This is a genomic window from Paenibacillus sp. J22FR21, assembly GCF_056269135.1.
The window spans coordinates 346,029-403,699 of the sequence record NZ_JBWDNJ010000003.1 but is presented as its reverse complement, the minus strand read 5'-3'; the positions used below and the strand labels follow the sequence as shown (position 1 = coordinate 403,699).

Genomic DNA, 57,671 nt, shown 5'->3' with positions numbered 1-57,671 from the left:
TCCAATTCGCTCCTCGATCATGTATCGGTCAAGCTCAAATATTCTTGCATCCAAGCGGTCCATGATTGGCTTATGCTCGCCAAGCTTCAAACGGTCGAATACCATATCGGTTGCGAGTCCAAACAGCAGCATCGACGTATGATCCTGATGCGGAAATTTGCTCATAAGGGCATGGTCATGGAACAGCTGCAGCGATTCCCGCCAGAATGGCGCACGCTTAACAGTGAGCGGACCGTATCCTCGCTCTATGTACAGTGCCTTGCCTCCTGCCGCGACGAAGCGGTCCATCTTCTCCGTCCATCTTGAGGTAAGCAGCACTTGGACGTTATCGTTATTGCTTTCGCCGTTCTCCGACCATGTACGAATGGCAGGATGCAGACTTGCCCATTCACGGAACAATCCGTTAGCATCATCTACAGCAATTGCGGCAAGCAGGTTTTCAGATCGATCAGCCCTCGGCAGCACCCAGATTGGCCACGAGTTGGTCGCAACGATACGCCCTTCCGATTCCAGCTCTACTTGCAGCACCACCTGTAATGGTGTATGCGTTTCGGGAAGCGTCCATTCCGCAACAGCCAATTCCTTGAAGTCTCCTACTTGAAGCTTGTCGACCTCACGCGTACCTTCGTTCGCAGCTTGTCCGTCAACAATCCATGTCCAACGAAGCATAGCTGCTTGAATTGCTTCCGCTCCATAATGCGACACCGCAAGATGCGGTCTGATCGCCTCACCCGGGGCATAGTTGTTCGGATCCCATGTCGTCAATCGGTCGCCGCCATTGATCCAATTTCTGCGTGCATCCCAGGTTACCGTAATCATAGTCGCGCCATTAATTTGCCGGAAACGCTCAGGCGGCTGCTTCCACTCGCCAAAATCATCGAACACGGCGCTTGATGCAAGGCCTGAATCCTGAATCGATGTCAGCGTATAGCCATTGATGTGCGGGTACGCTCGAACTTGTTCTAGCACGGATTTGCGGTATACATACGCGCTTTCGCGTGCGTTTGCAGTAAGCTCCTCTTCCGTAAATGGCAGGGGAAGCATCGCTAATTTCTCATCCTGGCGGTGATATTGCCAGCGCGCATCTCGTGCTACAGGGTTGACGGTGGGATCGGATTTCAGCCACCATGGCCTTTCGCCTTTTCGCTGAATCACCTCACCAAGCGGCCTAAACTCATCGTAATCGCAGAACTCCCCGAATACCCATGGCTTCTTCTCCCGCCAAGGCGAAGCGAACCGGCTCAGTAAATCCGGGTAGAAATGAACGTCCGTGTAGAAATGGTAGTCGTAGAAATCGGCATATTCCTTAAGCAGGCCTCCGTAGCATTCGCCTGAACCGCTGTTGTCGCGTATGATTGCCCCATTGGTTAACCGCTTCGCCTGCTCGTACAGGTCTTTCAGAAATTCAGCGTCCGCCTCATGGTTCAGCTCACAGCCCAGTGTCCATACCCCAATCGAGGTGTAGCTGCGAATTTCCTTAATGATCGCCTCATACTGCGAGAACGCGCGCGCTTTGAACTCTTCGTTTACCTCAGGCAGCCACATCGGCAGCTCCTGCCAGATGACGAAACCAAGCTCATCAGCTAGCTCGAAATAATCGCGAACGGGCACATATAAGCAATGCTTAACCATGTTAAAGCCGCCATCCTTAAGCTGGAGCAATTCCTTGCGAATCGCCTCGCGATCCGGTATCGGTGCGACTAGATCGCCATACCAGCCCCAATGCAGGATACCTCTGAGATGAATGCGCTGGCCGTTCAATAACAACTGTTCACCTTCAATGGAACAGTACTTCATACCGAATCGATGCTCGTAACGATCTACCGCTTGGCTGTTTCGTTCGAGTGTCAATGAAAGCTTATACAGCTCTGGGTTCTCCGGGGACCACAACTTGATGTTCGCTCCGGCCGGAATCTCAATGACGCCGGTGTTATCGGCTGTTATCGGAAGCGTTACCTCGGTTGCGATCGATCCATCCGGCGCATGAAGAACAGCATGAATCGTCCATGTCCCCTCAGTGGACCCGCCTTCTAAGCGATAATTGACAGTCACCGTTTCCGTGCCCGGCAGTGTTTGAACGAATACATCCGCAAGCTCACCTACCGGAATGACACCAAGCTCAACCGGCTTCCATATCCCGCCGAAGATGACGCCTACATCCGGCAGAAATCCGGCCAGACATTGCCGCAGCGGATACTTGTCGCCTTGCTTGTACACGCGAAGAAGCAGCTCGTTCGTTCCGCCTGCGTTTAATGCTTCGCCTGTCTCGATGCGAAAGCCGCTCCATCCTCCCTCGTGCTCGCCAATCCGCTTCCCATTCAGCCATATCTCACAGAAATAATTCACACCTTCAAAGTCAAATGCCGTTCTTTGCTCATGCCAGTCGGCAGACGCCTCAAACGACAGCTTATACCATACAGCTCCGTCCGCCAGCTTGTTATCCGTCAGCACATCCCAACAGCCGGGCACTTGCGTTTCCTGCCATACGCCCGCGGCGATCGCCTCTTCAGGACTTCCATATTGATGGTCAAAATCAAACAACAGCTTCCAGTTTTCCGTCAATTTTACCGATTGCTGCAGCATGTATCACTCACCCTTTCGCCTTCGATGATCTTACGTAAAGCCGTTACTAAATCCAATCTCGCTGTTCCTTCGTACCCCTCCGATAGCCTGAGTCCCCCCAAGTTGGTAGCGGTTACAGACTAGCATGGGAGATTTTTGTCTGTCAAGCAGTCATTTCCATTCTGATTGCAAGCAAAAAAGCCGCCGAGCATCCAAATTCCTGACGCTCCGCGGCTTCTATAGACATCGCTATACCGAAAATAAATCCAAATTGAAGGTCGGATGACCTTCTAATATTTTAACGAGACCACCAAACTCAAGCTCTTCGAATTTACGTGTCGCAGCTTCGTGTTGGATCTGCCAAGAGCAAGCTGACAGTTCGCAGCGTACCGGCGCATTGAGGCGAATGGTCGCCAAATCTCGTGACAGGTGAAGCATATCAAGATCCGCTTCGATTTTACCACGAACGCCTTTAGGCAGCTTATCCAGGTTCAGCAGTACGCCTTCGATTGATTGATATTCGAGAATCAGCTTGAGCGCTGTTTTCTCGCCGATGCCTTTGACGCCGGGGTAATTGTCGCTTGTATCGCCCATGAAGCCCTTCAGGTCGATGACCTGGCTCGGCGATAGCTGCTTCTCTTCCAGAAGCAACGCCAAATCGTAGACGGCGTAATTCAGCTTACCCTTCTTCATGATGACCACTTTCACCGTTTCACTTACCAGCTGCAGCATGTCGTGGTCACCGGTCAGGACGTAGACCTCTGCTTCACCGCTTAGCTGCGTCGCTAACGTGCCGATGCAATCATCGGCTTCAAAACCGACGACACCCACGTTCTGAATGCCCATTTCCTCTACGACTTCTTTGACCAAATCAAATTGAGGAATAAGCTCGAGCGGTGCCTCGCCCCGATTTCCCTTATAATCCGCGAACTGCTCAGTTCGGAACGTCTTGCTGCCCATATCCCAACAACAAATAACATGAGTCGGTTTAAACGTATTGATCGCATCGAAAAAATATTGTATAAAGCCGTATACCGCATTCGTCGGCAGCCCAGCACTTGTTTTACGAATATAGCCCGTATAAGACGTGGCGTAGAAAGCTCTAAACAAGATCGCCATTCCGTCAACGAGCAGCACTCTGCGGTTGTTCGTTTCTTGCATCCCCATATCTCTCCCCTATAACATTTATTCGCCTCTGATGAATCTCCCGATTCGTTCAGCAGCCTCAATAAGTCGCGCTTCCTTCTCAACTAAAGCAATTCGGACATAACCTTCCCCTTGTTCGCCAAAGGCATCTCCGGGAATTACAGCAACTCCGGTCCGTTCGAGCATTTCCCGGGAAATGCGACGCGATGTCCAAGGCTCCGACAATTGCCACTGCATAGGAGGCAGCTTCGCCCAAATAAACATCGTAGCTTTAGGTGATGCAATCTCCCATCCTTGCTCACGAAGCGCCTCAATGAATACGTCACGCCTTGTCTCATAGAGAGCTCCTACCGATGGTTGATCCCCTAGCATATCCTGCTGCAGAGCAACGATTCCCGCTTCTTGAACAGGCAGAAATACACCATAATCGATATTCGCTTTCAGCTCGCGCAGCGCAGCTATCGCCTTCTGATTGCCAGCCAGGAAACCGATTCTGCATCCCGCCATATTGAAACTCTTCGATAGCGAATGAAACTCTACCGCTACTTCACTTGCTTCCGACACTTGCAGAATACTAGGAGGTCTATATCCGTCAAAAGCCATCTCCGAATAAGCTAAATCATGTACGATCAATACTCCATGACGTTTGGCATAAGAAACAGCGCGCTCGAAGAATGGGATATCCGCAACGGCCGAGACCGGATTGCTTGGATAATTGAGCAGCATAAACTTGGCTCTCTTCCATACTTCTTCGGGGATGGCATCAAAATCAGGCAGAAACCGATTCTCTGCAAGCAGCGGCATCCGATAAGGCTCCACACCAGCAACCGCAAGTCCAGCCATATAGACCGGATAACCCGGATCAGGAACCAGCGCAATATCTCCCGGATTGCACAGTGATAGAGCCAAATGTCCCAGTCCATCCTGCGAGCCCATAAGCGACAGCAGCTCATGCTCCGGATCGACTTCAATGCCGAATCGATACGCCAGCCAATCGGCTGCCTGACGGAGAAACTTCACACTCCCCTTGGAGCCTGGATATCCATAGACATCCTCACGCAGCACGGCTTCGCTTAATGCTTGCCGGATCGGCAGCGAGGGAGGCAAATCCGGACTGCCGATGCTAAGATCAATGACGTTCATCCCAAGGCGCACGGCCTCTCGTTTCCACTCAGCCACCTCGGCAAATATAGACGAGCCAAGCTCAGACAATCGATCCGCACGCCATTCTTTCGTAGTTGTCACCTGACGAGTACCTCCTTAGCTCTCTGCGCCGCTAGTTGCCCCAAACCCGATCATATTCCTCATCCTTGAAGCCTACCGTAACCGTACTGCCGTTCGTAACGACAGGCCGTTTAATCAATCTGCCGTTCGAGGCAAGAAGCTCAATCTTCTCCTGCTCCGTCATTCCCGGCAATTTATCCTTCAGTCCGAGCTCCTTGTACACTTCGCCTGAAGTGTTGAAGAACTTCTTCACATCCAGGCCGCTATTGGCAATAATCGTTTGCAGCGTCTCCACGGAAGGCGCCGTTTCAAACACATTGTGCGACTCGAGTTCATAGCCCATTCCTTTGAGCGTCTTGATTGCACTGCGGCAGGTGCCGCATTTCGGATATTCGTAGATTGTAAGCTTCTTCATGGCGTACCTCTATCTCCAGTTCATGGTTGTTATCGTAGTCGTTATAGTTTCCGAAGCTCTGACTCCAACTGCCGCAAATCCTCCGGCAGCGCCGCCTCAAACGTCATTCGCTCCTTCGTAATCGGATGCGTAAATGACAAAATCGCAGCATGCAGCGCTTGCCGCTGCAGTAAGGCTTCCAGCGAAGCTGCCACCTCCGGCGCCTCAGCTTCCTTGCCCTCGCCTGCATACCCATACAGCTTGTCCCCGAGCAGCGGACAGCCAATATGCTTCATATGCACACGAATTTGATGCGTGCGGCCTGTTTCCAGCTTAATATTCAGCTTCGTTGCAGCGCCGCTTCCGTATACCGACTCTACCTCGTAATGCGTAATCGAATCATAACCATCAGGCGTTACGACGCGCAAATGAGGATTGACTGTATCCCGATCAATCGGTTCATGAACGGTTCCCGCTTCCTCGGCTGGACTGCCGTACACGTAAGTCCGGTACCGTTTATCCACCTCACCGGCCTGAAGCTGATCCGAGAGCTGCTGGTGAATATAAGGCGTCTTCGCGATCGCGACAAGTCCTGATGTTTCCTCATCCAAGCGATGAATGGGGCGAAACCGAACGCGCTCCCCGCGCTGCTTCCAATGATAAACGACCCCGTTAGCCAGCGTCCCCGTGTAATGCCCCTGTGTGGGATGCACTACAATTCCGGGCGGCTTATTCACGATAAGCAGATCCCGATCCTCATAAACAATATCGAGCTCCATCGGCTGCGGCAAAATATCATTCGACTCTTCCTGCTCCATCCGAAGCTCGAGCAGGTCACCACTAGTCACGCGGTCATTGGTATAAACACGTTCTCCGTTAATGGTGATTCCATGCTCCGTCTGCTTCAGTCGTGACAGCAGTTTACGAGAAACGCCCATTCTGCGCTCCAGCACCTTGCGGACGATCTTGCCATTGTCCTCTTCTTCGATAACTAAGGTGAGTGGTTCATAATAGACGGCATTAGTCATTGCTCTTGGTGCGAAACACGTCCGCGCTCCTAATATATTCGGTATCCGGTACGCCGAGCTTCACATTCGCGAAACGTGCAGCCGCGAAGAAATAGTCCGACAACCGGTTCATATACGTACTTACCGGCGGGTGCACCGGTACTTCTGCCGTCAAAGTCACGATGCGCCGTTCCGCTCTTCGGCATACCGTTCTGCACACATGTAGCAGAGCAGATACTTCACTGCCCCCGGGCAAAATAAATCGCTTAATCTCCGGCGACGCCGCCGTATGCGCATCGATCCAGCTCTCCAGCCGAGCAGCTGACGCATCGGTCAGCTTCAAATCGCGTCCGCTCGGATCCGCGAAGGCCAGATCCGAGCCGCAGTCAAACAGCTCCTGCTGAATTTCTGTCAGCTCCGCAGCGAGCTCGTTCAACCCATCACGAACGGCAATCGCAGCCGCCTGACCGACAAAGCTGTTCAGTTCGTCAACCGTTCCGTAAGCTTCAACCCGGCTGTCATCCTTACGAACTCGGCCGCCTTTGACCGATGTATCTCCTTTATCTCCGGTACGTGTATATAGTTTCAAGGTGCTCACCATCCTATTTTTCGTCCCACCTCAACACCTAAATAAGTGTTACGATGTTTTGCCGAGCTCAGTAGCGGAGTGGGCGGAATCGTTGTGTAGAAGCGTCAGCGTTCGCCTTTGTCAGTCGGATTTCAACCGATAAATCAGTTACATAATCATAGAAATCCGAGGGACAACAGCGATCGTAACAATGATCCGCACGCGCAGCGACCTGTTAATCGCATTACTGTCGTGAAACGCATTTAGCTCCACTATAGCACATATGTCAGAACAGCAGACATCATTCCGACCAGTTGGCGCTCATTTCCTGCGGGCCAGTCCTCTGCTTCTTCCCATATATGGAAAGCAGTACTAGACTGAACAACAAGGCGCAGAATGACAGGCCAGCAATGATCAAATAATAGGTTTGACCGGTTACCGACTCATATAACCATCCGCCTGCGTAAGAGGCGACGATGCCGGATACGCCGAAGAACAGAAGTGCAAGCACGGTTTGGCCTGTTGCACGCCACTCCTCGGGAACAATGCGGTACAGATATTGAATGGCTGCGGTATAGAAAATCGGGAACGTAAAGATCTGCAGCACTTGCAAATAAGCCAGCATATGCGGATCTGTAATCCAAGCCGATAGGAAGAAACGCACAAAGTAGAATAGGCTGGCAAATGCGATCAGCGCAAGCTCCCTGCCCTTGCGCATCCACCAGAAGCTAAGGGCAAACACAAGAATTTCAGTCCCGGCAGCGAGGAACCATGCTTGTCCGATCAGTTCCGGGCCACCGCCCAGCGCTCGCAAATAGACACCTAGATACGTATCATTGATTCGCGATGGAACAGCCGCAATAAAGATTAGAATGAGGAACATCAGCGTTTCTCGGTGGGTGAGAAATTGTCCGAGCTTCTTCAGTTTCACCGGCTTGCTGGCAGCAGGTGCGTCCGCTAACGTGAAACATATGATGAAGCTGATCACGCCGATGACGCCGAAGAGCGGTGCCATTCCTTCAACACCGAAATACTTCATGACATAACCAACGGCCAGCGACATTACCGCATAACCCAAGGCGCCGAACGTCCGAATAGAACCATAGCTGACGCCTCTGGCTTCAGCCGTTTGGAAATTCAAGCTTTCCGTTAGGGGATCCATCGACAGTAAGAAGAAGTAGAGCAGCATCGTAAAGACGACAAGCAGTATAAAGCTGCCCGAGGCATAGAGCATGTACCCCACAATAGTGGAGCAGAAGATAAGCAGCAGCAATACTTTTCGAATTGTCTTCGTACGATCGCTAATCATTCCCCAGAGTGGGGAAGCAAAGAGGGAAACAAAGCCCCCTGTGCCAATAATAAACCCGATCTTCGTCGCAGCAAGTCCTTGAGCATCCAGATACACCGGCAGAAACGAAATAAACATAGCTAGTAATGCAAAATACAAAAAATTGAATATTCGTAAGTTAGCAGGTGATTTCATCGCAAATCTTAACTCCTCTTCAAGTTGCAAAAAAGAAAAGAAGTCCTGTACAGGACCCCTTCTCAGGTGAAAAAGCAGTGGTAAGAGTCATTACGACTGTTGCGCCCAGCTTCTTCTGAATTGCATATATTCATTTATCTTCTTATCCAGACGGCGGCTTAAGTCAATCACTTTCTCAGAGCCGAATGTCGCTTCTTCGACATAAGACTGTTCCATCTTCATGCGCAGCGCATATATTTCGTCTTCCAATCGGCGTATAGATGATGAGGACACAAGCTTAAGACCCGTTTTCGCACAAGTCATGGCCATCCCTCCTGTCATCACTCAACAAAACTTAACGACGCTTGTGCATTGCGTTTATAAAGTTTTATTAAATTATAACAAAGTCTGACAAAAATGAGTATACCTATTTTAATTTCCCTTAAGTTTCCTCACATAGTTGCCAATACGCTCTATTGCTTCCGTAATTTGGCTCACGGAAGTTGCATAGGAGCAGCGCAGATGACCTTCTCCGCCAAGTCCGAATACATCTCCTGGCACCGCCGCAACCTTCTGATCGTTCAGCAGTCCCGTAGCAAATTCCTCTGATGTCAAGCCAAGTCCGGCTATGGATGGGAATGCATAGAAGGCGCCTTGCGGCTCATGGCATTGCAATCCAATTTCCCGGAATCCTTGCACAACGAGTCGACGACGTTGGTTGTAAGATTCCACCATACGGTTCTTTTCATCCATGCCGTTGCGAAGCGCTTCAAGCGCTGCCACTTGTGACATGTTCGATGCGCACATAACCGTGTATTGATGAATCTTCAGCATAGCCGAGATCAGATCACTATGGCCGCATGCATACCCGATCCGCCAGCCCGTCATTGCAAACGACTTCGAGAAGCCGCTGACCAGAATGGTACGATCCTTCATACCCGGCATCGAAGGGAAGCTGACATGCTTCGATCCATAAGTAAGCTCGGCATAAATCTCATCGGAAATAACGATAAGATCGTTCTCCTCCACGACTTTAGCGATCGGCAGCCAATCCTCATACGTCATGATTCCGCCTGTTGGATTGCTCGGATAACAGAGGATGAGCACTTTCGAGCGAGGCGTAATCGCTGCTCGGAGCGATTCAGCCGTCAGCTTGAACTGATCCTTCGCGAAAGTTTCTACCCCGACAGGCACTCCGCCGCTTAGCGCAGTAATCGGAGAGTAGGAAATGTAACAAGGTTCAGGAACCAAGATTTCATCGCCAGGCGAAATCAATGCACGCAGTGCCAAGTCGATTGCTTCGCTTCCGCCTACAGTCACGAGAATCTCATTCGCAGGGTTATAAGCCACATCGAATTCACGATCCATGTAGATCCCGATCTCTTCGCGGAGTTCCGGTGTTCCCGCATTCGAGGTGTATTGGGTCTTGCCCATTTCAAGCGCATAGACGCATGCTTCGCGCACATGCCATGGCGTTACAAAGTCAGGCTCACCGACACCAAGTGTAATAATATCTTTACGACCGCTTGCTAAGTCAAAAAACCGACGGATACCGGAAGGTTTAATGCCTCTCACTTGCGGAGACAAATAATCAGCCATCGACGTGCGGCGCGTCAGCGTGCCGCTTTGCTTCTCTTCATCTTTTATCATAAGCAATCACCCTTTACGGTGAGACGAGAAGACGGTGGTCGTCCTCATGCTCTTCGAATATAATGCCGTCTTGCTTATATTTTTTGAGGATAAAAAAGGTCTTGGTAGAAAGTACGGCATCGATCGGGGACAGCTTATTGGATACGAAGGAAGCGACGTCTTTAAGCGTTTTCCCTTGCACCTCAACGAGCAAATCATAGGCGCCCGACATGAGATAAACCGATTTCACTTCCGGATATAAATAAATGCGTTCCGCAATGCCTTCAAAGCCGCGGCCGCGTTCTGGCGTAATTTGGACTTCAATAAGTGCGGTTACTTTCTCATCTTCAACCTTGCTCCAGTTGACAACGGTCGCATATTTGACGATGACGTGATCCTGCTCCATCTCCGCAATCGCCTGCTTCACCTCCGCCGCTGGCGCGTCCAGCATTGTCGCGATCAGTTCCGCGCTGCGTCTTGCATCTTCTTTCAGCAGTTCAAGTATTTGCATTTTCCGTTCATTCATCGTCAAACCCTCCTGATTCTTCAAATCGTCCGCAAAGCTTACAAGCCTGCGATGCGAAATAGCTATAAAGACTATATTACAACGAATCCAAGCATCCTGCAAAGTAGAAAAGCGCGGCAGCCCGCCTACTTTGACCAACTATTATCAGTCGTCAACCGGAAAATAATGCAAGAGCTGTCGCATTTCGCGGCAGCTCTTGTGTTTGACAGCTATAGGGCATGGAAATTACATATAATACGGATTGGAATTTCCCGGCCCTGGACTTTGATTGGCAGGCTGAGGCGGATGGTACTGTCCGTAAACCGGTGCGCTGCGGTAACCGCCATACCCCAGATTCAATTGCTGCAGAAACTGCTGCGTCTTCTGTGCGGTTTGTTGATTTTGCTTCAGTTGCTTGTCAATTTCTTGGCGCAGTGCACCTGAGGAGGCGCTGTACATATTGTTTTGCTCCATGATTTTATAGAGATGTCCCTGCATCTGCAGTGTGCTGTTCATTAAATTGGTGAACAACTGTCGAATTTCCTGACAGCTTGCTTCAGTGGCTGCTGTTGCATACTCGCGCACAACGCGCTTGAGGTCTGCTAAAACCGTGTAAGCCAAGTCTTCATCTGACAATATCGGCTGGGCTTGTCCTTGTTGTTGAAACATGCTGCTCCTCCTTTTAATTAATTTTGTGGCTGAGTCGGTGCCAGCTGCTGGTGCTGACTGAGCGCTTGAAGCAGCATTTGTGTATGCTGCTGATGGGTCTGAATCATTTGGATACTTGCTTGCTTTAACGCTGGTGTAGTCGCCGAAGCGGCCATGACCGCATTTTGTTTGATGAGCAAATCTTCGTTTGACAACGAATCCGCTACATACTCCAATTCTTTGGCAGTTATCGGCTGAAGCATTGTGTTCCCTCCTGAATTTCCATATCGTGCCTTACTCGAATACCATTCCCGCAATAATCATTTCCTATGTAGCCGGCTTCTCCGCTTGCAGGGGAAGAAGCCGATGTTGAAACATGTTAGGGAAGATGAACCGTCTTTACGTGATCGAAGTGCAAATATACCGCATTCCCGCCCGCTGTCGATAGTTCGATCATATTTTGATCGAGACCTTTGAGGACACCGATCTTATTCGGGTTCTCGCCGAGATCCAGAATGACGAACTCGCCGATGAGTTTCCTCAGCTGCTGATCAAACGTACGTGCCAGTGTAATTGGAGATGGTTTAAGCGGAAACTGCTCCGGGGTCAATGTGTACGGTGTCACGTTAGGATTGTAGGGAATTAAATATTTAAGATGATGCAGTGAAATAATGACGGAATGATAGACGGGTGAATAAAAGACGAAGAAATCATTCATCACGCTCGTGAGGTAGCCATGGATAGACTGATTCCCGGTGATATAAAGCTCAGAGAACATCCCTTTGGCATTCATCAGCACTTTACGATAGGAGATGGGATCATTTTGCGGTTCGAAAGGAAGTTCCGGTACATCGATTTCTTGGGCTTCACTTTTGGCAAGACGGAGCTGCTGCAAATGGATTAAAGGAACATACAGAAATTGCGTACCGTTATGAAGCACGAGAATATCTTGACCTATATCAATTAATTTACCGCGAATAGGAATTGTTTTTCCCGAAATATCAAGCTCGACATAACGGTCTAATAAAGGGTGACGATGTTTCATGAAAATCGACCTCCTTTCATCCTATTAATTGCGTTCATGCATATAGACAGCGTAGACTGGCAAGCAGTCCTGCCGGGATGACAACTTTATTCGATCGGCACCCCTAGGCCGGATCCATAGGAAGAACCCAGCCCGGGCTGCGACGACAACCTTAAATGCCAAATCGTTACCAGCTGCCATTCCCGAGATACGGTTAGGTATTTGTGTACGGAAAATAAGATACAGCAGCCCTGGTAGAGTGTGTGCAGCAAGTACGATAGAAGAACAGATGAATGGCATGTGTAAATCTAGTACTGCATGACAATGAGAGGTACAGCAAGGCTGCTGCCGGGGCTGGCAGAATTCATTAGCCCCGGCTTGCAATCAGCCTTATTTACCACCATAGTAGCGTGTTTTTTTGTTTCCTTTTTTACCAGCTTTCTTCGTTGCGTTGTTGCGTCCGGAACGATTGCCGCCGCTTCCGCCGCTTCCACCGCTTCCTCCACTTCCACCGCTTCCGCCAGATCCGCCGGATCCACCGGATCCGCCGCTGCTGTTACCTTTGCTGCCGTTGCTGCCTTTGCTGCCTTTGCTGCCGCCGCTTGCGTAAATACCTGCGGTTTTAACCGTTTTGATGTGGTACAACGGGATTTGAACCAATTCAGGACCTACAACGAGCAGCAATGCATCGTTGCCAACACCAGCGATGAAGCCTTCGATGCGTTCTGGTCCACCCCAGTTAATTTGAACGAATTTCTTAGTCAGATCGCGAAGGACACCTACAAAGCTGCCTGCCTCAATAAATTTAGCGTGGGATAAACCTGTGGAGCCGCCAGGAAGATCTGTAATACTTTTTACGTGAGCTGTGCTGACATAAACTACGCCTCCTGTTGTTTTCAGAACCAGGTAACCTTGTTTCACAGCGAGTAAACGACCTTCTACCGACTCAGGACCGCCGCGGTTAATGCGAACCATCATACCTACTTGAGCTTCCAAGAAATTGTGACCTCCCGAATGATGACTTTTGTGACTCTTGTGGCTTTTGTGGCTTCTGTTATTGTCGCAACATGAGTTTGTTCCCGCCACTTGGTTCGCTCCAAATGGTTTGTAGCTAACTGCATTGTTTCTGACATCCATACCAAAATCCCTCCATAATTAATAGATTTTGACCTGTACCACGTAGACCACCGGCGCAAATTACGTTACGATCACGACTACCAAAATACCGGTTCATCCATCTCGCTTCGACATTCATCCCTCCATTACTTGCCCCGGTGAAATCTATCATGGGAGACAATTTATAATGTATTTATATGTATCCCATATGTGAGCGGTACTAGATTGATATCTATTTTCTATAAGATTAAGCATATGACCCAGTCCGATTACTAGATTCGCGACATAGCTTGTATAGAATCTATTAATAAGGAGATGAATTCTCAATTGTCCAACAACAACAATAAATCGACAAAAGGAAGCAACGGCTCTCGCGGCTCCCAAGGTACTGGCGGTACTCAAGGTTCCCGCGGCTCTAACGGTTCGCGCGGCAGTGGCGGTTCCCATGGCTCCCATGGATCTCATGGGACAGGCGGTACTCAAGGCTCCCGCGGTTCCAACGGATCTCGCGGTACTGGCGGTTCCCAAGGTTCACGCGGTACTAACGGCTCGCGCGGTTCCCAAGGTACTGGCGGTACTCAAGGTTCCCAAGGCACTGGCGGTACTCAAGGCTCCAACGGATCATACGGTTGGGCTGGCGCTGAGCCAACACAAGATACCAATGGCTCCTGGGGCTATTCTTACGCGTTGCTGCTTGGCCCGGTAGCAGTCCGCTCACGTAACTCTAGCGGTTCCAACGGCTCCCGTGGCTCCGGCGGTTCCCAAGGCTCACGCGGTTCCAATGGATCCCGCGGCACTGGCGGTTCCAAAGGCTCACGCGGTTCCAACGGCTCCCGTGGCTCCGGCGGTTCCCAAGGCTCACGCGGTTCCCAAGGTTCACACGGTTCACACGGTTCACACGGCTCCCGTGGCACTGGCGGCTCCCAAGGCTCTCGCGGTTCCAATGGATCTCGTGGCACCGGCGGTTCCCAAGGTTCACGCGGTTCCAACGGCTCCGGCCGCAGATAATCTGTGACCAATAGACATCTACCCGCATAGTGTAAATAAGCTGAAGCCTATCGAATGCGATAGGCTTTATCTTTTGCCTAAGGAGATGGTCTAATGTCCGGGGAAGGACTGCCTACTCGAAAAATAACGATCAACAACGAGGATTTGAAGAGGCTGGAATCCAATGTATGGAGCAATGAATTTGCTCCCGTAAAGCTGGAGATGAACGGAAAGACGATAGATGCAAAGCTGCGATTCCGCGGCGGTCACACCCGCAATTATCCGAAGAAATCATATGAAATTCATTATGGAAATAATCAAATTTTGCACTGGAATGCAGAAGTCGATGATCCTTCTATGATTCGGAATGCGCTCTCCTTCCATTTCTTCAATATGATCAACGTGCCCTCGCCAAGAACCAGACATATGTGGCTGGAATGGAACGGCTACCCGCACGGCGTTTATTTGGAAATTGAATCGGTTGATGATACGTTCTTCCGAAGAAGAAACATCGGTTCGCAAGCCTTAATCTACGCGGTCAACGATAAAGCGAACTTCGGTCTCTACGACTCGGAAACCGGCGAGTTGAAAGAATCACTCTTTGACGGCTACCGAGTGATGAAAGGATCCGATGAAACCAAGTCGAAGCTCGTAAATTTCGTGAAACGGATTAACAATCCCGCGAACAGCTCCTTGAAGAGCTATCTTGCTTATCGCCTCGATATCTACTTATATTTGAAATGGCTGGCTGGTGCTGTTTTGACGGGCAATTATGATGGGTTTGATCAGAACTACGCTCTGTATGAGCATACCAAGAGTGGAAAGTACCGCATCATTCCGTGGGATTATGAAGGGACATGGGGCCGCAACTGCTATGGAAGACTGTGCGGAAGCGATTTAGTGGACGTTAGAGGATATAATACGCTTACGAAGAAGGTATTGGCTTACAAATCGCACAGACAAATCTATCGTAAAATCTTAACCAATCTACTCGCGAATAAATTTACGGTCAAAACCATCGAGCCGATCATCGCCGACTTGTACGAAAACTTAAGACCCGCCATTCGAGATGATTTCACGCGAAAATGGCCCTTATACGCCTTCGATGATGAGCCGCAATTGTTTATCAGCTATATCGAAGAACGCAGGGCCATTGTGTTAGATGAGCTTAATAATTGGGTGGATTAGGAAGAATGATCTGCTAAGAAGCTTAGCTTCGTTGCAGCATTCTTCAAACTGAATGTTCGCGTACGTTATTCAGACGGGAACATTCAGCTAAGCTGATTGGTTTGCGTTCGAATCCAAGGATTCGAATGCAGCATTCTGCTGCTAAAACAATCCCATACTTAAGTATCGCTCGCCGCTATCCGGGGCGATGCAAAGTACACGCCTGCCATCTCCAATTCGGCGGGCTTCCGCCATTGCCGTCCAAACGGCAGCTCCCGAGGAAGGACCTAGGAGCAGCCCTTCTTGGCGGGCTAACCGACGCATCGTCTCGATCGCGTCGTCATCGGACACCTGAACGATTTTATCATAGACGGAAGTATTTAGAATAGCTGGAACGAATCCGGGGCTGGTGCCGACAAGTTTATGAGGCCCCGGCTTGCCGCCCGACAAGACCGGTGACCCAAGGGGTTCCACAACGGCTACATAAAGTCCCGGAATCGCAGCTTTCAACGCCTCACCGGTTCCCGTAATCGTGCCGCCGGTTCCCGCCGTTGCAACGAAGACGTCGAGACGTCCTTCGGTTTGGCGGATGATTTCCTGTGCGGTGGTGCTGCGATGAATCGCCGGGTTAGCCGGATTCTCGAACTGATTCGGGATGTAGCTCCCCGGACGTTCTGCTTGCAGCTCGAAAGCTCGTTTGATCGCACCAGGCATTCGCTCTGCAGCCGGCGTCAGTTCAACATCGGCGCCATAAGCCTTCAGCAACCCGATTCGTTCCTTTGTCATGTTATCCGGCATGACCAGAATGAGCTTATAACCTCTCGCCGCCGCATTCATAGCGAGTCCGATGCCGGTATTCCCGCTGGTCGGCTCGATGATTGTGGCACCGGGCTTCAGTGTCCCATTCGCTTCTCCCGCCTCGATTAGCGCGTATGCCGCTCGATCCTTCACGCTTCCACTCGGATTGAATCGCTCCAGCTTCACCAGCACTTCCGCCGCTCCCGGCTCCTTCAGCCTGCGGAGCGCAACGACCGGCGTATCGCCAATCAGATCCGTTACATTATTTACAATACGGGGCATACCCAGCCCTACCTTCCATTGTCAGCCTCGCGAAGAGGCTCGTTCTTGATTGCCGTTCACCCTCCCCAGCACGGACCGCATCAGCCACCAGCCTATAATCGGAAAGGCTCCTACGATCAGCATAAGTGATGGAACAATATAGGGGGAACGGTTTATATACGGTAAGATTAGCAAATAAGAAGTGACACCGATGATTCGGCCCACGGTTAAACCGGCCTCACGAAGAATGACATACTCCTCTCGCTGCCGCGCGCTTTCCTCATCGCTGCCAATGAGATCAAATACAGCCGAAGTCATCGGGATGATATATAGCGGCATGAAGAGTGCCGTTCCTAGACCCCAGATGAGCAGCGTGCGATAACTGGTCGGCCAGAATAATACGCCAATAACAGCCGTAATGGCAACAGCCCCGATCAGCATCGCCATGTTTCTTCGATTCGGTTTCATGACGCGTCCGATCAGCCAGAAGCTCACTAATGCAACAAGCGAGGTAATCAGCGAGAAATTGCCGAGCTTCCCTTCATTCTTGGTTGCAATGTAGACGAGCAAGCCGATTAAGAACATAAATACGCCCTCGCGCACGCCTTGTGAAACAATCGAGGGAACCGCATAACGCCAAGGATTACCTCGCTCCTTGAGCACTCGCAGTCCTTGAAACCACTCATACTTCCCACTGGTTTCACGTTTCTTCAACCAGAAGCTAAGGACCACTGCAACGGCAAAGATAATCGAGGATACGGTGAAAATAATACTGTAACCCCGTTCCCCGCTGTTAGCCGTAATCAGCCAGCCCGAAATCCAAGGCGCAATAATGCCGGCACCTGAGCCAAGCAGTCCCGCCCAGCCATTGAATCGGTCCCGATTACCTGGCTCCGTAATTTCGAAGTAGACGACATTAAAGGCGAGCCAGAAGCAGCCATTTCCGATGCCAATCAACATGCCAAGCGGGACGACATACGTTATCGCAGACTTCCCCAGCATGAGTACGACAAAATAGAAAACTCCGGACAGCGCGACGCCGAGCCGGAGGCTGTTCATTTTGTTATGCTCCTTCACCCATTTGCCGGCCAGCCAGAACGTCAGTCCGCTTACTATAAACTGCGTAAAATTAAACCAGCCGATTAACGCGAAGGATTGGCTCGCTTTCCATAGATAAACCGGCAGAAACGTGCCGGACAGCGCATTCGCGGTGCCAAGCAGCGCTTGGACGGCAAGCAGTATTATCGCTTGGCTGTCCAAATGGCTGCTAGTAGAATCACGTTTATTTCCTCCACCCGATACAGTCCGCAGCTTCTCCCGGGATTTTCCCGCGAACCAACGTGATTGTACAGCATGTTTGCCTTGCTCCAACAGAACCCCTCCCGCCTGCTGCATGATGCTGCAGCTTTCTAGGCGTAAGTTGCCCCCATTAGAGACCTAACATGCCGGAACAGGCTGAATTACAAGAAGTTTCCACATACTGAAAAGGCAGATGATACGGTTCGGATTGCAGCATCCCTCTAAATTCGCATATATGAGATGTTTATTAAGCGTAATGTTGCACAAAGTACAACAAATTAGAGGCCCAATGGTATTTCACAGTTAAATGTTGCAGGAAATGCAGCATCTAATCAGATATGAGCTCCTACAAGCCCTAGTCTAGTCTTCCAGATCCACTGCTTTGGTCAGCAGTTGAACCAGTCGCTCTTGATCTTGTACGGAGAGACGGTTCTGCGTATGGAAGCAGGACGGGCATACATAGAGCTGCAGCTGGAACGGTGTCGAAACAATCGTTTCTCCGAGCGCCGCAGGTGTTCTAGGTTTAAACTGTTCTTGCGTGATAATCTGTGTGCCGGCCTCTAGCATGAACTCTCGGCACGTTGGACATTCCGGCGCTTCCAGCTGTTCATCCAGAATACGCGCCATCGTCTCTTCCAGAGCGAGCTGATCGCGATTATACGGCCTTAGATCAGACAGGTCACGGGTTTCATCTTCATCCCAGCTGTCCTCGTCCAGGTCCGCTTCCTCTTCGATTTCATCGTCCAATTCCTCGTCCGGCTCTGCGCCGCCAAGCGTCAGCGTCCGGTAGCCTGACAATTCATTATCGCAGTGCGGACAATTACGCTCCGGACCGATTTCTTCGTCCCATACAATTTCAGTGTGGCACCATGGACATATTGGCTGCTCTTCATGTTTATCGCTCATACCGATTCCTTCTTTCTATTTCGCAATTATTGTAGTAAGTAAAAAACGCCAAAAATAACAAATAACGCGGCTAATGCAAATAAAGTTCCCCATAAATATTTCATCGGTCGAGCCTCCGAGCCGTTAATGAGTTTCGTATACGTTTCGTGATCATGCAAGAATGATGCTGTACATTAGGCAACTGTGGCACCAATGACGTAAGAAAGCGAGATCGAAATAACCATGGCAATGAAACCTACCGCCCGATTGTCCTTCTCAATTTCTTCATCAATACGAAACACAGGTGTCAGAAATTCAAATAAAAAATAAGCAGCAATAAGCAGAGCGAACCCGTATGTCGCCCACACCAAGCTATGATACACGCCTTCATTGGCTTCGATGGAGAAGCGGAACAAGTTGCAAATCCCGAAGATTTTGCCTCCTGTCGCCATCGCTACTGCCAAATTGCCGCGTTTAATTTCTTGCCAGCATTTATAACGGGTAACAAATTCAAAGAAATACAAGAAAACCAGCAGCGCCAGCACCGTCACCGAAACATAAGCAAGCGAGGCTGCAAATTGATTGCTGAGCAATTCGTCGATTTCATGTTCCATCTCGAAGTCCCACCCGCCTTACTTAAGTTCCGCTACCGTTACGCCGGAGCCGCCTTCACCGTATTTACCAAGGCGATAGCCCTTCACATGCTTATGTCTGCGCAGGAAATCGCTGATGCCTGAACGCAAGATGCCTGTTCCGTTGCCGTGAATAATATAAACCTGCCCGAAACCGGCCAAGAACGATTCGTCGAGGAACCGGTCAACCTCCAGCATCGCTTCTTCCAAATTCGTACCGCGCAAATCGAGCTCGGAGCGAACATTCTCATCGCGTGTCCGCTTGAGACTTGCTGCAATCTTAGGCTGCTGCGTCTTGCCGGATTCCGCCCGCTTCATAAGCTCCAAGTCGCTTAACGCCACTTTCATCTTAAGAATGCCGAGTTGAACAACCGCATCATTGCCATTAACCTCTACAACGTGACCGCGCTGGCCAAGGCTGTATACCGTAACCTCATCGCCGCTTTCGATCCGTTGCGGCTTAGCCACCTTGTTCTGCTGGCCTTTCGACGACTTACTCTTCTCAGGTGTTGCTTCATCAAGCTTACGCCGCGCCTCGGTCAGCTTATGATCCTTAACCGCTGCGCCTTCCTCCTGGGCTAATTTGCGCAGGTCGGCAATGATTTGCTCTGCTTCGCGTTTCGCCTTGAGCATGACTTCACGCGCTTCGTCTTGCGCCTTTGCCAGCAGCTTCTCCCGCTGTTCATCGAACTTCTGGCGTTCAATCTCGTGACGAGCGCGTTCCATTTCAAGCTCTTTGCGAAGGGCTTCGGCCGTATTCCGCTCTGCCTCGGCTCCAATCCGATTCTCTTCTAATGAAGCAATCATCGTTTCAACGCGTATATCCTCTTCGCTGACCTCGCCACGCGCGTGATCGATGATGCCTCGCTGCAAGCCAAGGCGCTCAGCAATTGCAAAAGCGTTGCTTCGTCCCGGTACCCCAATCAACAAGCGATAGGTTGGGCTAAGTGTCGCGATATCGAACTCCATGCTCGCATTGATGACACCTTTGCGGTTATAGGCATAAGCCTTCAACTCGCTGTAGTGCGTCGTTGCAACAATGCGGCACCCGAGCTTGTGCATGTGCTCCAGGATAGCGATAGCAAGCGCTGAACCCTCAGCAGGATCGGTACCTGCGCCAAGCTCATCAAGCAGGACAAGACTCTTCGGCGTCATATTTTTCAGTATGCGGATGATATTCGTAAGATGACTGGAGAACGTACTCAAATTCTGCTCGATGCTCTGCTCATCGCCGATATCCGCGTACAGCGCGTCAAACACGCATAGCTGACTGCCTTCTTCAGCTGGAACAAACAGACCGGACATTGCCATAAGGCTTAGCAGGCCGATTGTTTTCAACGATACCGTTTTACCGCCTGTATTCGGACCGGTTACGATGATCGTCGTATAATCATTGCCAAGCTCGACATCGATCGGAACGACATGCTCGCGATCAATCAGAGGATGACGGCCGCGGCGCAGCTTAAAGTAACCGCGATCATTCATTCGAGGCAGCGTAGCACCCATCAAGTGAGCGAGACGTGCTTTGGCGAAAGCAAAATCAAGTAGACCTAACAGGTCCAAATCAAGCAGCAAATCATCGGCGTAATCGGCCGTCAGCGCTGTTAATTTCTGAAGGATTTTCTCAATTTCGCGTTCTTCGGCCAAACGCAGCTCACGCACTTTATTATTAAGCACAACAACCGCTTCCGGCTCAATAAACAGCGTTGCTCCGGAACCGGATTGATCGTGAATAATACCGCCGAAGCTGCCGCGGTATTCTTGTTTGACGGGAATAACATAACGGTCATTGCGGATCGTAATGATGGATTCCTGCAGCATTTTCTGTACGGATGAAGAGCGAATCATGCTCTCCAGCTTCTCTCTTACACGACCTTCGCCGCTGCGAAGCTCTCTGCGAATGGATGCCAGCTCCGGACTCGCGCTGTCCATCACTTCTGCCTGATCATCAATGCACGTCAAGATAGCATCTTCAAGTGCTTTATGTTCCGTTAGCTGTTCAGCTGTAGCGGCAAGCAGCGGGATGGGATGATCATCGTGCAGCGCATGAATATGTCGCTTCAGACGGCGCGAGCCTCTAACCGTCTCCGCGATTTCCAGCAGCTCCGCAGGATTCAGCGTTCCGCCGATCCGAGAGCGAAGAAGCGAAGGTTTGATGTCGGCAATGCCTCCGAAAGGAGCGTTTCCTTTGAGACGGTCCGCTTTGTAAGCTTCATCCGTCACTTGCAGCGCATGCTTTACATCCTCTAAGTCGGAGCTCGGATGAAGCGCATCCACGACTGATTTTCCAAGCGCGGTTGCGGCATGCTGTCCTAATTTATATACAATTTTGGCATAATCCAGTGTTTGTAATATTTTGTTGTCCAAGCGAGAACACCCCTCTCGTTTCCTATTATAGCCGAACAACGCGGTGTATGCCACGATCCAGCGCTTCCATGAATGGAGTAAGCAAAAAAGGAAACAATACCTCTACACGAGAAGGTAAGCTTCTCCGAACACTGGCCAATGCTTTTGATCCATGCGCCGATACGCGCTTAAGTGTGGTCAGGAGGCTTTTGTCAAAAAACTTTGTAGGAGGTTTTTCACTATGCATTTCCTGGGTCACGTGGTCAGATTCATTGTATCAGCAATCGTGTTAATGATTGTCGGCTATATTGTACCTCAATTTAGCGTCGGCGGTTTCTGGAGCGCACTCTTCCTGGCGCTTGTTATCGCGGCCTTGGGCTGGATCATCGAGGGCATCTTCGGCAAACGCGTCTCGCCGTTTGGTCGAGGCATTGTCGGTTTCTTGTGCAGCGCCCTTGTCATCTGGGTCGCGCAGTTCATTGTTGGCGGTGTTTCCGTCACCTGGCTGGGAGCGATACTGGCCGCGCTCGTAATAGGGATCATCGACTTGTTTATTCCTGTCAGCACTCCGTATGAAGCAGGGCGAGAACATTAAGCAGCTGCTGCAGATAAGCATTCAACAGATCGTCACAGTAATTTGTTTCCGGTAACGGTATACTAGAGGAGTTCATAACTATCCGATTCATGAAGGAGCGTTCTCTAGTGAAAAAATTACTGCTCATGTCCTTTATGCTTGTTGCAGCCGTACTCGTCTTAGCCGCATGCGGTTCGAAAAATTCCGACAATAACAATTCAGCTGGTTCCGGCGTAGAAGAAACCGGTACAGCTGCTTCTGCAAGCATCGTAATCAAAGCATCGCGTTTCGAGTTCGATCAACCGGTTTACAAGATCAAGAAAGGTGAGCCGACTGAGATTACCCTGGAATCCGAAGATGGCGTTCACAACATGGAAGCACCTGACCTGAACCTCACGGTTAACAGCGGCAAACCGAAAGTCGTCACTCTTAATGATGCAGGGGAATACGAGTTCCATTGCGACATTATGTGCGGCACCGGCCATTCCAAAATGATTGCCAAAATTATCGTCGAGTAGACCGGCTTGCTCCGTTTATCGAATGAATAACAATAACCCGTTCAGTATGTGCTGGACGGGTTATTTGTTATTCCGATATTTAATGCACTCCATCAGGAATATTGATGAAGGTCGTTTTGCGAGCAACTTTCCGGCATATATCCGTTTCACTGTTAGCATCGTATAAGAAAGACTTATAGCTCCGCTATTCCACCGGCGAATGTTGTTTGCTACGATGTTTGCAACGATAACGAAGAGGGTGGACTTCATGAGTACTGTGGATGGACGAGTAGTAATGATAACAGGTGCGGGCACAGGTCTTGGCCGAGCGACAGCGATCGATTTTGCAAGTGAGGGGGCTCAAGTTGTACTCCTAGGTCGACGCCAAGGGAAGCTGGAGGAAACAGCTGCTCTTATCGAGGAAGTCCGTCCGGGAAGCAATGCTCTGGTAATTGTCTGTGATATTGCAAGCGGAGTGGCTGTACAAGCTGCAGTCCGACAAGCGATAGCAGCCTTCGGTCGCGTAGATATCCTTATTAATAATGCTGCTGCTTTAGAGCCCGGACGCGTCATCGAACTCACTTCTGAGGAGTGGGCCACTCAAATCAGCATAAACCTGACCGGACCATTTCTCATGACCAATGCCGTATTGCCTTCCATGCGTGAAGCCAGGTACGGACGGATTATAAATATCACTTCGGGTTTGGCATTAAACGGAGCCGGCGGATATGCCGCATATAGCGCATCTAAGGCAGGATTAGAGTCGCTAACACGGACAACTGCGGATGAAGAGCATGAATACGGCATTCTTGTGAATGCTTTTAATCCCGGAACCATCCGTTCCGAGATGCATGCAACAGGCAAGGATCCGCATCAAGTGACCGGTGATCTGCTTCGTTTGGCGGCGTTGCCCTCTGATGGGGCGACAGGAACAATTATTGCTTATTAATGAAGAAGAGGGCTGTGCCGCACGCGGGTTTCATTTTGAAACCGGCGTACAGCACAGCCCTCTTCTTCTCTTATCTAATCGACTTCCAGGAGTGCAATCCATTCGTTGTATTCCGTCTGAAGCTTCGAGTATTCAATCTTGAGCTTACCATGCTCGATCTGAAGCTGATCATGTGTTGCCTGCAGTTCATTGGCTGAGGCCAGTGAGGCTTCCAGCTCTTCGAGCCTTGAGCTGATCTGCGTAGCTTGCGCCTTCGCTTTCTCCGCTTCTTCCTCGCTCAACAGGAGCTGCTCCAGCAAGCCTGCTTCCGCTTCGGCATGTGCCGCAGCTTGCTGCTTGGCTAACGTAATCTCCGAATTAGCGGCATGTGCTTGATCCATCAGCTTCACATTAGCTTCGTCGGCAATCCGCTCCGCTTCGGCCATTTGCTGCCGTGCCTCGCGCATGAAGTCAGCCGCGCGATCGTCTGCAGCTTGCAGACGATCTGCCAGTTGCTCGTTCCGCTCCTCCAGCTGCTTCGCTTCGCGCATGATGCGCTCATGCTGTTCTTCCAGCATTAATTGTCCCAGCTGGCTTTCTTCCACAGCCTGCTGCGCTGCCTTCAGTTCTCTGCGCAATACATCCAACTGCTCTTCCTGCTGTTGAATCGCTGCGCTCCGGCGGCTTTCCTTCTGCTCCTGATCGGCAAGCCATTGCTCCGCTTGTTCAGCTCGGCTCTCATGTTCACGCAGTTCCTGTTCAAGGCGTGCCGCCTTGGAACGCAGTGCCTCGCCTTCTTCTGCCATTTCCAGCTCGAGCAGCTCAGTCTTCTCTTGTTCCTGGGCAAGCTGATCTTGCATGGAACGAAGCATCTTGCGCATCTCTTCAAGCTGCGCAGCGAGCTGATCGCGCTCTAGCTGCCATGCGTTCTCACGGTTCTGTTGCTCGGTTGTGAGTGAGAGATAACGGCTCTGCGCATCTGCACGGCCGGCTTCAAGCTCCCGCTTGTAGGCAGCTGTGATGGACGCTGCCTCCGCTTCGCCTTCTTGAATCGCCTGATCAAGCAGCAATTGTGCAGTCGACCGCTCCTGCTCTAACTGTATAGCTGCTGCTGTCTGTTCCCGCTCCAAGAGGGCGGCTGCTTCTGCCTGCGCCTGTTCGAGCTCTTCGCTTGCAGCTTTGCTCATCTCGACCAGCTTCGCTTCGGCTATGACAGCTTGCTCAACAGCTCGCTCGGCCTCGCCGCGCATCCGCTCTAAACGCTCGCGAGCCACCTGACGAACTCGTTCCACATCCGCCTCCGCGGTGATACGCACCTGCTCGATCCGAGATTGCATCTCCAATCTCGTCTCTTCCAGCTGCCCGGATGCTGCTTCTGCGGTCGCTTCCTGCAGCGACCGTTCCTTCTGCAGTTCTTCTTGATGAATCGCATGCAGCTGCTTTAGTTCAACTGCCGTATATTCTCGCTCCTGAGCAAGCTCTGCTTGAGCAGCTTCACGCACTTGCTCCAGTTGCGCTTCCATGGCGAATTTCGTGCGCTCCAGTTCTTCGCGCGCTTCGATTGCAGCCAGCGACTGCGATTCCACTTCCAGCTCCAGCGTAAGCTGCAGCTCCTCGAGCTCTGAGCGATGAGCGTCGCGCAGTTCAGCAAGCTTCGCATCCGCTGCTTCGAGCTCACTTGCCAGCTTAGTTGCTGCAGCTACTCGTTCAGCATGCAGAGTCGCTTCTGCGACTTCGCGTTCAGTAGTCAGCTTCGCTTCCGCTGCTTCAAGTTCACTAGCCAGCACTGCTTCCATGGCTTCAAGCTCGCTTGCGAGTTTAGCAGCTGCTGCTTCACGCTCAGCATGCAGATTTGCTTCTGCGACTGCTCGTTCACTTGCCAGTCTCGCTTCCGCTGCTTCAAGTTCACTAGCCAGCTTAGCTGCTGCTGACTCACGCTCAGCTTGCAGATTTGCTTCTGCTGCTTCGCGCTCACTTGCCAGTTTCTCTTCAGCCGCTTGAATCGTTTGCTCCATCCGGCCTTGCAGTGTCGAGCTGACCAGCTCCAGCTCTTCATGAGCGGCCTCTTGCTCACGATCGAACTCTTCCTGCAATTGCTCAAGCGCTTTACGCGAAGTTTCTCTTACCGCTTCCAGTTCCGCTGCGAGCTCCGTGCGTACGCGTTCCAGCTCTGCTTGAGATGCGGACTGCTCACTTTCACGCTCAGCAGTCAGTTCCACCCACACCCGCTCGAGTTCTGCTTGAGAAGCATCCAATTCACTTGTATGTTTTGCATCCAGCTCTGTTCTTACTTGCGCAAACTCAGCACGAGCTGCTTCCAGTTCACTTGTTAGTTTCGCCGCCCATTCCGCACTCACACGCGCAAGTTCCTCTTGAGCTGCTTCCTGCTCGAACGAAATCTCTGCCAGTAGCTCCGCTCTTGTACGCTCAAGCTGCTCGATAGAAGCGGCTTGCTCGCTTTCCAGCTTCGTTGTCAGCTCCTGCTGGACTCGTGCAAGCTCTGCATGGGCTGCTGCTTGCTCGTTTTCCAGCTTCGCAGTCAGCTCCTCCTGAACTCGTGTAAGTTCCGCTTGAGCTGCAGTATGCTCGCTATCACGTTCTTCTTGCAATAGAACCAGCTCTAAACGCGCTGTTTCTTGTGCATCCTCACGTTCCGCAATAAGCTCCGCTCTTACTCGCTCAAGCTCAGCTCGCGCTTCCTCTTGCTCACGCACAAGCTCCGCCTTCAAGCGCTCGATCTCTGCTCGCGAAGCCTCTTGCTCGATCTCGCGCTCCGCCATCACGCGCAGTTGCTCCGCAAGCGCGGCTTCCTGCTCGCTCGCCAGCTTCGCTTCGGCTGCGCCGACCGCTTGCTCCAAGCGCCCCTGCAGCATCGCGCTTGTCCGCTCCAGCTCCTCGCGCGCAGCCTCGATCGCCGCTTCCGCTTCCTCCTGCTCCGCGGCCAGCGCCGCTTCCGCTCTCGCCTGCTCCACGGCCAGCGCCGCTTCCGCTCTCGCCTGCTCCGCGGCCAGCGCCGCCTCCGCTCTCGCCCGCTCCGCGGCCAGCGTCTCCTCCGCAGCCGCCAGCGCAGCGGCAAGCCTCGCCTCCGCGCTAGCCAGCTCCGCTTCCGCGCTCAGCCGCTCCGCATCGAGCTGGCCGTGCAGCGTATCCACGATCAGCTTTACCTGCTCCAGCTCCGCTACGGCCGCTTTGCGGCGCTCCTCGGTTTCGTGCATCCGCTCATTTTCGACTCGCAATCTAAAAACATCTTCAGCCATATGTACTGCAGCAAGCATAGCAATCTTAGGCACATCCAGTCGTGGATAGCCCTTAGCCAGCTTATTCATATTCTCGTCAACAAGCGCTGCAATGCGCTTGATATAGTCAGGGTTATTGTGACCAGCTAATTTGAATTGGTTTCCAAATATATCAACAGTTACACGTGTCCGATCGGCAGCGTTCATGAGGGCATGTCCTCCTATAGGTTCAAGGGTGAAAAATGAGTTCAATGCGACAATCGTTGCCTTCTTCCACTTCTAAAGCATTCCGGGCAAGCCTTGCTGTACAAGCTTTCTCATGCCGATAATCCAGCAAAATAGAATAAAGCCGCACCGAGATTTGTTCGCAAGGAACTAATTCGATGCGGCAAAGGTCAACTCCTGCCTATTTACGCAATTCCGCTGCAAAAGATTGTTCCAATTTTGTTACAACCTCTGCATGGCGTTCTGTTACTTCTTCATCCGTCAACGTACGCTCTGCATGACGGTAAACGAGTGAAAGTGCGACGCTTTTCTTATCAGCGCCCAGCTTCTCTCCGGTAAAGATATCGAAGATACGAACCGATTCCAGCAACGCGCCGGCTGTCTCTTGAACAGCATCGATCAGCTTGCCTGCTGCAACTTCGCGGCTGAGTACAACTGCGATATCACGTTCCATAGCTGGGTAACGAGGCAGTGCCTTATACACGATGTCAAAATCAGCAGCGGCATAAAGCGGCGCCAGCTCGACTTCGAGCACATACGTGTCAGCCAGATCATGATCGATCTGTGTGGTCGGGTGCAACTGCCCCAGGTATCCAATGGTCTGCGCACCGCGCTCGCCTTCGAAAACAACCGCTGCAGTACGGCCCGGGTGCATATGCTCCGGCTGAGCTGCTTCATAGCTGATCGAGCCGCTAACGCCAAGCACGTCCACCAAGGTTTCGAGAATGCCTTTCAGATCATAGAAATCATAAGCTTCTGCTTTACGGTTCCATTCCGTTACATTCTTGTTGCCGGTAAGGAGAACGGCAAGACGGTGTTTCTCATGAGGCAGACGAGTAAGTGCCTCTTCATCCGTATGGAAGACGCTGCCGATCTCGAAGATCGCGACATCGTCGTTTTTACGATTTCGGTTGTACGCAGCTGTTTCCAGCAATTGCGGAAGCAGGCTGGTACGCAATACACTGCGGTCCTCGCTCATTGGAAGCGCCAGCCGAACCGGGAACAAGTCCGCTCCGGCCAGAGCCGGGAACAGCTTCGTCCGATCCGGGTGAGTGAAGGAGTAGCTGATTACTTCGTGAAGGCCGGCATCCGTGAGACGTTTGCGCAGCTCGCGGCGAATCGCCTGCGGCTTCGTCAATGCACCCGGTGTTGCAGCGCCTTCGATTGCCGTCGTCGGGATATTGTCATAACCGAACAACCGGGCAACCTCTTCAATTAGATCGACATCGCGTGTAATGTCGCCGCGCCTGGATGGAACACTTACAGTAAATACCCCATCAGTCGACAATTCAAACGGGAATTGCAAACGGCCAAAAATCGTTTCGATTTCGAGCTTCACAAGCTCAGTTCCGAGGTAACGGTTGATTTTGGCGATCGATACGCTGATTACCGCATCCTTCGGCTGTTCAGTCAGCTCTTCCACGATGCCGTCAAGCACATGGCCGCTTGCATATTTCGCCATTAGCGAAGCTGCGCGATCAAGGGCAGGTATTACTCGAGCCGGGTCAACACCCTTCTCGAAACGTACGCTCGATTCCGAACGCAGGCCGACTTGACGAGATGTTTTGCGAATGGTGCCGCCATCAAAGCGAGCCGATTCCAGCAAAATATTGACCGTCGAAGCGGTTACTTCCGAGCTTGCACCGCCCATAACGCCTGCAAGCGCCAGCGGTTCTTGACCGTTCGAGATAACCAGCATGTGCGGCTCAAGCTTGCGATCTTGGCCATCAAGCGTAGTCAGCACTTCACCTTCGTTTGCCATACGAACAACAATGCGTCCACCTTCGACTTTATCCGCGTCGAAAGCGTGCAGCGGTTGACCGTACTCCAGCATAACAAAGTTCGTAATATCGACTACGTTGCTGATCGGGCGAATGCCGGCAGCCATCAGACGATTCTGCATCCACTGCGGCGAAGGGCCGATATGAACGCCTTGAATATAACGCGCCGAGTAGTGTGAGCATTGTTCTTTTGCTTCGATGCGAACCGATACATGCGCAGAAGCTTGCTCCGCCGAATCGCTCACACGGTTGTCCGGCAGCTTCACGCTGCGGCCTGTCAATGCACCGATTTCATAGGCAACACCCAGCATGCTTAGGCAATCCGAACGGTTTGGCGTCAAATCAAGCTCCAATACTTCATCTTCGATAGCGAGCACATCCAGAATAGATGCGCCGATCGGCGTACCTTCCGGCAGCACGAGAATGCCTTCTTGCTGTTCTTTAGGCAGAAGCTTCTCGTTAAGACCAAGCTCCTTCGCGGAACAGATCATGCCCTGAGATTCTACCCCGCGCAGCTTAGCACGTTTAATGGCAAAATCCCCCGGCAATACAGCGCCGATTGTCGCAACCGGAACCAGCTGTCCTGCAGCTACGTTCTTAGCGCCGCACACGATTTGCAGCACTTCCGGGCCGCCCACATCAAGTGTACAAACGCTTAGCTTGTCAGCATCGGGATGCTTTTCGCGTGTCAGCACGTGACCGACAACTACGCCTGTAACACCTTTGTTACGGGATTCGACGACATCGATTTCAATGCCTCCGCTTGTCATTAGCTCTGCCAGTTGATCGCCGGTATAGCCGTTCAACTCGATATATTCGTTCAACCATTTATAAGATACGTTCATATTAGTAGTCGCCTCCTTCTCACATTCGGACAAACTGGCTTAGGAAGCGCAGATCGTTCGTATAAAAATGACGGATGTCGTCAATGCCGTATTTCAGCAGCGCAATACGTTCTACGCCCATACCGAATGCGAAGCCGCTGACTTCATTCGGGTCGTAGCCGCCCATCTCAAGCACGCGCGGATGAACCATGCCGCAGCCCAGAATCTCCAGCCAGCCGGTTTGCTTACACATCCGGCAGCCATGGCCGCCGCACTGTACGCAAGTTACGTCAACCTCAGCGCTTGGCTCCGTGAACGGGAAGAAGCTCGGACGAAGACGGATTTGGGCTTGCTTGCCGAACATCAGCTGTACGAATTGAAGCAAAGTGCCTTTGAGATCGCTCATGCGGATGTTTGGTCCGATGACAAGTCCTTCGATCTGATTGAACTGGAACGAATGCGTTGCATCGTCATCATCGCGGCGGTAAACTTTACCCGGGCAAATCACTTTAACCGGCTTGCCGTTCATGGCTTTCATCGTGCGAACCTGTACCGGCGAAGTGTGCGTACGCATAAGGATGTCGTCCGTTACATAGAAGGAATCCTGCATATCGCGCGCAGGGTGATCCTTCGGCAGATTCAGCGCTTCGAAGTTGTAGTAGTCGGATTCGACCTCCGGTCCTTCAGCGATCGTGTAACCAAGACCGATAAACACGTCCTCGATTTCTTGCGCTACTTTGTTCAAAGGATGAACGGCGCCTGCGGATTGTTTCTTGCCCGGCAGCGTAACGTCGATCGTTTCGGCACGAAGGCGGTTCGCCGTTTCAGCTTGCTGGAACGCCGCTTGCTTCGTTTCAATAACTTCTTCAATAGCGGCGCGTACTTCATTACCGACTTGCCCGATAACCGGACGCTCTTCAGCACTTAGAGAACCCATGCCGCGGAGAATTTCGGTCAGCGCGCCTTTCTTGCCTAGATATTTGACACGCAGATCATTCAATTGCTGCGGACCGTCAACCTGCTGCAGCTCCTGCAGCGCCTCGACCCGCAATGCTTCCAAACGCTCTTTCATTCCATCCAGCCCCTTCTTTAACCAAATCGAATTTCTGAAAACAAAAAAACGGCTCCTTCTCCCCGTAAGGGACGAAAGAACCGTGTTACCACCCTAATTCAAATTACCGCAGCCTGATTGTAGGCGAGGCAATTCCTCAAAGTCCGAATATCGGCCGGAACCCGGTACTCCCTACCTTGTGCGGCACGAAGCCGTACACCTTCAAGAGTCTGCTCGGAAGGGAACTTCGGCAGCCTGATTTCCCAAAGACGCTCTCAATCTACGGCGTCTTCTCCCTGTCAAGAAAGCACTGCGTACTCTTCTTCCTCATCGCGTTAACGTATATAGAACCTATTATACAAAGTTTACATACCCTTTCGCAAGGGCGGATTGCCCTGCCACTGATGGAACCACTCCGAGAGCGGTATATCCTCTTAAGCGCCGCTATTCGACCATCTTTCACTTCTGTAAGCGGCATATCCTCTCTCAGCTCCAAGAAACGCAAAAGAGGCAATCTCATCAGCCGCCTGCACGCTTTTGAGTCTGCCCCTGCATCTAATAACGCTGTCTCTTACGCGAAACCGCAACGCCGAGCGCTGCTGCCGCCAGTGCTACGGCGACGATGGACAGCGTACGGTTGACCGGATCCGAGCCGCTATCCGACTTGTCGGCCGCAGCAGTCTCTGCCGCGCCGTTACCCGCTGTTTCCGGCGTACCGGCCTCGTTACCTACATCCGTCGTCGCTGTGTTCCCCGTACCTTCCGAACCCGAAGACGTTGCCGTATTCGGATCTGACCCTGCGGAACCAGAAGTACCGCCGCCGTGTGCGTCACCTTCGCCTGATGCCGCCGTCACCGTAGTTACCGATGCCGGGTAGTCCGCTCCGTCACCGCCGACCCACTCCACAACTGAGCTGTCGCTGTAGGTTTGATAAGCTTTCCAGATCAACTGCTTCGCATCCGCTGCAACTTTACCGGATACCCGGAATTCGGTGAATTCCGTTTGCGCCAATCCATCGCCTTCGGCTGTCCACGTCACAGCAGTAATGGCTTTCGTGTCCGCATTGCGCTCAAGCTCGTATTTCCAACCCGCCTTCGGCTCAACGCGGCTAATTCCCACGCCGTCAGGCACTTTCACTTTCACGACTTTCGTTGTCACGTTCTCTTTCTCGCTCGGAACGCGCACCGAGAAGACTTCATAACTGTTCTGAGCTGCTTCCTTAGGCCAAACCGTTACGTGTGCACTTGCAACTCCTGCAAAAAGGAACATCGCCATCAGCGTCATGCCGAGCACTGACCATTTCTTTAATTTTTTCATTTTACACCCTCCTGCTCTCGTCTATATAGGAGCAGTATAACGCAAGAAGCTTTATCCGCCATGACTCGTTCGAGCTATTCGCATGTTACAAGTTTGTGTCTTGGCTTGCCCGTGCTACTCCTTCGCAAGCCCTTTCTCCAGCGCATAGCGAGTGAGTTGAACCCGATTCTCCAGATGCAGCTTTTGCAAAATATGTTTCAAATGGTTCTTCACCGTATGTTCGGAAATCCCGAAACTTTCGGCAATTTGCCGATTAGAGCCGCCAAAAGCTACCCGCTCCAGCACCTCGCGCTCCCGCTGCGTCAATGCGGTGTGTACGGCATCTTGCTCCGTTACGCCGGCAGTCTCGCTGCGCACGACCTCAGCGACAACAGCTTTCCCAGCTCCTGCCCCTGCCTGCCCCGCGCTTCCCCCGTTAAACTCCTGCAGCATGCGAAAAGCAAGCTCCTTGGACAACGGGGCCTCATCCACGGCAACAGCGCGCAAATACTCCAGCCATGCCGATGGCGACAGGTTCTTCAGCAGATAGCCCTGCGCCCCCCGTTTGATCGCTTCGAACAGGTCGGAGATATCGTCCGAGACGGTCACCATAATGATTTTGATGCGCGGATCGATCGTCTTAATGCGCTGCGTCGCTTCCATTCCGTTCATCACCGGCATGTTGATGTCCATTAGCACCAAATCAGGCACCAGCGAAGCCGCAAGCATGACTGCCTGCTCGCCGTTTGACGCTTCTCCTACTATTGAGAAGGATGCGTCGCCGCTGAGGATGTCCCGCATCCCTTCCCGTCCATGTGGATGGTCGTCGACAATCAGCACCGTTATTTGAGTTTCGCTCATGTCAGCGCTCCGCCTCCTTTTTCACTTCAACGACGGTACCCTTAACCATCGGCATCTCATCTTCCACATCTTTTGCATCTGATGCCTCCGCCGCACCAGTCGACCGAACCCCAAACTGCCAGCCCATCGCCTTGGCACGATCCTGCATCATCCGAATGCCGTATCGTCCCTTAGCCATAAGCTGGGCCGGCTCAGCGCCAATTCCATCATCCTCGATGGTACACCGAAAGCCGTTGCCCCCATCCGAGTCAGGCCAAGCATGCACGGCCAGGCATGAAGCATTGGCATGCTTACGCACGTTCAGCATCGCCTCGCGAACGATCGCGAGCAGCTCGACCTTTTCCTTGCTGCTTAAATTACCTTCGGTAAGCTGCCAATCCAGCTCCACTGTGAGGCCGCCGCGCTGCAGCTCCTCCGCCATATCCCGAACCGCCTGCATCCATTGCACATCGGTTCTCGAAGGCTCGCTGCGAAGCGAGGCAATCGACTGCCGCACATCTTCATATACGTGCCGCACCGTACGGCGGAGCTGCTGCGTCGTCTCCATGACAGCTTCATTGTCCTTCGCTTGCTCCAGCTTATCCAGCTTCACGGACAACAGGAAGAGTGACTGCGAGATGCCGTCATGCAGTTCCCGGGCAAGCTGCTCTCGTTCCATGAACGCTGCCTTAGCCGCTTTCGCCTGCTGCAGCGACTCGTTAGTGGACTCCAGCATGCGAAACAGCTTGATAAGGAGCGTCGCCGTTACGGTCATGACAATAACGGGCGCGAGCGCATTGCCAAGATCCATCGAAACATAAGGGAGCAGAAACGTATGTCGCAAATATTCCCACAACGCTATCGTTAAAGTCGGCGTCCACAAAATGAACCATTTTATTCGGTTATATGTCATTTTGTCACCTGCCGCCTCTATTAATAATTTCGGAACTCCACCTTCTGCACTTGCTCGTTATCGTCTTTATCCAACACGCGGATTTCAGCCTGCCAACGCCCTGCGAATGGAACGAACGGTCCCTCTGCTTTGTAAGCAGCCTTCACATAGCCATCGAATGAGGTAATTTCAGTATCTTCGAAAAGCTTGATCGGCACTTGAATCGGGCCGAGTTCCTTCTGATCCAACGCAAACAAGCGCATCGTAACGGATTTCGGGGCGCCTACCGCGTCAGGCAGCCATACCTTCACGATAAACTGGTTATCGCCCGGCTTGTTCGGCGTTACTCGCAGTGACAGATGCATCGTATCACCCATTTTGTGATAAACAACCGGCTCATTCGCCGGCAATGGACTTATATAGGTAAAGAGTGCTGCCGATACAAGGATGAGGGCCATCAGTGCGGCATCGATACGAAGCAGCACGGTTGTCGGCAGATTGCCTCTGCGTATGCGCAGATGAAGAATACCGCCAACGATGAGGACCAGCAGGACGAAACCTGTCTTGATCAGTAGAATCGTTCCCCATGCCGTGTAGAACAAATAGTGAAGGGAAGGCAGAAACAGCAAAGTCATGCCAATGCCTGACAAAATAAGAAGTGCAAGCGACAGCAAGGCCGCCCTGGAGAATAAGACGGCGAATCTCCCAGCTTCCTTGCGATCGGACTGCCAGAGCAAACCAAGCAGGATCAAACCGCCTACCCAGATGGCTGCAGCTGCCAGATGCACAAAATCAAACATGACAGACGCTGATTTCGGAGCAAATACCGCCGCATGACCGCTCCAGCTCTCAAGCGCAAGAATGAGCAGCGCCCAGATGGTCTTCAGAACGGCATGGAAACGGACGATAATAAATCCGAGAAGCACCAGCACCAGCAGCGCAATCCATTCACGCCCGATGTTCGTCTGCAGGAAGAGCTTGCTATATTCATCCCGTGGATAACCTGTCAATATCTCGCGAGCATGGACGAAAATATAAACAAGCGAACCAACAAGCAGTGTCCGCAAGGCAATCCGTTCCCATTTTCGCTGAATGTCCGGAAGCAGTTTGCCACGTCCCCGGGTCAGTAATGGCCACAGCATTAGTCCCGCTGCCCATAGCAGCGCCCCATAATAAACGATGCGGGCAGCGTAAATGATAAATTGTCCTGTTGTCAGTTGGGTAGTAGCGCTGTGTCCTTCATGACCAAGCTCTTTATGGGGATCAAATGTGGCAGCATCCACGCCCTCCTGAGGATTTCCTACAATAAAGACGTAAGATCCACTAACGGGATGGCCGTCCTCAGAGATGATTGAGTAAGACACGGTATACACGCCTTCGCCAAGCGAAGGAAGAGGCAGTATCAGCGAACGATGATCTTTGCTGGCTTGCGCGGTTTCGCTCGTAACGGGTCGAGATTTGGAATCAAGTACTTCTATGGAGCCTACCTTCGCCTCGATGGATTCGTTAAAACTCAGCTCAACCGATTTCGGGCTTTGCTCATATTTGACGTTAGCCTCCGGTTCGGAGCGCTCAAGCTCAGCGTGCGCGGACGCCAGGCCAGGGATGCTGATAAGTACGAGGCACATCCAGATGCACAAGACTACCGCTTGTATTGCGGAATGGGATTTATATTGAATGCGAAGGTTCATGATGTTGTGTAGTCACGTCCTCTCCTTATTATTGAACAATAAACTCAGAATAAGTGTACTAAAGCTGATGGTCGAACACCAACGATAAATCCAAACGTTGTTTGAACATCTTACACGGTTAGAAGCAGCTTGCCTTTATCCCTATTATTGTCACCACACGACTACTAAAGTTAGTGCTATAATTAGTTTCCGCAATTGATATAGTACTCACTTTTTTATATTAGCTACGTTTATAGAACTAGCTGTCCCGATCGATAAAAAATGCCGCAGCTGTACGTTTTCATGGGCTTTTCACCCCCTCAAAACAGGTGTAACGGTATGGTCTGATGTCGAATAGTATAACTTGACAGCCACTATATATTGGTGTAATTTAGGGAAGTACTAACAACATATTGTGTATTAGAGGTTGTCAGACGACATCCTTCGACAAGGAGTGGCTCTGCTCGTGGATATTATTAAGAGGAACGGTCAGAAAGAAGAATTGATCTTTTCAAAGCTTAAGAAGGTTATTGATTTCTCGTGTGTCGGCTATAACGACTGCGATCCGCTTGAGCTGGAAACTGCTTTGCTTCCTTATTTCCGCAACAACATTACAACCAAAGAAATTCAGCGTACACTCACACAGGTTGCGGTAGAAAAAACAAGCATCGAACAGCCGAACTGGCAGTACGTTGCAGCCAAACTTCTTGTGTACGATCTTTATAAAGAATCTGCAATCAATCGCAAATACGGCTATTTCGGCTATGGAGACTTCTACTCGCTGATTACGTATTTGACAGACAAAGGGCTTTACGGGAGCTACATATTAGAGTATTACACCCGTGATGAAATCCGTGAGCTCGGCAATTACATCGTGCCTGAACGCGACTACCTGTTCAACTACATCGGCCTCAAAACACTTGCAGACCGCTACTTGATCAAGAGCTTCAGCGGCGACGTGCTTGAGCTTCCGCAAGAATTGTTCATGGGCGTAGCGATGCATCTCGCTATGAAAGAAGATGACAAGCTCGCTTGGGCGCGCAAGTTCTACGATGTGCTCAGCCGTCTTCAAATGACGGTTGCCACACCTACTCTTGCCAATGCACGCAAACCGTTCCACCAGCTTTCCAGCTGCTTCATCGATACCGTGCCTGATAACCTGTGGGGCATTTACAACGTAGACTCCAGCTTCGCGCAAGTATCTAAATTCGGCGGCGGCATGGGTATCTACATCGGTAAAGTGCGTAGCCGCGGCTCCAACATCCGCGGATACAAAGGCGTTGCCGGCGGCGTAGTCCCTTGGATCAAGAACTACAACAACACGGCGGTTGCCGTCGACCAGCTCGGCGTTCGTTCCGGCGCAGTCGCGGTTTACCTTGACGTATGGCATAAGGATATTTTCGACTTCCTTAATCTTAAAACCAACAACGGCGATGACCGGATGAAAGCACATGACATCTTCCCTGGTGTCTGCATCCCTGACTTGTTCATGCGCAAAGTACAAGAGCGTGACTCGTGGTTCCTGTTCGATCCTCACGAAGTACGCAGCTACATGGGCTGGGCACTTGAGGATTCATGGGGCGAAGAGTGGGAACTTCGTTATGAAGAGTGCGTGAACAACCCTGCGCTTTCCCGTGACGAAGTACCGGCTATCGATATCATGAAGAAAATTCTTGCAAGCTCCTTTGAAACAGGCACACCTTTCGTGTTCTACCGCGATACGGTAAACCGCGCGAACCCGAATAAACATAAAGGCATCATTTATTGTTCTAACCTTTGTACGGAAATTTGCCAGAACATGAGCCCGACTGAATATATCACGACAACTCATGAAGACGGCGTTATTACAACACAAGTGAAAAGCGGCGACTATGTCGTTTGTAACCTCTCTTCCCTTAACCTTGGCCGTTCCAGAACGAAAGAGGAAATCGAAGAGGTTGTCACCTGCCAAATGCGGATGATGGATAATGTTATCGACCTTAACCATTACCCGATCCCGCAAGCGGAAATTACGAACCAGAAATACCGTGCGGTTGGACTTGGTACGAGCGGTTACCATCAATGGCTTGCTCTTAACAGCATTGCATGGGAATCCGAAGAGCATTTGGATCGTGCCGATGAGCTGTATGAGTGGATCAACTACTGCGCAATCAAAGCATCGATGGAAATCGCCAAGGAAAAAGGCGCTTACCGCGTATTTGAAGGCAGTGAATGGCATACGGGAGAATTTTTCGAATCCCGCGGTTATGATGCGCCGCACTGGCAGAAACTGAAGAAGGATGTAGCTGAGAACGGCGTCCGTAACGCATGGATGTTCGCGATTGCACCTACAGCCTCCACTTCCTTGATCGCCGGTTCTACTGCAGGTATTGACCCGATCTTCAACAAGTTCTTCGTTGAAGAGAAGAAGAATGCGGTCATTCCGCAAACAGCGCCTAACCTGAACGAAGAAACGTTCTGGTTCTACAAAGAAGCGCATCACATCGATCAGCACTGGAGCATCCGCGCAGCGGGCCGCCGTCAGCGCCATATCGATCAAGCGCAATCGTTTAACTTGTACATCACGCCGGAATACACGGCGAAGGAATTTATGGAACTGTACATGGCAGCATGGGAGAACGGCCTCAAAACCGTTTACTATTGCCGCAACAAGAGCTTGGAAGTTGAAGATTGCGTAAGCTGCAGCTCTTAAGGAATCGTTGAAAAAAGGTGTCCCTGCGGTCAGTATGGGTCTCCAATCGCTGTTGTAGACCGGATTTCTTTGAATTTATAAATGATTTAGAGGTAGAAATCCGGGCTACAAAGGCTGAATGATTGACGTGACAGAAGCTACGCCAGTCATTCAGCCTAGGCGAACGTTGACACTTTTCCGACTCCATACTGCCCTCCGGGCCACTTTTCAACGTAATCTTAAGACCACTGCAGCTTATTTTTAGGATCGAATAGAGGGAGGCAGCCCATTTAATGGATCTGCAAAAGAAAAAATTGTTCAATGAAGAAGGCGACCGCGATTGGGGCAAGCGTCGCATGATTGGCGGCAATACGACCAATCTGATTGAGCTTAACAACGTGAAATATGACTGGGCAACGAAGATGTACCGTACGATGATGAATAACTTCTGGATTCCGGAAGAGATTCCTCTTGCTCAGGATGCCAAAGATTACAGAAACCTGTCGCTCTCCGAGCGTAACAGCTACGATAAAATTATCAGCTTCCTCATCTTCTTGGATTCGCTTCAAACGGCAAACCTGCCGAACGTCAACGAATATATTACTGCACCTGAGGTAAACCTGTGCTTAACGGTTCATACGTTCCAAGAAGCCGTTCACAGCCAATCCTATTCCTATATTCTAGACAGCGTGGTTTCTCCGGAAGTACGCGATCAAATTTATAACCTGTGGCGCGAGGACAAGAACCTCTTGAAGCGGAATCGGTTCATCACCGACCTGTACGAGAACTTCATTGCTAATCCATCGTCGCAAAATCTTATCAAGACCATTATGGCGAACTACATCCTTGAAGGGATCTACTTCTACAGCGGATTCAGCTTCTTCTATGCGCTTGGCCGCCAAGGCAAAATGCTCGGTACCGTCTCTGAGATCAAATATATCCAGCGCGATGAATTGACTCACTTAGCGTTGTTCCAAGGTATCTTCCGTGAAGTGCGAAAAGAAAATCCGGAGCTGTTCACGCCGGTTCTCATCGAAGAGCTTCGCCAAATGATGCGTACAGCTGTTGAGCATGAAATCGAATGGGGTCAATATATTACGAACAACACCATTCCGGGCCTCACTGATGAAATCATCGAGAAATACATTAAGTTTCTATCCAATGAACGTCTGCGCAAGCTGAATCTCGATATTCTGTATCCGGAAATCGTCGAGCATCCGATGAAATGGGTGGAAAGCTTCAGCAATATGAACGGGATGAAAACCGATTTCTTCGAGCAGAAAGTAACCAACTACAGCAAATCGTCCAACCTTAACTGGGGCGACCTGTAAGTTTAATATAAGGTGAACCATCTTATACTTCAAAAGGGCTCAAGCCCTCTCCACTCGAGAGGCTTGGGCTTTTTTTTCATGCTCGGCAGAGTTCAGGATCTGCACGCTTCATGATACAATAGGAATAAGGCGGGACATGCGGCGGGGAGTGAATTGAGGGTGGATGCAGCTACACAGCAGCCTATTAGCGAGATAATGCCATTCATCCGCGTCGGGCATCACTACCAATTCCCTTATGAGCGAAACGAGTTCGAATATGGCCGCTTCGGATACTGTTATGCCTTTCATCTCGTTGATGGCGGCAGAGGAAGTATTACGGTTAACGGGCAGGTCTATCCGCTGAAGAGGGGCGATTTGATCTTCCTGCCGCCTCAGCTGATGCATTCCTTCTACACGGACCATGAGAATCGTTTAGCAACTTATAATCTCTATTTCGAGCTATGGAATGAGGAGCCGCGGTCAACTGAGCATCACTTGTATTGGCATCCGTCGGATTTACTGCCAGAGTTGTTAACAGCAGTACAGGAAAACACCGTTCTGGATACAATGCCGCATCTCTTTCATTTGCAGCACCATACCATCTTGATGGATTTGTTTCCCCATATTGTGAAGCATCATCAACAGCAGCGCACACTCGGCGATACGATCGCACATAGCCTGCTCAAAGCGTTTATGCTGGAGTTCATCCAGATTGCCGGGGAAAGCTGGCACAGTGACTACCGAATGAAAACGATTATGCACCGCATCGATAAAGAAGCGCATGCAGGATCGAATTATACGAGCTGGCTGGCACAAAGCGGGCTTCAGAAAACGAGATTCCATTCGCTCTTCAAGCAAACCGCGGGCATCTCTCCAAAAGCCTATTGGAGCCGCGCTGTCATGAAACAAGCAGCAGCCGCACTTTGGGAGAGCAATCGATCCATTACGGCGATCGCAGAGGATTTGGGATATGCCTCTATTCATCATTTTACGAAACAGTTTACCGCCTACTATGGCGTGTCTCCCTCCCAATATCGCAAACGCAAAGTGTAATGCTTAGAGGAGATACGAGAGATACACCTTAAACCTAAATCTACGACCTAAGTCCAGTTTCAGCACTGGACTTGCGCCCGTTCTTGAACCATAGTGCTTCCAAGTAAACTAATACTAGTTCATTCCGTGGAAATGGGGGAAACCGAATATGTCCACACAAGTTTACGTCATCAATGCTGCGATGGCTGTTCTATTACTCTTATTGTCTCTCTTTGCGGGGCTCACAACCGGCAGCATGGCCTTCCGGCGTACGACTCACAGTCTGCGACGCACTGCCATCCTTACGCTTGCCCTGCTCAGCTCAATGATACTTCTGGCTTTGGCCAAGATGATCATGCTGATCGCGACGTATTCTTACCGCAACTGGTTTGTGCTCGATAATGCGCTCATGTTCTTCGCGCTCATTATGCTGCCAACTGCAGCCATCGCCTTCTATTCCGTTTCTAGACTGCTTAATCTGGCTCGGCTTACCGTGAAGCACCCGGATGATGTCGTGAGCCGTACAAAGCGCCGTGCGGCGTCTGAAGTCGCTTTAGTCGTCCCCATTCAAGTGCTGGTCATCGAAGCGTTCCTGTATGCTTCCATTAACGTATTCCCTCTTGGCATGGCTTACCGGAAGCAGATGATTACCGTCGGACTCATTATCCTCGCTGCACCATTACTGCTTATCTGGCGCCAATCGATCAGACGCAGGCGAATTCACCGTGATGACGGAACGGCTGTCATTCACAAAGTAAAACGCGTTATCGTCTTTACGATGGCCTGCTTGTTGCTCGCCTTCGGAATTATCCATACGTTCAACAACGCAAAAACGCTCAGCAAGGCGACTGAGCGAAATTTATCCTTACGTATATCGATGTCAATTCCCTCAACGAACGAGTAATCGCATCTGCATGTCAGCCCCGCTTGCGGGCGTAGAAGTCAGGCCAATAATCTTCCGCGATGGGCGGGCAGCCTCTCGGCGTATCCCATACATAAACCCACCCGCTTTGCTCCGGCTGATGGTTGTCGGTTACCCAGATCCGATCGTAATCGTTTACCTCTTCGATCCCCACGAATTGCTCCAGATCATCCATACGTTTCAAACCTTGCTCATTCACGACAATCCACATTCCACGAACACGGGCACCACTTGTGTAAGCTGCGGCATCCCGCAGCAGCGCCGGGTAAGGTCCGTAATCAACCAGCCTCCCAAGAATGACACCGGGTGCAGCAGATTGAATGAATCCGGCACAGACATGATGATTGCTATGGCCCGGCAAGAGCGAGCCATAGATAAACACGGTTGTGAGTTGTTCCATATGTAAACACTCCTCTTAAGCCTCTTAAGAGCCTAAGCCAATTGACTATTGCGATGCCTGTACCAGTTCTCGAACAAGTTCGCCGGAATCGGCTTGGTGAAGTAGAAGCCTTGCGCTTCCTCGCAGTTACGTTCACGCAGAAACTTAATCTGTTCGTCGTTCTCTACGCCTTCGGCCGTTACTTTAAGCTTCAAGTTTCTAGCCATCGTTGTAATGGTTGCGACTATCGCCGCATCGCTGCCGCCTTTCGCCAAGTCGCTGACGAATGAGCGGTCGATCTTCAGCTTATCAATCGGGAACCGTTTAAGCGAGATCAGCGAGCTGTAGCCCGTACCGAAATCATCGATACTGATCTGTACGCCTATCTCCTTCAAGCTGGTCAGCGTATCGCTGGCGAACTCCACGTCGCTGGTCATACTCTCCGTAATCTCCAGCTCCAGATATTTCGGCGGCATGCCCGTTGCATCCAATATGCCCTTAATGCGTTCCGCCAGCTGATGCTGTCTAAACTGCCGCATCGACAAGTTCACGGACATCATCATCGGCGGCAAGCCGGCTTCCTGCCAAGCGACGTTCTGTTTGCAGGCGGCCTTGAGCACCCATTCGCCGAGCTGCAGAATAAGTCCATTCTCTTCCGTGATCGGGATAAAATCACCCGGCGGCAGTAATCCCCGCTGTGGATGATTCCAGCGCACTAACGCCTCGACTCCAATTACTTTGCCCGTGCTTAAATTAACGAGCGGCTGATAAGCCAGCGTGAACTGCTCCTGCTCGATCGCACGGCGCAGATCGCTCTCCAGCCTCAAACGATCATGCGATTTACAGTTCATCTCCGGATCGTAGCTGGAGAATTCATTGCGATGTGCTTTGGCGCTGTACATGGCCGTATCTGCGTTCTTGAGCAGCACCTCAACGCTCTCTCCGTCCTGCGGATAGAAGGAAATCCCGAGACTGATCGTAATATGATATTCCGCTTCGCCCAGCACAAACGGTGCATCGAAGAGCCCCATGAGCGCTTTGGCTTTTGTTTCTACCTGTTCGGTCTCCGCATCCTTAATGTCCGCCATTAAGACGACAAACTCGTCCCCTCCCATGCGGAACACATGATTCGACGGGCCCACTGCCAGCCTCAGCCGCTGGGAAACAGCCTGCAGCATTTGATCGCCAAAGGAATGACCAAGCGCATCATTAAAGGTCTTGAACCTATCAATATCCAGTAGAAAAACAGCGAGTTTATGGTTGCTCTGCTGCGCGCGCACCAGCTCCGCGCTTAGCTGCTCTTGCAGCTGGCGCCGATTGGACAATCCGGTTAGCTCATCGTGGTAAGCCAAGAAATGGATGCGTGATTCCGTCCGTTTATATTGTTTGAACGGCTCATCCAGCGTGACGTAATAGATCCCTTTCATCAGGAAGTAGAAGCCGGCCAGCTTATACACATGCCCGAGGAGCATATCGGTGTCAACGCCACCGGAGCTTAAGATGAACTGCAGATTGGCAAACAAGAAGAAAACAAGCGATTGGATAATGGTTAGCAGCGCTTGAGGCCGCTCATTGCGATTTAAGTAAAGCACCATGCCGATCGTACTCAAGTAGGAGAAAATAATAACGAAATAAACAAGTACTCGCACCAATTCAAGCGTTTCGCCCGTGAGCACTGTAATGTGGGCACGATCAACCAATGCAAAGTAGACCAGCGCGACCACAGTCGCAAAACCAAGTGACAGTAACACAGCCGGAAGCCGTTTCCTTGCCGAAACCGGTGCATCATTCTTGCGGAAGATGAGAAACAACCCGACAGAACCGATGAACTGGGCAGACATGGAGAACAGGGCGGATAAGTTGGTTTCCCCAACGGGATGGAAGAACGGCATTCCTTCCGCTGTAAGTCCGTGAAGCATGTCGAACACGCCGACAGCGCCGAATAATGCCGCCGTATAGAGCCGATGCTTCGACAACGATTTGACGAAAAACAACCAGCCTAACACCAGCATGGTGAAGCTCACTGCATATGTATTAAATTCGATGCCGGAATGCACAAACAAGTACGCCCGGCCCGTAATCGGCCGATAGAGTTCGCTATGAAACACCCGCATAAGTATAAAGCTGATGATGGCGGCAAAGGCCGTCCACATCGTAATTTTTTCCGCCCTATTGATAGACATATTGTCTTGATGTCCTCCTTCAACAAAGAAAGCCGATGCTGCCCTGCATGCCCATGTGATGATGTTTGAATGTTACGAGCAGAGCCGTATCTTCTCGAAAGCTGCAAGCTACCTACGCGGTGTCGGCGGCTGAAGCGCGATTCCCGCCGCTTCCAAGCCTTTACGCAGTGCAGCGGCAAATTCTGCTGCGCGCTGTCCGTCGCCATGGAGACAAACCGTGTCTCCTTGAATAGCGATCTCTTTGCCTTCGATTGTCCTTGCTGTCCCCCTTGTAATGATACTTAGCGTTTGGAGCAGCGCTTCATCAGCGGAGGCGAGCGTCGCCCCTTGCTGATTTCGGGGAGTAAGTGTTCCGTCCTCTTGATAAGAACGGTCTGCGAAGATCTCAGATGCCGATTGCATGTTTTGCTTATGCGCTGCTGCGAGGAGCATGCTTCCCCATTGTCCGTAAATGATCAGGGATGGGTCGTACACGCTCACTGCGCGCACGAAGGCTTCTGCAAGCTCTTCGCTGCGACCTGCCATATGATAGAGCGCGCCATGCGGCTTCACGTGACGCAAGCTAGCGCCGGCAGCACGAACGAATGCATCTAATGCGCCGATCTGGTAGAGCGTCATGTCATAGATTTCCTGTGCGCTGACCGCCATCTCACGTCGCCCGAAGCCGAGTCGGTCCGGCAAGCCCGGATGCGCACCAATTGACACACCGGCGTCTGCTGCTCGATATACGGCTTCACGCATCGCATGAGGATCTCCGGCATGAAAGCCGCAGGCAATATTCACTGAAGTGACATGTGCGAGTAGTTCACAATCTTGGCCAAACGTATAGATGCCATAGCTTTCGCCAAAATCACAGTTCAGATCGATCACCTGTTGTGACTGCGATAAATCGTGGATATTAGTCATATCGGCTTTTGGCGGTCCTTTCATGATCACAAATTCAATTTCATTGCTTTCTTACAAATCGCGAGAATGGCGGCGAGCTGCTGCATGCCGCGTTCTTGCTCTCTAGCGATGTGCTGGGCTTCAGCCAGCGTCACTTCTTCGAAGGTGACGTAATCGCCGGGCTTGCACTGCGCGAGCAGCGGCAAGTCGGCCGTGATGACATGCGCTAGCTTCGGATAGCCGCCGGTCGTCTGGCAGTCTGCGCCGAGAATGATCGGCGCGCCGCCGCGCGGCACCTGTATCGTGCCGGCGATGACGCCGTGGGACAGCAGTTCTTCGCTGTCCTCCATCTGCAGCGGGGGGCCATCTAGGCGGACCCCCATACGGTCTGATGCGGGAGCTACGCGATAGCGCTCCCGCATGAACGCCGTACGGGCCGCTTCGCGGAATTGCCCGTACTCGGCGCCCGGCATCACGCGCAGCCGGATGCCGGCGGGGTTTGCGCTGCCGCGCTGCAGCGCCTGCGGCGGCGCGAACCAGCCCGGGGCCGCCCAGCTGCGGCGGCGGCCCTGCGGCACGGCCGCGGCGCGCGCGGCTAGCGCGGCGTGCCACGCGGCAGCCCAAGGCGCGGCGCTGCCGAGCGGCAGCACGTCGCCGCCCTGCAGCTTGCGCCCGGCGATGCCGCCGATGCCGGCACGCGTGTCCGTGCTGCGGCTGCCGAGCACCGCCTCGGCGGCAATGCCGCCGGCTGCCGCAACGTAAGCGCGGCACCCGCTAGCCGCGGAACCGAAGCTGACGACCGTTCCGGCGTCAAGCCAAACCGGCCGCCTCAGCGGGAGCGCCTCACCGTCGATCGACGGTGCCAAGTCGGCGCCGCACACGGCGATCAGCATCGCTTCTTCCGCCAGTAGCTGCGGGCCGTTAAGCGTTAGCTCAAGCCCCGCAGCTCCAGGCGCATTGCCGACGAGCAAATTCGCCGTCCGCAGCGCGATGCTGTCCATCGCGCCGCCTTCGGGAATACCGAAGCGCCGCCAGCCCGGTCGTCCCAAATCTTGTACCGTTGTATGTAAGCCCGGTTTGATTATTCGCAGACTCATGGCGCTTCACCTTGCTCCTTCAGGTCCTTCTCGGAAATCGGAACAAAACGCAGCACATCGCCCATGCGCAGCAGAAAGGGCTCCGCTCGCTTCGGATCAAACAACCGAAGCGGCGTGAGGCCGATCAACTGCCATCCTCCCGGCGTCGATAGCGGATAGATGCCTGTCTGCCCGCCGGCAATGCCGACAGCCCCTGCGGGCACGCTGCTTCGCGGCATGGCAAGACGCGGTTGACGGAGCTCATCCGGTAAGCCGGTTAAATAAGGAAAGCCCGGCATGAAACCGATCATGGCAACGCGGTACTCCGCAGAGGCATGGCAGGAAACGAAGCTCGCTTCCGTCATGCCTGAACGCGAGGCGCACGCCGCCAGATCGGGACCATAACGACCGCCGTAGCATACCGGAATTTCGACCAGCCTGGGTTCAGCAGTGTTATGATGCTGCCTGCCTAGCAGAATCAGTTCCACATCGGCTGCCGTTTGTTCATAGTTGAACCCCTCATAGACGACGGTTACCGTATCGTAGGCAGGAACCACATCGACGAACCAGGTCCGTCCTGCCTCACGCAGTAATTCCGCCATTCCGGCAGCAAGCAGCCAGCGCTCACCTTCTTGCCCCTCGTCATCCAAAATTACGACAAGAGCCCGGTCTCCAAGTGGCCTGATACTGAACGTTCGCTCCGCAGCGTCACCCACAAAATTCACCAATTTTCTCATATTTTCAACATTGCAATTACGAATTGGAAGGTAATGCCGTTAAAGGGTAATCTCCTTTAGTTTGTACCATTGCGTGCCTTTTTGTCCAGCATCTTTACAAAGCTTTCCTAAAACATTTTCCGACAAAAAGTGTTCTATTCAGACGTGTACCGACTAATGACCTCCACGAGCAAATCATTGAGACGTTTCACTTCATATTCCCCGACAGCCGGTTCCATGTGATCATTCCCGATACCGCTGTGATCCGTTAGAAATAAATAAGTCCCGCCTGTGGCAGTGGCCATGAAACGCATCAAGTATTCGGTCTGTACATCAACACCGCTTGAAGCAATCGGAATGATCCGAATGCCTTCTGCTGCCGCGGATTCCATCAGCTCATGAATGCGTTTCGTCACCTTACGTTCATGATGAGGCGGAGCGTCAAGCACGAGAAACAACAGTCTTGCCCTTGCATCACCGCTCCATTTATGATCATCGACAGCATTCTCCAGCGCTTCATCTACCGCTTCCGGGAAATCGCCTCCGCCTGCAGCATCTTGCTGCGAAATCTGCTTGACGGCCGTATCGATATCCTTCGTGAACGGATAATCTTTGACCAGATATTTATCGCTGCGATCTCGGTAGAAATTGGTGCTGACTTGAATATCAAGCTGTTGGCCGTTATCCTTGCCGACGCGGGCGACGACGTCTTTCAGCTCCGACTTCAGAAAATCCAGCTCATCCTGCATGGAACCTGTTGTATCCACAACGAGCATCAGATCAACACCAAGCGACGGCTTCACCTGTTCGTTCAGATCAACGCGCAGCGCGGAACCTCTTGGGATCTGCACATTCTCATACTGCTTCTCTTGATTCCCCGAACGAATGATAACCCCATATCTCTCCTGATTCTGCTGCTCATCGAATAATCCCGCGTAGGCAGACGCTTCTCCATCAATATTAGTACGTGACTCCCACACCGTATCGCCATCGTCATCAACGAGGCTGACTTCTGCATCGGATACCGGCTTACCGCCTCCGGTCACAACAACTTCCAATCTATTTTGCGGAAAAACAGACCAATAGGATTGCAGCTCTCTGCCCTCGCCGCTATTCAGCAGCCGGATCCACTCCTTCCAGGAGGTAAGATCGTCCGACTCCCCGGCTGTCAGTTGACCCGCTTGTGAGTCGTCGTACTGGCTGCCCGGCGGAGTTGTCTCATCCTTATCGATCGGGGAATCATCCGTATCATGAGCAGGTTCTTCGGAAACGGATGAATCGGCTTTGTCATTGCTGCTTGAGTTGGTAGTGGCTTCACCCCGGTTGCTTGTGCTGCTGTTGTCCCTTGCTTCCGTGTTCGAACTGTTGCTTGAAGAATCCGTGTTCGCCGCGCTGTCGTTCTGATTGTCAGCCGAGGAGCACCCGGCCAGCAGGAACGTTAATGCCGCGAGCAGTAGAAGCGACGTCTTCATCTTTCCTTGTCCCCTTACATTCTCTTTACCCGGTGCATGTTCTCTGTTTATTCCTTTACGTTGTTGCATCCGAATTCCCCCTCGATTCTGTTGGTAGCCGAACCATTATATGTAAAAGCCGGCTTATTACCATCGACGGAATCGCTCTCCGAATTGTTGCATTCTCGCTGGCACGACAGTACAATCGGGGGAAGTATATTTTTGGGGAAGAAAGGAGCGCTGCTGCCTTATGGAAACTTACTCACTAGCAGAGCTGAGCATTACCTATAACGATGTCACTACGAAATTAATTTATAAGTCTGCACATTTGGTTGTCGTCACGGACTCCGGCTATAAGCTGTGGTACATCGAGATCGACGGCATGACTCAAACCTCGCTCCTTCACATGTTCCATGAATCCGAGGACATTGGGATATCCTTATCCGGCATAACAGCCGGCGGCAAACCGTTCCAAGCGGGCGGATATTTCCATCCGAACGTCCAGCATCAGGCTGCGGCTATCCGAGGTGACGGCGAGCTGCACGGTTTCTAGAAACGACTAGTACTTTCGCACACAACAAAGCAGCTCCGGTTCTCATTCCACGATGGAAGGAATGAACCGGAGCTGCTTTTTGTGTTATAAGGGCGTTACTGCACGGCAATACCTTTGAAGAAGAGCTCAAAAGTAATGGCCATTCGGTTATCGAGTGAATCCTCATTCTCTTCCATCGACCAGACGAAGAGCGTGCCGAAGTAAGCTTGAAAGGCTTGCTGAGCCATCATCTCAGCGGGCATGTCTCTGCGAAACTCGCCGTTCTCCTGCCCTTCGGCAATAAGCGGCAGCAAGGCTTCTTTAAGCGTAGTGAGCATCGAGTTATGGGTATCAAGCGCCTTGGCACTGCCGAGCATGGCTTGAAATAATGCGCGCGTGAGTGGTTTGCTAAGTACAAATTGTTTCACGATTTGGAATAACAACAGCTGTAGACGGGGCACCAGCGGTCCGGGCTTGTCTTTGAGCTTCGCCACCTCGTTTAACGCGAAGATCGCTTGCAAATCGCAGATCAGTTCATCCTTGGAAGCGAAATAATTGAAAAAAGTGCCTTTCGCAACGCCGGCTTGCTTGGCAATACTTTCAACGGATGTCTGCTCGTAACCCAGCTCAGCAAATAAAGAGAGCGCAGCTTCTTTGATTCGAATGCGGGTCTGTTCTTTCTTGAGCTCGCGGTTCATCGCTATATCCTCCATCTAAGTTGTTCGCGTTCAGTCAATGCTAATTGTAGCATAGCACTTAAGCTCCGTAAACACGAGTTGACCATCGGTATAAAATTTAGCTTTATGCATACAATTCAATCTATCGCGAATGAAACCGAATTCAATAAAGATACCGAATTCTGATGTGTGAAATAATTATGACCATTAGTTCAAAATTATTGACGAATGGTTTTGTCTTGCGCTATAACTATTCATAGAGAACCTGTTAGTTTAGTTTCGAGGAGGTATTGAAATGTCTGAACGTATTATTCGAAGTATTGCCCGCGCCAAATGGGCAGTCCTAATCGGCTGGCTGGCGATTACCGTGGCCTCCATGTTTGCCCTGCCTGATCTTGCGGCCATTGTCCGTCAAACCGAGCAGAAATTTATTCCGGCCGCTTCCGAATCCGTCGTAGCCAAACAGCTCATGGAACGGATTAATCCGGAGACCACCACCAAATCCAGCGCAATCCTTGTTTACTCCCGCGAAGGCGGCATGACCGCACAGGACCGCGATTGGCTCAAGGCCAAAGCTGCCGAGCTTGCGCTGCTTAGCGGCAAGGATGGCTTCAAGTCGGTGCAGTCGGCTTATGAAACGCCGGAGCTGGCGGAGAAATTCCGCAGCAAGGATGGCACAACCGAGCTGCTTATCGTCGGATTCTCTCGTGCGGATAATGATACGCTCACCCAAGAAGCGGTTGATATACTCGCAGCTAAAGTGAAAGATGCGCCGAGCGGAAGCAAAGTGGAGCTCACGGGGAGTGCTCCTATCGGCAAAGATTTTCAACAGAGCTCTGAGGAAGGCTTGAAGAAAACGGAGCTGCTCACCGTAGCGCTCGTACTCGTTATTCTTCTCCTCGTTTTCCGTTCCCCTGTCGCGCCGTTCATTCCGCTTATTACGATCGGCATTTCCTTAGTCATCACACGCGGGCTCGTTGCACTGGCCACGGATTACGGAATGCCGGTTTCGTCTTTTACTGAATCCTTCCTGATTGCCGTCTTGTTCGGTGCGGGAACCGATTATTGTATCCTGCTTATCCAGCGTTTCCGCGAAGAGCTCAGCCATGACGGTGACAAAGTGGAAGCACTCGTAAGGACGATGCGGACCGTCGGCAAGACCGTTGCCTTCTCCGCCAGTACCGTATTCGTTGCGTTCTTCCTCATCGGCTTCGCCCAGTTCGGCCTTTATCAATCAGCCGTTGGCGTATCCATCGGCGTTGCGGTTACGCTCATTGCAGGACTTACCTTAACGCCTGCCTTGTTGATGCTCTTCGGTAAAGCTACCTTCTGGCCGAGCAAGGCTGCAAGCGGTCAAGGCCACGGCGAGTCTAAGCTGTGGGGAGCGATGGCAGCTCTTGCCGCACGCAGACCTGTAGCCATTCTGGTTGTTACGGTTCTGCTGCTTACGCCAATTACATTCCTGTACCATGGCAAGCGGTCCTTTGACGACTTGGCCGAAATCAATCCGCAGCTTGGCTCCGTGCAAGGCTTCCGACAAGTGGAGCATGCCTTCGGTGCCGGTGAAGTCTTCCCGCTCTCCGTAGCGCTGCGATCGGATGAGTCGATGCGCAATCCTGCCGCACTGGCCGCACTCGAAACGGCAAGCGCCAATGTAGCGAAGCTAAGCGGCGTCAAAGAAGTGCGAAGCGCCGTAAGACCGCTCGGCGAACAGCTGGCGGACCTAACGGTTTCGAATCAGCTGACGCGAACCTCTGATGCGCTTGATCAGATGAAGAATGGCGTCGATCAAGTAGCAGACGGCTTAACTACCGCCGGCAGCTCAATTGCGAGCGGGCAGGCCGATATTCAGAACCTGACAGATGGCTTGCGAACGATGGCTTCCCGCACCTCTGAAGCGCAGAGCGGGCTGAAGCAAATCTACGGCGGCATGCAGCAGGCGTCCCAAGGCGCCGGCCAGTTATCCGGCGGACTCAAGCAGAGCGCCGAAGTATCCGGCTCCATGAGCCAAGATTTGCAGGCGTTGCTGAAGAAATATCCGGAGCTGAAGAACGAGCCTGCCATGCAGCAATTGTTAGGCAAGCAGCAAGGACTCTCCGGCGGATTAAATGAACTATATTCCGGGGCAGCTAAGCTGTCAGCAAGCTTCACTCAACTAAACCCCGGCGTCAATAAAGTTGCCGACGGACTTGGCCAACTGGCTGACGGTCAAACCCAAGCCGCCGACGGTACAGCGAAGCTCGGAAGCGGACTTCAAGAGCTTACCGGCGGCTTGAAGGATGGAGCTGCAGGTCTTGGCGACATCTCGAAGGGTCTCACTTCGGTGAAGGATGCACAGCGTACGATTGGGGACAGTCAGATCCCTGGCTGGAATCTTCCTCAAGAAGCATTGGATAGTCCTGAGATGAAGCAAGCGCTCGATTACTATATTTCCACCGACGGGGAAACCGCCAAGATGGAGATCGTCCTCTCGGTAAATCCGTATTCTCCCGAAGCGCTGACAACGGTTGATCAGATTAGAGAAGCGCTGAACCATAGCTTCGAAGGAAGTGCCATTGAAGGAGCTCATGTGTATGTATCCGGCACATCGGCACAAATTTCGGAGCTCAAGGATATTTCGAAGAATGACTTTACGCGAACAGGTGCGTTTGTCTTGATCGGGATTTTCATCGTACTGATGATTCTGCTGCGCTCCATTCTGGCGCCGCTCTATGTACTGCTCTCCCTTGGCTTTAACTTCCTGGTCACCATGGGCATTGTTGAATTCATATTCGTTCAATTGCTCGGCAAGGAAGGCTTGTCATGGAGCGCTTCATTCTTCGTCTTCCTCATTATCGTAGCGCTTGGCGTCGATTACAGCATCTTCCTCATGGCTAGGTTCAAGGAAGAATATCGACCGCGGGGCATTACGTATGCGATGACGAAAGCGATGTCGACGACAGGCGGCGTTATCATATCCGCAGCGGTCATCATGGGCGGCACGTTCGCTGCACTTATGATGTCCGGCGTGAATACGCTCCTGCAGATCGGTGCAGGCATCGTCATTGGTCTGATTCTGTATGCGACTGTCTTTATGGGCCTTGTCATTCCTGCTTTGGCTAATCTCTTCGGTGAAGCCAACTGGTGGCCTTTCCGCCAAAGAACAACCTCTCAATCAGAAGCAGCGAAGGCCCAAGAAGAAGGGAATAGCCCAAGATACAAAGAGCAAACCTCTGAATAAATCAGGCTTCCGATAAAAAAAGCTGTATCCGCTCCTTTCGAAGGTGGCGGATACAGCTTTTGCTTTATTTATATCGAAGATTCGGCTACAGCACGTTTGGCTGCTTGATGCGTATAAGCAAACAGCTCCATAAGCTCCATATGCTGCACATATTCAATCGCGCTCCTGGCTTCTTCCGAGATCGTCCCGCTCTCTTGAAGCGCAATCATGCCTGTGAGTGCCGAAGCTTGCCAGCGCACTTGGCGTTTCATTACCTGCAGCGAATCGCGAATGGTGCCTTCCTGCAAATCGCCTAATACGACGCTGTTCTGCAGCCAATCCGCTACTCGTGTCTGCAAGCTCTCCATCGCCGGATGGGCGCCTGCATTGCTGAACCAGTAGTTCGCATTGGAGTAATCACCCTCCATCCGGTGCATGATACCATGCCAATAGCAGCCTGTCGGGTCGTCTTCAATCTCTTGGGATTGTTCATGCGACGCGTCCAAGCTCTCGTTAAGCAGATGCAAGCCGGCCTTGAGCGCAATGAGCGCGGGTTGAGCGGATTTCGGAGTTCCGACAGTAATTAGAGGCAAAGCGGCTATTTCTTGATCGAGTGCAGCATCCCATACCCCTTTCGGAGACAGGGCTTGCATGGTCTGACGCGATTCCAATTGTTCGATGATTAGCGCTAATGATTTCTTCAAGCCGCATCCACTCCTTCAACAGTTCGTAACGCCAATCACTTGCATGAGTGGACTCTATTGTAATAGATGCCCTTCGAAAATTCAATGAGAATATGCCTATTTATCCTTACAATCCGCGCGGATGAAGTTCGGAGACGGCGACGATCCTCCTTAGCAAACAAGCTCCCGAACCGCTAAGGTCTGGGAGCTCGTTCATTATTGAAGAACTTATTTGCTGTGCAATACTTCAGGCGTAGTCAGCTTATCGTAGAAATCAACCGACTTATCTTTGTCATCGGAATTCCGAAGCGCCATTGCGGAACGAGGATGCTCATCGAACATGCCTGTAATCATATAAGGAATAATATAGCCCCACTCTTCTTTTTCACGAAGCGGAATCATGTACTTCTCGATCATATCCAGAACCGGACGCACATTGTACTTCGTGTTCTTCAGATGTGCGACAAGCAGTTCCGTTGGGCAGTTGCCGGCCGCGCGGCCCATACCGTATACGGAAGCATCCAGGAACTCGACGCCTTTCTCAACCGAAATAAGCGTATTGGCGAAAGCAAGCTGCATATTGTTGTGCGTATGAACACCAAGACGTTTGCTTGGCAGGTACTTCTGGAATTTGCTGACCAAATAATTGAAGTCATTCGGCGCCAAGCTGCCATAGGAGTCAACGACGTACACGACGTCGACTACACTTGCTTCGATCAATTCGAATGCTTCAAGCAGCTGGTTCTCCATTACGTTGGAGAGTGCCATAATGTTCAAGGTTGTTTCGTAGCCGCGCGAGTTGAATACGTTAACCAGCTCCAGCGCCTTCGGCACGTCTTGAATGTAGCAGGCAACGCGAATCAAATCGAGCATGCTCTCTTCGCGTGGAAGAATATCGTTCTCATCTACCCGTCCGATATCGACAAGTGCAGAGAGCTTCGTATTCAGCTTCTGCGGGATGACTTTACGAAGGAAGTCGTCGTCCAGGAAGCGCCATGGACCCGCATCTTCAGCGCCTTTGAGCAGCTTCGGAGAGTTTTTGTACCCGATTTCCATATACTCGACGCCAGCTTCATTCAGCGAGTTGTATAGATGCTGAACGAACTCAACGCTGAAATCCCAGTTATTGACGAGCCCGCCGTCGCGGATCGTGCAGTCGACGATTTTACAATGACTTTTTTTCGAAGCATTCATAGCATTGTGTCTCCTTTTTAGCCAGATCTTGTCTTTTCTACTCATAATACTTGATATTGGCTATGAACGCAAAGTCATTTTTGTCAGAATTGCAGGACTCTTCGGATTAAATGGCGCGGAACGATTTCCTCGTGCTGACCATCGTTTGATCCAATTTATCGCTTAATTTCTCCAGCATTGTCGCAAGCTCCGACGATCTGGAAATAAGCTGATGCTGCTCATTCGAGCTGCCCGTAACCGTCTTGACGCTGCCTGTTAATTCAACGGACATTCGGGAGATTTCCTCAATGTTGACGCTGAACTGCTTCGTGCTTGCTGTCATTTGCTGAGAGGCACCGGAAATATAATGAATTTGCTCTGCGACGGTTTTGATGGATCGCATGATCCGTTCAAATGCGGCTCCCGCATCACATACGGCTTGGTTGCCTGATGCAACCTCTTCAATGACTTGATCCATGGAATGGATAGAAGCGCGGTTATTAGCCTGAATGTCTTGAACAAGCTCAGCGATTCTCTGGGCAGAGGCAGTTGTTTGTTCAGACAGCTTGCGCACTTCATTAGATACGACGGTAAACCCACGTCCATGCTCGCCGGCCCGCGCCGCTTCAATCGCCGCATTCAGTGCCAGCAGACTGGTTTGTGAAGCGATGTCTGCAATTAAGCTTGTAATGTCATCTATTTCTTGCGAACGCTGACCGAGCAGCTTTACTTTGGTTGCGGACTCTTGGACGGCATTGCTCATCGATGTCATCTGCCTGACAGCCTTCTGTATGGCCTCATTTCCGTTATCGGCCTCCGTCGCTACCTCACTGGAGAAAGTTGACACCGTAGCAGACGTTTCGGCAATGGTATGGATGTCTCGGAGCATCTCTCCGATGACCCTCTTGCCTGTCTGTGCGCCATGCTCCTGCAAATGCGCCGTGGCATCAACCTTATGCATCGTTTGTACAATATCCCCTGCCAAGAGATTAAGCGTAGCCGCATTGCAGCTGAGCTCTTTGGAATTCATGAGCACTTGGTCCGACGTTTCCGTCACATTTTCAATAATTTGTTTGACCGCTGCTTGAATCTTCTGCTGTTGGGCCGATTCCAACGCGAGGATGAATGCTCTGCGCGTCACAATTTGATAGGTAACCGCGCCGATAAACAAGACGACAAATACGATGTGAATGGAGACCATGGCAAGTGAGTAATCACGGGTTCCGTAGACAAGGTCTGGGAAGATTAAGAAGCCGAGTACATGCTGAAGTGCGAAGATAACGGTGCTGATGAGAAGCATTGCGATGAGGTCGTAGTACAAAATAATAGCGAGTACCATAAAGATGGAGAAATGATATTCCACCATGCCGTTGCCGCCTGAGATGATCGATATGCTGCTGAAGGTAAGCGACAGTGTCAATAGAAGCGGAACGGACTGCTGCTCCTTCTGCAACCGCATGCAAATCCCGGCAAGCAGTAAGAAAATAATCGGTAATGCCAAGAACGTTTGCTTAAGGAAAGTGTGGAACGTAGAACCATTCATGTCCGTTTGATGATCATGATGCATGGAGAAACCGAGCCAATCGAATGCGTGTACCAGAAGCGATAATAGCACAATAATTGTAGAAATGAATAACATGACACGGTTTTTCTCTCTAAGCATACAACTTGCCTACCTCCCCATATATGTATACATATAAAAAGAGTCCACCCGCGTTAAGGATGGACTCCTTTTCACTCGGTAACCTGTCCACCATGGCATCTGCATTGCGATGCTTTAGGCCTAGGCTTTGCGTCCCAACGTTTCCGTTGGTTTGCCATTATCATATGAAGAAGTAGTCGGATACTATGGTCATGGTACTGTTAACAGGGTTAATTATATGAGGGGAAAGCCCTGTTTGTACATAGCGTAATTTGTATTGTTTTGTCGAATTTGTCAGATCATCTCTTCTGCTCTCACCACTTCGTCGAACTTGGCTGCCGTAATAAGCCCACTGCGAATGGCAGCCTCGCGAAGCGTCAGGCCCTCCTTGTGAGCGGACTTGGCAATGGCCGCCGCATTCTCATAGCCGATATGAGGATTCAGCGCCGTGACGAGCATCAACGACTCGTTTAGATGCCGAGCGATGGCTTCCCGATTCGGCTCAATGCCGACCGCACAATGCTCATCGAAGGAGCGAATCGCGTCGCTGAGAATACGGGTCGACTGCAGGAAATTGTGAATGATGACAGGCTTAAACACATTCAGCTCGAAGTTTCCCTGACTGGCCGCGAAGCCGATTGCCGCGTCATTGCCCATGATCTGACAGACGACCATCGTCAGCGCCTCACACTGCGTTGGGTTGACCTTCCCCGGCATAATGGAGCTGCCCGGCTCGTTCTCCGGGATACGAATCTCGCCAATCCCGCAGCGAGGTCCGCTTGCGAGCCAGCGCACGTCGTTCGCGATCTTCATTAAGTCCGCGGCGAGCGCTTTAATTGCGCCGTGTACGAAGACGATCTCGTCGTGGCTCGTCAGCGCGTGAAATTTGTTCGGCGCGCTGATGAAGTTCTTGCCTGTGAGGCGGCTGATCTCCGCCGACACCTTCTCGCTAAAGCCCTGCGGGGCATTCAGGCCCGTTCCCACGGCTGTGCCTCCGATGGCAAGCTCACGCAGCTCCTCGCGGCTTGCTCTGATATTACGCTCCCCTTTCTCCAGCATCCGAACCCAGCCGCTGATTTCCTGGCCGAGCGTAAGCGGTGTGGCATCCTGCAGATGGGTGCGGCCGATTTTGATGACCTCCATGAAGCTAGCACTCTTCTGCTCGAGTGTGGATTTCAGCTGCGCAATCGCCGGCAGGACGAGGTCCTCTACCGCAATCAGCGCGGCGATATGCATCGCGGTGGGGAATGTATCGTTGGAGCTCTGCGAGCGGTTGACATCATCGTTGGGATGAACGGTTGCTTCTTGCCCCTTCTCCCGGAGCAGCTGTGCCGAACGTCTTGCTATCACTTCATTGACGTTCATGTTGGACTGCGTGCCGCTCCCGGTCTGCCATACAGCAAGCGGAAACTCATCCTGCCACTTTCCTGCAATCACCTCATCCGCTGCAGCCGCAATCGCTTCTGATTTAAGGGCATCCAACTTCCCCAAGCTTCCGTTCACGGTTGCTGCTGCTTTCTTCAGATAAGCGAAAGCGGTAATTAACTCGCGCGGCATCTTCTCCGTACCGATTCGAAAATTGTGCAGACTGCGCTCCGTTTGCGCTCCCCACAGCCGGTGCGCCTCAACCTGTATCTCACCCATAGAATCCTTCTCCATGCGAAAA

48 protein-coding genes and 1 riboswitch (2 of these 49 cut by a window edge) are annotated in these 57,671 nt (G+C 51.6%); of the genes, 11 read left to right on the top strand and 37 right to left on the bottom strand.

Annotation, left to right across the window (positions count from 1 at the left end):
• The 14 genes from AC0YNS_RS12510 to AC0YNS_RS12445 form a co-directional block, all read right to left on the bottom strand.
• A protein-coding gene (locus AC0YNS_RS12510; protein ID WP_475781317.1) for a glycoside hydrolase family 2 protein crosses the window boundary here: on the bottom strand, positions 1-2,583 show its 5' portion. It extends 132 nt beyond the left edge of the window; 2,583 of the gene's 2,715 nt are visible here — the first part of the coding sequence; it begins with the start codon at positions 2,581-2,583; its stop codon lies beyond the left edge, outside the window.
• Positions 2,584-2,811: 228 nt separating this feature from the next.
• Positions 2,812-3,723, bottom strand: coding sequence for a 5'-3' exonuclease (locus AC0YNS_RS12505; RefSeq protein WP_475781316.1), 912 nt, complete (start codon positions 3,721-3,723; stop codon positions 2,812-2,814).
• 24 nt (positions 3,724-3,747) lie between these two features.
• Positions 3,748-4,953, bottom strand: a complete 1,206-nt coding sequence (locus tag AC0YNS_RS12500) for an aminotransferase class I/II-fold pyridoxal phosphate-dependent enzyme (protein WP_475781315.1) — start codon at positions 4,951-4,953, stop codon at positions 3,748-3,750.
• Positions 4,954-4,984: 31 nt separating this feature from the next.
• Positions 4,985-5,347: an arsenate reductase family protein gene (locus AC0YNS_RS12495; RefSeq protein WP_475781314.1), complete on the bottom strand. Its 363-nt coding sequence runs from the start codon at positions 5,345-5,347 to the stop codon at positions 4,985-4,987.
• Positions 5,348-5,388: 41 nt separating this feature from the next.
• A complete protein-coding gene (locus AC0YNS_RS12490; RefSeq protein ID WP_475781313.1) occupies positions 5,389-6,354 on the bottom strand; it encodes an RluA family pseudouridine synthase in 966 nt (321 codons plus the stop codon).
• Entirely contained in the window at positions 6,347-6,922 is a 576-nt protein-coding gene (locus AC0YNS_RS12485) for a cob(I)yrinic acid a,c-diamide adenosyltransferase (RefSeq protein WP_475781312.1), read from the bottom strand. The genes AC0YNS_RS12490 and AC0YNS_RS12485 overlap by 8 nt, the downstream gene beginning before the upstream one ends.
• Positions 6,923-7,202: 280 nt before the next feature.
• Positions 7,203-8,384, bottom strand: coding sequence for an MFS transporter (locus tag AC0YNS_RS12480; RefSeq protein WP_475781311.1), 1,182 nt, complete (start codon positions 8,382-8,384; stop codon positions 7,203-7,205).
• 90 nt (positions 8,385-8,474) lie between these two features.
• Positions 8,475-8,687 (bottom strand): aspartyl-phosphate phosphatase Spo0E family protein, encoded by a 213-nt coding sequence (locus tag AC0YNS_RS12475; protein ID WP_475781310.1) that lies wholly within the window; start codon positions 8,685-8,687, stop codon positions 8,475-8,477.
• Between the two features lie 108 nt (positions 8,688-8,795).
• Positions 8,796-10,013, bottom strand: coding sequence for an aminotransferase class I/II-fold pyridoxal phosphate-dependent enzyme (locus AC0YNS_RS12470; protein ID WP_475781309.1), 1,218 nt, complete (start codon positions 10,011-10,013; stop codon positions 8,796-8,798).
• 13 nt (positions 10,014-10,026) lie between these two features.
• A complete protein-coding gene (locus AC0YNS_RS12465) occupies positions 10,027-10,518 on the bottom strand; it encodes an Lrp/AsnC family transcriptional regulator (protein ID WP_090977785.1) in 492 nt (163 codons plus the stop codon).
• Positions 10,519-10,743: 225 nt separating this feature from the next.
• Positions 10,744-11,166: a spore coat protein gene (locus AC0YNS_RS12460; RefSeq protein WP_475781308.1), complete on the bottom strand. Its 423-nt coding sequence runs from the start codon at positions 11,164-11,166 to the stop codon at positions 10,744-10,746.
• Positions 11,167-11,183: 17 nt separating this feature from the next.
• Positions 11,184-11,408 carry a hypothetical protein gene (locus AC0YNS_RS12455; RefSeq protein ID WP_475781307.1) on the bottom strand — a complete coding sequence of 75 codons (225 nt, stop codon included), beginning with the start codon at positions 11,406-11,408 and terminating at the stop codon, positions 11,184-11,186.
• 116 nt (positions 11,409-11,524) lie between these two features.
• Positions 11,525-12,190, bottom strand: coding sequence for a DUF2642 domain-containing protein (locus tag AC0YNS_RS12450; RefSeq protein ID WP_090977246.1), 666 nt, complete (start codon positions 12,188-12,190; stop codon positions 11,525-11,527).
• A 369-nt stretch (positions 12,191-12,559) separates the two neighbouring features.
• A complete protein-coding gene (locus tag AC0YNS_RS12445; RefSeq protein WP_475781306.1) occupies positions 12,560-13,165 on the bottom strand; it encodes a DUF6897 domain-containing protein in 606 nt (201 codons plus the stop codon).
• Positions 13,166-13,612: 447 nt separating this feature from the next.
• Between AC0YNS_RS12445 and AC0YNS_RS12440 the strand changes: the two genes are divergently transcribed.
• Together AC0YNS_RS12440 and AC0YNS_RS12435 are read left to right on the top strand one after the other, a co-directional pair.
• Positions 13,613-14,293 (top strand): hypothetical protein, encoded by a 681-nt coding sequence (locus tag AC0YNS_RS12440; protein WP_475781305.1) that lies wholly within the window; start codon positions 13,613-13,615, stop codon positions 14,291-14,293.
• 93 nt (positions 14,294-14,386) lie between these two features.
• Positions 14,387-15,460, top strand: coding sequence for a CotH kinase family protein (locus AC0YNS_RS12435; protein ID WP_475781304.1), 1,074 nt, complete (start codon positions 14,387-14,389; stop codon positions 15,458-15,460).
• A 141-nt stretch (positions 15,461-15,601) separates the two neighbouring features.
• On the opposite strand, the gene cysK is transcribed toward AC0YNS_RS12435, so the two are convergent.
• From cysK to AC0YNS_RS12410, 5 genes are all read right to left on the bottom strand, one after another.
• Complete coding sequence (cysK, locus tag AC0YNS_RS12430; RefSeq protein WP_475781303.1) at positions 15,602-16,519, bottom strand: cysteine synthase A; 918 nt, start codon at positions 16,517-16,519, stop codon at positions 15,602-15,604.
• A 21-nt stretch (positions 16,520-16,540) separates the two neighbouring features.
• The gene (locus tag AC0YNS_RS12425; protein ID WP_475781302.1) at positions 16,541-17,869 is read right to left on the bottom strand and encodes an MFS transporter; all 1,329 of its coding nucleotides are present in this window, start codon (positions 17,867-17,869) and stop codon (positions 16,541-16,543) included.
• A gap of 288 nt (positions 17,870-18,157) precedes the next feature.
• Entirely contained in the window at positions 18,158-18,703 is a 546-nt protein-coding gene (locus tag AC0YNS_RS12420; RefSeq protein ID WP_475781301.1) for a hypothetical protein, read from the bottom strand.
• A 173-nt stretch (positions 18,704-18,876) separates the two neighbouring features.
• The gene (locus tag AC0YNS_RS12415) at positions 18,877-19,296 is read right to left on the bottom strand and encodes a DUF350 domain-containing protein (RefSeq protein ID WP_475781300.1); all 420 of its coding nucleotides are present in this window, start codon (positions 19,294-19,296) and stop codon (positions 18,877-18,879) included.
• An 18-nt stretch (positions 19,297-19,314) separates the two neighbouring features.
• Positions 19,315-21,681, bottom strand: coding sequence for an endonuclease MutS2 (locus AC0YNS_RS12410; protein WP_475781299.1), 2,367 nt, complete (start codon positions 21,679-21,681; stop codon positions 19,315-19,317).
• A gap of 220 nt (positions 21,682-21,901) precedes the next feature.
• Between AC0YNS_RS12410 and AC0YNS_RS12405 the strand changes: the two genes are divergently transcribed.
• The 3 genes from AC0YNS_RS12405 (at position 21,902) to AC0YNS_RS12395 (ending at position 23,680) form a co-directional block, all read left to right on the top strand.
• Positions 21,902-22,255, top strand: a complete 354-nt coding sequence (locus AC0YNS_RS12405) for a phage holin family protein (RefSeq protein ID WP_090977267.1) — start codon at positions 21,902-21,904, stop codon at positions 22,253-22,255.
• A gap of 107 nt (positions 22,256-22,362) precedes the next feature.
• Positions 22,363-22,752 carry a cupredoxin domain-containing protein gene (locus AC0YNS_RS12400; RefSeq protein ID WP_475781298.1) on the top strand — a complete coding sequence of 130 codons (390 nt, stop codon included), beginning with the start codon at positions 22,363-22,365 and terminating at the stop codon, positions 22,750-22,752.
• 247 nt (positions 22,753-22,999) lie between these two features.
• Positions 23,000-23,680 (top strand): SDR family NAD(P)-dependent oxidoreductase, encoded by a 681-nt coding sequence (locus AC0YNS_RS12395; protein ID WP_475781297.1) that lies wholly within the window; start codon positions 23,000-23,002, stop codon positions 23,678-23,680.
• A gap of 74 nt (positions 23,681-23,754) precedes the next feature.
• On the opposite strand, the gene AC0YNS_RS12390 is transcribed toward AC0YNS_RS12395, so the two are convergent.
• From AC0YNS_RS12390 to AC0YNS_RS12360, 7 genes are all read right to left on the bottom strand, one after another.
• A complete protein-coding gene (locus tag AC0YNS_RS12390; protein WP_475781296.1) occupies positions 23,755-27,102 on the bottom strand; it encodes a hypothetical protein in 3,348 nt (1,115 codons plus the stop codon).
• Between the two features lie 199 nt (positions 27,103-27,301).
• The gene (gene pheT, locus AC0YNS_RS12385; protein ID WP_475781295.1) at positions 27,302-29,746 is read right to left on the bottom strand and encodes a phenylalanine--tRNA ligase subunit beta; all 2,445 of its coding nucleotides are present in this window, start codon (positions 29,744-29,746) and stop codon (positions 27,302-27,304) included.
• A gap of 19 nt (positions 29,747-29,765) precedes the next feature.
• The gene (gene pheS / locus AC0YNS_RS12380; RefSeq protein ID WP_475781294.1) at positions 29,766-30,797 is read right to left on the bottom strand and encodes a phenylalanine--tRNA ligase subunit alpha; all 1,032 of its coding nucleotides are present in this window, start codon (positions 30,795-30,797) and stop codon (positions 29,766-29,768) included.
• Between the two features lie 534 nt (positions 30,798-31,331).
• The gene (locus tag AC0YNS_RS12375; RefSeq protein WP_475781293.1) at positions 31,332-32,093 is read right to left on the bottom strand and encodes a YcnI family copper-binding membrane protein; all 762 of its coding nucleotides are present in this window, start codon (positions 32,091-32,093) and stop codon (positions 31,332-31,334) included.
• Positions 32,094-32,207: 114 nt separating this feature from the next.
• Positions 32,208-32,933: a response regulator gene (locus tag AC0YNS_RS12370; protein WP_475781292.1), complete on the bottom strand. Its 726-nt coding sequence runs from the start codon at positions 32,931-32,933 to the stop codon at positions 32,208-32,210.
• Between the two features lies 1 nt (position 32,934).
• Positions 32,935-33,825 carry a sensor histidine kinase gene (locus AC0YNS_RS12365; protein ID WP_475781291.1) on the bottom strand — a complete coding sequence of 297 codons (891 nt, stop codon included), beginning with the start codon at positions 33,823-33,825 and terminating at the stop codon, positions 32,935-32,937.
• 20 nt (positions 33,826-33,845) lie between these two features.
• The gene (locus tag AC0YNS_RS12360; RefSeq protein ID WP_475781290.1) at positions 33,846-35,495 is read right to left on the bottom strand and encodes a copper resistance CopC/CopD family protein; all 1,650 of its coding nucleotides are present in this window, start codon (positions 35,493-35,495) and stop codon (positions 33,846-33,848) included.
• 445 nt (positions 35,496-35,940) lie between these two features.
• Between AC0YNS_RS12360 and AC0YNS_RS12355 the strand changes: the two genes are divergently transcribed.
• The 4 genes from AC0YNS_RS12355 to AC0YNS_RS12340 all read left to right on the top strand — a co-directional run bounded on the left by AC0YNS_RS12355 (position 35,941) and on the right by AC0YNS_RS12340 (position 41,391).
• Positions 35,941-38,166 (top strand): ribonucleoside-diphosphate reductase subunit alpha, encoded by a 2,226-nt coding sequence (locus AC0YNS_RS12355; protein ID WP_475781289.1) that lies wholly within the window; start codon positions 35,941-35,943, stop codon positions 38,164-38,166.
• Between the two features lie 272 nt (positions 38,167-38,438).
• Complete coding sequence (locus AC0YNS_RS12350; RefSeq protein ID WP_475781288.1) at positions 38,439-39,476, top strand: ribonucleotide-diphosphate reductase subunit beta; 1,038 nt, start codon at positions 38,439-38,441, stop codon at positions 39,474-39,476.
• Between the two features lie 159 nt (positions 39,477-39,635).
• Complete coding sequence (locus AC0YNS_RS12345; protein ID WP_475781287.1) at positions 39,636-40,508, top strand: AraC family transcriptional regulator; 873 nt, start codon at positions 39,636-39,638, stop codon at positions 40,506-40,508.
• A gap of 148 nt (positions 40,509-40,656) precedes the next feature.
• A complete protein-coding gene (locus AC0YNS_RS12340) occupies positions 40,657-41,391 on the top strand; it encodes a hypothetical protein (RefSeq protein ID WP_475781286.1) in 735 nt (244 codons plus the stop codon).
• A gap of 13 nt (positions 41,392-41,404) precedes the next feature.
• On the opposite strand, the gene AC0YNS_RS12335 is transcribed toward AC0YNS_RS12340, so the two are convergent.
• The 6 genes from AC0YNS_RS12335 to AC0YNS_RS12310 all read right to left on the bottom strand — a co-directional run bounded on the left by AC0YNS_RS12335 (position 41,405) and on the right by AC0YNS_RS12310 (position 48,189).
• Entirely contained in the window at positions 41,405-41,809 is a 405-nt protein-coding gene (locus AC0YNS_RS12335; RefSeq protein ID WP_475781285.1) for a gamma-glutamylcyclotransferase family protein, read from the bottom strand.
• A 32-nt stretch (positions 41,810-41,841) separates the two neighbouring features.
• Positions 41,842-43,971 carry a putative bifunctional diguanylate cyclase/phosphodiesterase gene (locus tag AC0YNS_RS12330; protein WP_475781284.1) on the bottom strand — a complete coding sequence of 710 codons (2,130 nt, stop codon included), beginning with the start codon at positions 43,969-43,971 and terminating at the stop codon, positions 41,842-41,844.
• Positions 43,972-44,079: 108 nt separating this feature from the next.
• Complete coding sequence (locus AC0YNS_RS12325) at positions 44,080-44,901, bottom strand: LamB/YcsF family protein (RefSeq protein WP_475781283.1); 822 nt, start codon at positions 44,899-44,901, stop codon at positions 44,080-44,082.
• Positions 44,902-44,903: 2 nt separating this feature from the next.
• Positions 44,904-45,953, bottom strand: coding sequence for a 5-oxoprolinase subunit C family protein (locus tag AC0YNS_RS12320; RefSeq protein ID WP_475781282.1), 1,050 nt, complete (start codon positions 45,951-45,953; stop codon positions 44,904-44,906).
• Positions 45,950-46,657 carry a 5-oxoprolinase subunit PxpB gene (gene pxpB / locus AC0YNS_RS12315; protein WP_475781281.1) on the bottom strand — a complete coding sequence of 236 codons (708 nt, stop codon included), beginning with the start codon at positions 46,655-46,657 and terminating at the stop codon, positions 45,950-45,952. Before pxpB ends, AC0YNS_RS12320 begins: the two co-directional genes overlap by 4 nt.
• A 146-nt stretch (positions 46,658-46,803) precedes the next feature.
• Positions 46,804-48,189 carry a VWA domain-containing protein gene (locus AC0YNS_RS12310; RefSeq protein WP_475781280.1) on the bottom strand — a complete coding sequence of 462 codons (1,386 nt, stop codon included), beginning with the start codon at positions 48,187-48,189 and terminating at the stop codon, positions 46,804-46,806.
• Between the two features lie 160 nt (positions 48,190-48,349).
• Here AC0YNS_RS12310 and AC0YNS_RS12305 point away from each other — a divergent pair, with 160 nt between their 5' ends.
• Positions 48,350-48,652: a hypothetical protein gene (locus AC0YNS_RS12305; RefSeq protein WP_475781279.1), complete on the top strand. Its 303-nt coding sequence runs from the start codon at positions 48,350-48,352 to the stop codon at positions 48,650-48,652.
• A 95-nt stretch (positions 48,653-48,747) separates the two neighbouring features.
• On the opposite strand, the gene AC0YNS_RS12300 is transcribed toward AC0YNS_RS12305, so the two are convergent.
• Positions 48,748-49,329, bottom strand: coding sequence for a TetR/AcrR family transcriptional regulator (locus AC0YNS_RS12300; RefSeq protein WP_475781278.1), 582 nt, complete (start codon positions 49,327-49,329; stop codon positions 48,748-48,750).
• Between the two features lie 274 nt (positions 49,330-49,603).
• Here AC0YNS_RS12300 and AC0YNS_RS12295 point away from each other — a divergent pair, with 274 nt between their 5' ends.
• Positions 49,604-52,528, top strand: coding sequence for an MMPL family transporter (locus AC0YNS_RS12295; protein ID WP_475781277.1), 2,925 nt, complete (start codon positions 49,604-49,606; stop codon positions 52,526-52,528).
• A gap of 68 nt (positions 52,529-52,596) precedes the next feature.
• Here the strand turns inward: AC0YNS_RS12295 and AC0YNS_RS12290 are convergent, their stop codons facing one another.
• From AC0YNS_RS12290 to fumC, 4 genes are all read right to left on the bottom strand, one after another.
• On the bottom strand, positions 52,597-53,211 hold the full coding sequence (locus AC0YNS_RS12290; RefSeq protein WP_475781276.1) for a hypothetical protein: 615 nt from the start codon (positions 53,209-53,211) through the stop codon (positions 52,597-52,599).
• 207 nt (positions 53,212-53,418) lie between these two features.
• A complete protein-coding gene (locus AC0YNS_RS12285; protein WP_475781275.1) occupies positions 53,419-54,384 on the bottom strand; it encodes an aldolase catalytic domain-containing protein in 966 nt (321 codons plus the stop codon).
• Between the two features lie 106 nt (positions 54,385-54,490).
• On the bottom strand, positions 54,491-56,026 hold the full coding sequence (locus AC0YNS_RS12280) for a methyl-accepting chemotaxis protein (RefSeq protein WP_475781274.1): 1,536 nt from the start codon (positions 56,024-56,026) through the stop codon (positions 54,491-54,493).
• A gap of 74 nt (positions 56,027-56,100) precedes the next feature.
• Positions 56,101-56,192, bottom strand: a riboswitch (cyclic di-GMP riboswitch).
• 107 nt (positions 56,193-56,299) lie between these two features.
• Positions 56,300-57,671 carry the 3' portion of a class II fumarate hydratase gene (gene fumC / locus AC0YNS_RS12275; RefSeq protein WP_475781273.1) on the bottom strand. Its footprint extends 8 nt past the window's final position, so 1,372 of the gene's 1,380 nt are visible here — the last part of the coding sequence; the start codon falls outside the window, past its right edge — the gene reads right to left on this strand; its stop codon occupies positions 56,300-56,302.

Coding starts and splice junctions, on each gene's coding strand:
- AC0YNS_RS12350 (WP_475781288.1), top strand. CDS start 38,439: ATGGATCTGCAAAAGAAAAAATTGTTCAATGAAGAAGGCGACCGCGAT.
- AC0YNS_RS12325 (WP_475781283.1), bottom strand. CDS start 44,901: ATGAAAGGACCGCCAAAAGCCGATATGACTAATATCCACGATTTATCG.
- pheT (WP_475781295.1), bottom strand. CDS start 29,746: ATGAACGTATCTTATAAATGGTTGAACGAATATATCGAGTTGAACGGC.
- AC0YNS_RS12340 (WP_475781286.1), top strand. CDS start 40,657: ATGTCCACACAAGTTTACGTCATCAATGCTGCGATGGCTGTTCTATTA.
- AC0YNS_RS12320 (WP_475781282.1), bottom strand. CDS start 45,953: ATGAGTCTGCGAATAATCAAACCGGGCTTACATACAACGGTACAAGAT.
- AC0YNS_RS12395 (WP_475781297.1), top strand. CDS start 23,000: ATGAGTACTGTGGATGGACGAGTAGTAATGATAACAGGTGCGGGCACA.
- AC0YNS_RS12495 (WP_475781314.1), bottom strand. CDS start 5,347: ATGAAGAAGCTTACAATCTACGAATATCCGAAATGCGGCACCTGCCGC.
- AC0YNS_RS12435 (WP_475781304.1), top strand. CDS start 14,387: ATGTCCGGGGAAGGACTGCCTACTCGAAAAATAACGATCAACAACGAG.
- AC0YNS_RS12415 (WP_475781300.1), bottom strand. CDS start 19,296: ATGGAACATGAAATCGACGAATTGCTCAGCAATCAATTTGCAGCCTCG.
- AC0YNS_RS12370 (WP_475781292.1), bottom strand. CDS start 32,933: ATGAGCGAAACTCAAATAACGGTGCTGATTGTCGACGACCATCCACAT.
- AC0YNS_RS12300 (WP_475781278.1), bottom strand. CDS start 49,329: ATGAACCGCGAGCTCAAGAAAGAACAGACCCGCATTCGAATCAAAGAA.
- AC0YNS_RS12280 (WP_475781274.1), bottom strand. CDS start 56,026: ATGCTTAGAGAGAAAAACCGTGTCATGTTATTCATTTCTACAATTATT.
- AC0YNS_RS12375 (WP_475781293.1), bottom strand. CDS start 32,093: ATGAAAAAATTAAAGAAATGGTCAGTGCTCGGCATGACGCTGATGGCG.
- AC0YNS_RS12480 (WP_475781311.1), bottom strand. CDS start 8,384: ATGAAATCACCTGCTAACTTACGAATATTCAATTTTTTGTATTTTGCA.
- AC0YNS_RS12310 (WP_475781280.1), bottom strand. CDS start 48,189: ATGCAACAACGTAAAGGAATAAACAGAGAACATGCACCGGGTAAAGAG.
- AC0YNS_RS12335 (WP_475781285.1), bottom strand. CDS start 41,809: ATGGAACAACTCACAACCGTGTTTATCTATGGCTCGCTCTTGCCGGGC.
- AC0YNS_RS12285 (WP_475781275.1), bottom strand. CDS start 54,384: ATGAATGCTTCGAAAAAAAGTCATTGTAAAATCGTCGACTGCACGATC.
- AC0YNS_RS12460 (WP_475781308.1), bottom strand. CDS start 11,166: ATGTTTCAACAACAAGGACAAGCCCAGCCGATATTGTCAGATGAAGAC.
- AC0YNS_RS12330 (WP_475781284.1), bottom strand. CDS start 43,971: ATGTCTATCAATAGGGCGGAAAAAATTACGATGTGGACGGCCTTTGCC.
- AC0YNS_RS12470 (WP_475781309.1), bottom strand. CDS start 10,013: ATGATAAAAGATGAAGAGAAGCAAAGCGGCACGCTGACGCGCCGCACG.
- AC0YNS_RS12360 (WP_475781290.1), bottom strand. CDS start 35,495: ATGAACCTTCGCATTCAATATAAATCCCATTCCGCAATACAAGCGGTA.
- AC0YNS_RS12365 (WP_475781291.1), bottom strand. CDS start 33,825: ATGACATATAACCGAATAAAATGGTTCATTTTGTGGACGCCGACTTTA.
- AC0YNS_RS12475 (WP_475781310.1), bottom strand. CDS start 8,687: ATGACTTGTGCGAAAACGGGTCTTAAGCTTGTGTCCTCATCATCTATA.
- AC0YNS_RS12450 (WP_090977246.1), bottom strand. CDS start 12,190: ATGAAACATCGTCACCCTTTATTAGACCGTTATGTCGAGCTTGATATT.
- cysK (WP_475781303.1), bottom strand. CDS start 16,519: ATGCCCCGTATTGTAAATAATGTAACGGATCTGATTGGCGATACGCCG.
- AC0YNS_RS12390 (WP_475781296.1), bottom strand. CDS start 27,102: ATGAACGCTGCCGATCGGACACGTGTAACTGTTGATATATTTGGAAAC.
- AC0YNS_RS12490 (WP_475781313.1), bottom strand. CDS start 6,354: ATGACTAATGCCGTCTATTATGAACCACTCACCTTAGTTATCGAAGAA.
- AC0YNS_RS12455 (WP_475781307.1), bottom strand. CDS start 11,408: ATGCTTCAGCCGATAACTGCCAAAGAATTGGAGTATGTAGCGGATTCG.
- pheS (WP_475781294.1), bottom strand. CDS start 30,797: ATGAAAGAGCGTTTGGAAGCATTGCGGGTCGAGGCGCTGCAGGAGCTG.
- AC0YNS_RS12305 (WP_475781279.1), top strand. CDS start 48,350: ATGGAAACTTACTCACTAGCAGAGCTGAGCATTACCTATAACGATGTC.
- AC0YNS_RS12295 (WP_475781277.1), top strand. CDS start 49,604: ATGTCTGAACGTATTATTCGAAGTATTGCCCGCGCCAAATGGGCAGTC.
- AC0YNS_RS12505 (WP_475781316.1), bottom strand. CDS start 3,723: ATGCAAGAAACGAACAACCGCAGAGTGCTGCTCGTTGACGGAATGGCG.
- AC0YNS_RS12405 (WP_090977267.1), top strand. CDS start 21,902: ATGCATTTCCTGGGTCACGTGGTCAGATTCATTGTATCAGCAATCGTG.
- AC0YNS_RS12465 (WP_090977785.1), bottom strand. CDS start 10,518: ATGAATGAACGGAAAATGCAAATACTTGAACTGCTGAAAGAAGATGCA.
- AC0YNS_RS12420 (WP_475781301.1), bottom strand. CDS start 18,703: ATGAGCGATAAACATGAAGAGCAGCCAATATGTCCATGGTGCCACACT.